The organism is Yersinia similis (genome assembly GCF_001053095.1).
Taxonomy (GTDB): Bacteria; Pseudomonadota; Gammaproteobacteria; order Enterobacterales; family Enterobacteriaceae; genus Yersinia; species Yersinia similis.
This window is the reverse complement of the sequence record NZ_CGBP01000037.1, coordinates 1-42,465: the sequence shown is the minus strand read 5'-3', so window position 1 is coordinate 42,465 and position 42,465 is coordinate 1. Positions and strand designations below refer to the sequence as shown.

The window sequence follows — 42,465 nt, the reverse complement described above, 5'->3', positions numbered from 1 at the left end:
GGATAGACAGTGCCATAAGTTCGATTCTCTTAAATTCCGGGGCTACCTGTTAGCGCCCGTGGTAGCAGAATAAAGCGGCACGGTTGTGTGAGTAATTAAACCTGGTATGCAAATTATATGGTGATGACGATTAGTGACACCACTAAAACGAGTTTAGTGCTTTAATAACACAGGTTATTAATCTGATTTGAATTTTAAGAAAAACAAAGACGACACAATGCCATAAAAAATTAAATTATTTTTTAATAAAAATAATTATTTATTCACTTTTTAGGAATGAAACATCATTAAGAACAGAGGTTTTGTCAAAAGACCCCATGAAATATGTAAATTCAGACGTGCATAGGAAAAACACTTAACTATCAGAAAATAAATAAATTTATTAAAACATTGATTATTTAATATCATTTGGTTAATAATACGAGGCATCTGGGGGAAGTAGCGAAATATCCTTTCCAGCGGTCAATAACTAGGAAATTTTCTTATAAAAAAGAATATTAAACTAAAAGCGGACAACATAACGCGGGTTTGCCTGATTTTTAAACTAACCAATAATAACACTATCTCCTGATAATCAAGCAGTATTTACCCTTGAGATAAGTAATTGATTAAAGTATTTAATCATAGCAAACATTCCAATGCCACTATGCATGCAACTATCGAAAAAATATGAATAAACAATCCTATATCGTGAATGGTTGGTTAATCGATCTGACATCTGGTTTTATTACCCATCAGAATACCAAGGAAAAGAAACGCCTTGGTGAATATCAGCTCAAATTGATCAACGTATTATTGGAGCATGCTGGCGAAATATTATCCCGTGATGAGTTAACCAATTTAGTCTGGAAGCGCCGAGTTATTGGCAATAACAGCTTGCCCAATGCTATTCACACGCTACGTGTCGCTTTGGGTGATGAAAATAAACAACAGCGCATCATCCAGACGATTCCCAAGATAGGTTATCTGCTAGACACCAGCTATTGTGAAATTATTAACATCACAAAGAAAGAAGAGGCGGGTGAACAGGCAGCATTGAACTCAATCAACGATCAGGAGATAGCCGTACAACAGAGTGCAACCACTCTCAACGAGGGTGTTAGCACGGGTTCAGCTGATATAGCCAACATCGCAATAGCGAATACTGGCGATAAGCCGGAATATACAGCGATCACAGAATCCGTAACCCCAACGCAGACCGGGCAGGTTGCTGTTGACCATCAGCAAGTCTTGGCCACTAAACGCCCATCGTGGAATATTTTCAGTTACTGGGGGCTGACGATTATTGCGCTATTGATTTTTATCACTGCGGTCGCTATTTATCGTTTATTTCCGCAGAACAAAGGGGTTAATTACACCGCTATTGAGCAGGATCAAGAAGCGTACAGCAATATCCGCCTGTTCCAGTTGGTGGACAGTGCGCTGTCGCTGCAACAGGAAGAGAAGCTTAATCAACGCCTAAAAGACACGCTTTATACAATAAATAAACAGAGTAAAGCGAAAAATATGAATATTAATATTTATTATTATGTGTCACTAAGGCGTTTAGAGTTTACCTTCTCAGTAGAAAGTCAATGTGAAAATAAACAGTTAGGGATGACCATCTATCATTGGCGTCAGAATTCTCAGCTATTGAATAATTTGATTTACCGTGAGATGGAGAGAAAAATCAATGAAATGGTTAACTGCTAGTAATGGGGGGCTTCTGTCAATTGTGGGGTTATTCCTTTCACTGGCAGCACTGGCCTCTTCTGAAGTAAAGAAAAAACCCACACTTGCTGAGGCTCAATTACAAATGGGTTTTTATGATTTACTATCACAACAGAAAGAGATCTATGACACCCGTGTTACCGCGACCCAAGGTGGTGTTATTAGCACCATTACCAGCCCTAATGATAATCGTTTTATTTTTAAGGGTAAGTTTACTGAACAAACCACCCAAAATGGTCAGTTGAGTTTCAGCTACAGCCCCATATTCTTCAATAACCCCACGTCTGGCCGCATGATTGAGGGGTTTCTGGATTATTTAATGCACAATACCGTATTTATGACGCCAATGGTGGTTGAAGGGCAACCTTTATTGGTGGGGCAAAGCGGTATTGTCTTGGGCGAGAAATAACTGGGCGTGAGAAATAACTGAGAGTGAGAAATAGCTGAGGCTGAAAAAACGGCTGATATGTGCGATCAACGCACATGCAGCTTGAAGAATGACGGGTATATTTACCTTGCTGCAACACCAAGTACGTTGGGTACTTGCAGTTGCAGCCGTATTCCCCCTCCTTAACCGCCCAATAAGTTTCTGACCATAGCGCTGCGCGCATTACCTTGCGCGGCTAGCATGTTGGCCCACATCGCATACTGGGAACGCCCTTGCAGTAACTTTTCTGCTAAAACTTCGGCGGCCATCAGCGCAGAATTGGGCGCAGAGAAACTGGACATGCTATTGATTTGCACCCCGGTATTTCTCTTATGCTCGCTCAATTTACTCATCTGCCCGGTAATATGCCCCATCGCTTGCTGAATACCCGCCAGGTGTTTTTTGGCTTCCTGCGGCTTCGCAGCAATATCACGTACCCGATCTTCCAGCACCACTTCTGGTTGTAATTTCAACGGTTGAAAGCTCTCTTTGGCAAAACGTAACCCGCCACCACGGACCTGAAGATGCGCCTCTATCTCTGCCCAGCGCTTTTCATCCACATGAAATTGCGCATTCCCCTGCGGATCTAGCCGCCCGTGGACCCCTAAACGCCCTAATCCATTATTTAAACGTAAGAGATTTTGGGCCGGCGAGGCATAAGCCGGTAATTTGACCGCCACGACGTGATAGCTAACCCCCGTCAGAGAAAACAGCAGCGTTTCACTTTCTGCCGGTTGCAAAAGCTGCTCGGCTCCGTGCAAAGCGAAATTAACCTCGGTACGCTGTTCTGGCACAAAATTAAGTTGCCGATCAACGGTATTACCTGACATCACGGTACGTTGTTGCAACCAATGTAAGGTTCTTAATGCCAGTGGTTTGATTTCGGTATCCGCTCTTTCTTGTTGCAGCGCACGTTGCAATTGTGCAACCTGCCGCTCAGTCGTATGTAAATACCCTTCAGCCCGTTGTAATGCAGTCAACTGCCGATTAAGTTGTACGTTATAACGCAGTGGCTGGCTGGAAATAAAAGGTGACTCAGGGAAATCGGCTTCTTTTTTTATCAAAGAAAGCGGATTAACGCCCTGAAGCTTATCAAAACTAGGGAGACTGGTTTTATTCGCCACCTCCCATTGCGTTCTATTGAGTCCTACCTGCATAACATCCCAGCTTAAATTAAGTTAAAAAGAGACAAGCTATTAATCTGTTTAAACGTCGTATAGTTGGCATTGGTCACCGCCATGAGGTTCATTAATTCCATATAAGACTCAGCTAAATCCAGGCCAACCAAATTTTCTTTGATAGTAATATTAGACAGTTCCATTTCCTCATGATTTTTTTGCAGCAATTTACTATGCGTCTGTCTAATGCCTAACTCGGTTAATGTTACCCCCATATGATCAGAGGCACTGTCAATTAACCCCATCATTTCATTAATTTCGGTGGTATGACTAGTCGATGGCAAGGTATTCTGTTTAATATCATCACATAATTTTTTTAACTTATTTAGTGTCGCTAAATCCCCATTGGCATCAGCGAAACCAGACTGTAAATGCACATTTTCAGTGATTTTTACGCCCTCACCAACGCCAGTTTGGCGGTTCTTACCATTCCCAACATACGTATATTTATTCGTCATACTGTCGAAGGTAATTGGCTTGGTATTACTTGCTGTCCCTGCAAACAAATAACGCCCTTCACTATTCTTGGCATTTAACTCTGCCACCACAGCTTCCAGCATATAGTTCATTTCATCAGCAACACCAGAGATATCTTTATTGCTTTTAACATCGTTACTGATGGATAACAGCCTGTCTTTAATCGCAACCAACTGTGTATTGATAGCAGAGACATGCCCTACCTGATGAGTCAAACTGTTAGATAATCCATTAATATTATTGGTGTATTGTTTGATATTCGACTGTTCACGGTTTATCTGTAATAGCCGTGTGCTGGCTATAGGATCTTCCGATGGTAAAGTAATACGCTGTTGCGTCATCATTTGCTTGTTTATTTTCTCAAGCTTCTCATTGTGTTGAGTAATAAACCTATTCATCGCAGAGGACATGGTTGGCGTGCTGATTCTCATCAGAATTCCTTTGTTATTTAGGGTGTGATAATTAGATTAAAGCTAAAAGATCAGAGAATAATTTATCTCCGGTCGCGATGACTTTCATATTAGATTGATAAGCCCGCTGATACTCCATTAAATTTATTGCTTCTTCATCATTATTTACACCACTAATACTTTCACGATACCGGGTAGCTTGATTTAAGGTGTTTTCGGCGTTTTCCAATTCGCTGTGATTTCTATTACTGGTGATGGCGATATAGCCCACTAACGTGGTCGCTGCATCATCTAATCGTACACTATTCATGCCAACAACATTTTTTTGTTTAATATCAATCATTTTAAATAGATTACTGCTATCGCCAGAAGGCTCACCGCGACCAGCCAAGGCTAATTGTTCCGCCGTAATAGCTGACAGTTGTAACATTCCATTTGGATCACCCGGATTAAAGACAAATAAGTCTCGCCCATTAGCGCCAGTAAAATCACTACCAAGTTTGAGCTGAGTGTTGAACTCATCGGCTACCGTTTTCGCCATCCCTTGAGTAGAGGCCTGTAATTTTTTCAGGGTGGTAAATTCATAATCATTTATTCCCCCCAATTGACCTCCACATGACATATTCATACCCTGTGTGGTCCCCGAAAAATGGATATTGATCTTAGTATCAGCAGAGCGAGTATCAACCGCCAGTTCAGCCGCCACAGCACCATTCACTAAAGGCTGCCCTTGTTTCACGCTAACACGGTAAGTGCCATCCTCAGCTTGATTAACTTGTGTCTCTATTAAGCCACTGAGTTTTTTTATCTGGAGTTCCTGCTTATCCAATAAGTCGTTAATATTATTGCCGTCAGAACGATTCTTTAAGATCTGTTGATTATAATCAGCAATACTGCGAGTCAAGCTATTGATCTCTTTAATACTGATATCACGTTGCTGCCCAATAGAATTTTTTTGCTGAGCAATAAAGTTATTCACATTATTAAAACGTAGCGCCATGGCATTAGCCGATTCGATGATCTGCTGACGCATGGGTGTTGAGTCAGGCATTTGTGTCGCCGCACTGAGAGAGGAAAAGAAATTATTTAACCCCGTTGCCAGACTGGTGCTCTCATTGGAGACCATCAATTCTACCGCTTTAAGATATTGTTCACCTGCCTCGTAATACTGTTGCTGGCTATTTGCCTGCCACTCCTGCATAACCACATATTGTTTGGAAAGGCGTCTGATTGCATCAACATTGACCCCATTCCCTGCGTTAATTCCACCCTGCCCGTCCGCGCCAATCGCACTTTGTTCAGCCCGCTGACGTGAGTAGCCGGGAGTATGAATATTGGCAATATTCATTGATGTCGCATTTAAATGCGCTTGTGTTGCCTGCATTCCGCTAAATGCGGTTTTAATAAAATTCATGGTTATCCCGGCATTTGTTGAATAAGTAACAGATGTTGAATAAATAACAGATACGCTTTACTCCCTATAAGCGAACAATTGTTCGCCAAACTTAAATAGGCTTTATTTACCGCCCAATTGCTGGATCAACAGATTAGCAATGCCGCTGCTACGCTGTGATGCCAGTGTGGAGGCCAGTTTGTCATCGTAAAAATCGCGCATCATGCGCTGTTGCTTACTGTTAAACGGGTCATCATCGGCAGCCAGCACTTCGGCGGCTTTACGCATCTGTTGTAATAGCGTGCGCATAAATACCGCTTCAAACTGTACCGCCGCTTGTTCCAAATCTTGCGGTTGGAGGTCACCGACAAAACTCCCCGGCATCACCGGGGATGATTTATTAATGGCTTCAATCATATATTGTCCTTAAATAACCACTAATTCTGCATCCAAGGCACCTGCTTCATGCAGCGCTTGTAATATCGCCATGATGTCATCAGGAGAAGCACCCAGGCTGTTGATGGTATTGACAATGCTGCGCAGGCGAGTCCCCGCAGGCACCATCACCATTTGGTTTTTCCCTTTGGTCACTTCAATATCGCTTTCAGGTGTTGTTACCGTTTTACCGCCGCCTAGCGTGTTGGGTTGGCTGACATTTTTTCTCTCACGGATACTGACCGTCAGATTGCCATGGGATACCGCTGCCGCACGAACTATCACCCCCTCTCCAATCACCACCGTCCCGGTCCGGGCATTGAACACCACCCGTGGTGACTGCTGGCCAGCATTAATTTGCACATCTTCCAGTAATGACATAAACGCCACGCGCGCACCGGCGTCTTGCGGCGCATTGACCATGACGTTGGTGGCACTTTGCGCGGTGGCCGTATTGGCACCGAAAGCCCGGTTCAACGCCAGTGCCACGTTATTGGCTGATTTAAAACTGGGCCGTTTAAGATTCAGCACCACTTGGTTGTTAGTTTGAAAATCACTGGGTACCTGACGCTCAATGCTCGCACCATTGGGAATACGGCCGACGGTTGGGGTGTTCACCGTAACACTGCTGCCACTGTCGCCTTCAGCTTTGATGCCGCCGACCACCACATTCCCCTGTGCCAGGGCATAAACCTCACCATCCGCCCCACGTAATTGGGTCAATAATAGCGTACCGCCACGTAAGCTTTTCGCATCACCGATGGATGAAACGGTGATATCGATCGATTGCCCACGGCCATAACCCGGCGGTAACGTGGCGCTGATCGCCACAGCGGCAACGTTTTTCACCTTGGGATCCATTTTCTCCGGCAGTTGTACGCCAAACTGACGCAACATATTAGCCATTGACTGGCCGGTAAATTTCACCTGATTTTTATCACCACTACCATCCAAGCCCACCACCAGGCTGTAACCCACCAATTGGTTACCGCGCACCCCCTGAATATCCACCAGCGATCCCAACGGTTGCGCGGTTGCCGTGGGTAAAGCAAGCGCCATTGGTAAAACGAACGCTGCCGACAAAACCAACCCGCCCCCCAGTTGCTTCAAGTCGTGTCGTAACCGAGAATACCGTGATCTGATTTGATCCGAAAAATCTATCCTGCTTAAATCTATCCTGCTTAAAAACATATTGGCTCCTGCCTAGATCGGGAATAGCGGATGGTTAAAGAAGCGCGTCAACCAACCTGCTGAGTTAGCATCACTGAGCGCACCACGACCGGCATAGGAGATGCGGGCGTTGGCAATGCGCTGAGAAGATACTGAGTTATCCCGCGCCACATCATCAGCCCGGACTAAGCCGGTGACCCGCATATATTCATCTCCCTGATTGAGGGTCAGCCATTTTTCGCCACGGATCACCAAGACGCCGTTAGGCAATACCTGATGGACTGCAACGGTTATCGAGCCACGTAGCATATTTTGCTGTGCTGAGGTGGCACTGCCGTCAAAATCACGCTTACCGGAAATTGAGCCGCCGAATTTATTCAGTTTTTTGCCCAAGACTTCTGGAACCCCCAAGCTCATGTCATTCTTTTTGCCAAAGTTGGTTTTGGCCTGCTTGCTGGATTGGGTGGATTCATCCAGTATGACGGTCAAAATATCGCCGATCCGGTATGCACGCCGATCCTGCAACAATGACCAGTTGTAAGCGGGCTGAAACAGCCCACCTCCTTCTGTCACCGTAGCGGGTTGCACCAGATTGGCCGGTGGTGCAAATTCGGCATCATCTTTTTGCACCAACAGCGCAGGGCTTTCACAGCCACACAACGCCAGCACCATTGGCGTCAGTATTAAAAACCTTTTCATTCGTCATTCACTTTTCAAAAGAGGATGCTGGCGATCACAGCTTCTGGCTAACAAACTTCAGCATGTCATCGGCGGCAGAGACCATTTTGGCATTCATCTCATAGGCCCGCTGGACGGTGATCATATCGACCATCTCCTCAACCACTTGCACATTCGAACCTTCTAATGCGCCTTGTTCCAATTGACCAAACGCCTCTTCACCCGGAACCCCCTCTACCGCTTCACCACTGGCGGCGGTCTCTTTATAGAGGTTGCCACCAATCGCTTCCAAGCCGGCTGGGTTCACAAAATTCACCAGTGTAATTTGCCCAATTTCAACGGGTTCAGTCTCACCGCCGACCGTGGCGCTGACAGTGCCGTCTTTACCGATATGCAGTTGTTTACTGCCCGCAGGCAGCTCAATTTGTGGGATCAGCGGCATGCCCTGTGCGTTAACCAGTACACCGTCTGCGTTAGTGGTTAAATTACCGGCACGGGTATAGGCCATGCCCCCGTCAAGTGTTTCAATCTGGAAGAACCCCTGACCGCTGATGGCCACATCCATGTCACCTTTGGTCACCTTGATGCTGCCGACAGTAAACTGTTTTTGTGTCCCCACAATTTGTACACCGCTACCAAACTGGATACCGCTCGGCGTGGTGTTATTTTGATCCAACGGCGCTCCCGGCGTGCGCTGGTTCTGATAAAACAGATCGGCAAACACCACGCGATCGCGTTTGAAACCATCGGTATTGACGTTAGCCAGATTATTAGAAATGGCGCCCATTTTGGCATCTTGTGCCGCCAGACCGGTTTTACTGACCCATAAAGCAGAGTTCATAACTGTTATTCCTTAATTTCCATATTGAGCAAGTGGTGTTGATTTATAAATCCACGAGCCATCGCCATTAACTGCCCCGGATCATCCTGTTGCCCGCTTGTGCCAGATCCTCTGCAACCTTCATCATTTTGATTTGCGCTTCAAATTGGCGGCTGAGGGAGATACTGGCGATCATTTCGCTAATGGCCGAAATGTTGCTGCTTTCCAAGTGCTTATTCACCACTTGTACCGTTTCATCACGGGCGGCAGGGCCACGGTTACTGACCAGTAAACCGCGGTTATTTTTTCTGAGTTGATTGGCAGGAATATCCACCAGTTTGATGCGTTCAATCTCCTCTGGGGTTTTAATGCCCCCCGCCTGCGGGATGATCGCTATCGTGCCATCATCGGCTATCGATAATGCCGAGTAAGGAGGGAGCACGATCGGGCCGCCATCTCCCAATACCGGTAAACCATTGATGGTTAAATCACCGTCGGCGCTAACCTCCATCTGACCATTGCGGGTATAGACTTCACGACCACCACTGAGTACTGCGATCAGCCCCTGATTTTTAACGGCAATATCCAGATCACGGCCGGTCTCTTGCAAACTCGCAGGGGTCATATCCACCCCAGCATTTTGGCTCAGTACCGCGACACGGCTGTTATAGCCACTGCCCATTACCTGAGTCGCGGTGGCCTTTTCCAGATCTGCCCGGAACCCCTGCGTATTGGTGTTCGCCAGATTATTGGCATGGATCTGTTGTTGTGACAGGCTGCGATTAGCCCCGCTAACCGCGGTATACAGAAGCTTATCCATTACAGCACCTGGAACAGCGCATTCATCATGCTGTCATTGGTGCTGATGATTTTGGTGCTGGCCTGATAATTGCGCTGGGCGGTCATCAGCCCTACCAGTTCTGCGGTGATATCCACATTGGAATTTTCTAACGCACCTGATTCAAGGCTACCCAATAATCCCGTGCCAGGTGTACCTAACAATGCCGCACCAGATTTATTGCTCTCACTCCAGCTCGTGCCAGTTTGCGTAACCAAACCGTTTGGATTGGCAAAGTTCGCCATCACCACCTTGCCTTGCAACATTCTTTCGCCATTACTGAAAGTGGCATACACCGAGCCGTCGCTTTCAATCCGTTCACCATTTTTAACACCCGAGGTATAACCATCACTTTTGTTGGCGGTAGTGGTAAACCCTTGGCTAAACTGCGTGGTGCCGGTGTAATCAATATCGATATCATAATTAGCGGCCCCCGGTAGATTGAAAGAACCAGAAAGATTGGACTGGCTACTGCCCGCGATCAGTTCACCCGTATTGGTGAATTGCAATGTATGGGGATTACTACCAAGTACGCCATCAACGGTATGGCGAACCGTCCATTGATTTGGTGCAATAGTAGAAGTCGCCGCTGATTTAATAAAATAGTGAGCGACCGAGTGTTCCCGCCCTAGAGAGTCATAAACCGTCGAGGTGGCAGTGAAGTTGTAACTGTTTTTATCACCAGCACTGAAAGTGCCTTGTGATGGTACCGTTGCCGCGGCATTCAGATTGGCCATAAAATCAAGATTTGTTGAGGCCTTAGCCGGCACCCCCGCGTTGTTGATCTTCAAATCACTGATAATACCCGCCTGTACATTACCTGCGGCATCCGCCGGGTAGCCCTGTAATTTCATCCCCTGTCCGTTAACCAGATAACCATCGACATCGGTATGAAACATGCCCGCACGGGTATAGGCCTTATCACCCGAGTTTTCCCGTACCACAAAGAAGCCGCCGCCGCTGATCGCCAAATCTAGCCCCATGCCGGTTTTTTCTTTTTGGCCGTCTTTACCGATATTTTGTGAAACGCCGCTGACCGCGACCCCTAACGGCTGTGACTGGGCATACATAGAAGCAAACTCAGTTCGGCTGGCTTTAAAGCCTTTGGTTGCCGAGTTGGCAATATTGTTACTGATGGTGTTCAGTTGTTCGGTATGTGCATTCAAGGCCGTATTGGCAATACTAAAGCTCATAAAATATTTCCTTATAAATAAATTGGTTATCAGATTTGGCCGTGTTAATTAGGCCCCAAACTGCGTAATTTGGCGGTATGAGACTTCGCCAAGACCGGCAATATTCAATTGCGGTGCACCACCTTGTGGTGAAATACGCACGTTGTTCACTTTGCCTGCCACTTCTAGCGGAATCAGTTCTTCCCCACTGCCACTGACGGCACTGATTTGGTATTGGCCCGGTTGGAGCTTGGCCGCCACAGGGTCAAGGGTGAAATTCACTGGCCCCGCCGGTTGTTTACCCAAATCGATAACCTGCTTGTGGCCCAACATGTCAGTGACGTGCAGTAACAGCGTCGGGGCGGGCTGTTTCAGCGTTAAACGCCCAGCCACACTGGCCTTATCCAAGGTAATTTCATTGCTCTCAACCATCACCTGCTGCCCGACCAGATTGGCCGCCGCCATGGTCTGCATTTTCGCCATCTGAACGGTATTGCTCTTGAGCAGTTTTGCCATATTTTCCGTGGCTTGCACCTGCGAGAGTTGCGCCATTTGGCTAACAAACTCGGTGCCATCCGCTGGGTTCAGTGGATCTTGATTCTTAATCTGCGCTACCAACAAGGTCATAAATTGGTTATTTAACTGCTCCCCTCCCGGCAGGCCGCCTTCAAGTGCTGGGGATTGATTGCCAATATTGGCTAAATTTCTGCTTTCATTAATCTGCACGGTTAGCGCTCTCCAAGCTTTAACACACTCTGCTGCATGCTTTTCACACTGTTTAATACTTCAACATTGGTCTCAAAGCTGCGCGATGCTGACATCATGTCAGCCATTTCTGACACCACATTCACCGCAGGGTAAAAAACATAACCTTGCGGGTTGGCCATTGGGTGATTGGGCTCATAACGCTGTACCGAGCCGCCAACCTCCACCACATCCAATACCTGCACTTGCGCACTCTGGATCCCTCGGGGCTCAGCCGCAGCGCGGGGTGAATAAACCGCCGAAAACACCGGGCTGCGAGCTTTATAAACTGTCGCGGCGGAGGCTGCTGGTGACTCCGCATTCGCCAAATTACTGGCAATGGTATTTAGCCGGATGGTCTGGGCGGTCATTGCCGAGCCAGCCACCCGATAGATTTGGTTAAAAGACATCCTTATTTCCCTTCAATTGCCTGCTTTAGCCCGGTCAATTTCATATTGAGAAATGACAGACTGCTTTGATAATCAAGGGAATTTCTCGAGAACTCCGCTTGCTCTACGTTTAATGCCACGGTGTTGCCATCCAGTGAGGGCTGATAGGGCCGCCGGTACTTTATTTTTGGTGATGTCAGGTCAGAAGACGCCATCACCCCATTCCCTCTTTTTGCTCGTTGCATTTCAGCGGCAAAGTCAATATCTTTAGCCTGGAAATTTGGGGTATTCACATTGGCTAAGTTGGCTGATAGCAGTTCTGCTCTGGTAAGTCGAAGCTGCATCGCCATAGGGTGAACCCCTAATGCTTTCTGAAAATGGATGCCCACAAAATACGTCCTGTTTTGATGTTAAAACACAGTTGTTGCACGAAATCACACCAATCAATGCAACTAACGTGCCAGGTTTATAACATCATGATTAATAGTGTTTTTTATTTTTATTGCCCGCAAAAATGGAAGGTAAACTTCCTTCTGCCAATGACGCTAATTATCCGCACCCGTCACTGCGTACACAGCCTATTGATCTGTGGTGCGTTGCTGTATGCCAACGCGGCCTCAGGGGCTGAAAACAACACCCGAAAACAGGTTTATACTCAGGCTCTGCACGCCGCGACGGCCGATATCGCCCAAACCGCCAAAAATAAAAATTGGCAGGGCTATAGCGTCAAAATGAATATTTTTATTCCGGCAGAAATAAGCCGTTATAAGCCATGCCCAACAGCACTTCAGGTAGCATTGCCAACCGCAGAAACACAAAATTTATCGCGTTTGCGTTATGAGATAAGTTGCCCCGATGGTCAGGGCTGGGAAGTGGTCGCCACGGTAAAGCCGGATATCTATCTGCCTATATGGGTGGCGAAACAGACTCTTGAACGCGGGAAAAAAGTGCAAGCGGATGACATCGAACTGAAGAAGAAGAATATTACCGGTGTTCAGGGCGGCTATATTACCGATCCGGACGAGATCCTCGGCTTAACCATCAAGCGCCGTATTCGCCAGTTGCAACCCGTTATCCCCTCACAATTAGAGCAGCCCGTTTTAGTGACCCGTAATCAACACGTTCTGATGCTGGCCGAGCAAGACGGCATCGAGGCCCAGACGTTGGGGGTAGCACAAAAAAATGGCCGCAAAGGGGAGCTTATCAAGGTGAAAAACCTCAGCAGTGGCCGGGTGGTGACCGCCACAGTTGATGGCAGCGGTAGAGTCAGGATGTTAGGGCTGTCCACGCCTTAGAGGTTATTGCACCACCCGCTTAAGTTTCAGGCGGCAAGTTAAGTTCCAGGCAGATTGTACCGTTTTAGTCATAGTGTGGGTGTTATTCGCTGCAATTTATACCCGTCATACTTCAAGTTGACTGTGCGTTGGCTGTCTTCCTGCAACTCAAGTTATTTAGGGTATACGCATTTAGCGATTTAATAAGTTCACAGTAATTTAACTGACAAAAGGTGATTTTAGATGGAAATTAACACGCATCGGCGGCGACCGTTTATCGTCCAACCGGTTAGCACAGATACGCAATCTGCGGTCCAAGCGATAGCCCCCATTAAGGCGGTGGTTAACGATAATAACTATGCAACATCTGACTTGCATGCCAAGCTGGACGCCATGCAAGAAGTAGACAGTGAGACGGTCGATGCCGCCAAGGCGGCAATACAAGCAGGAAAAATCACACTCGATAGCGCGGCTGTCGCCAGGGCTATACTCAACTTCCACAGAAGGTAATCAGTTATGGGGTCGGCACAACGGGTTAAACAGTTATTGATAGACATTCAGGAAGACCGGAAGCGTTACATCACGCTGGAAAAATTGTTGATAAAGCAACGTGAATTGATGGTTGGGCATCAAACGGAAGCACTGGAGGCACTTAATCCACAACTGACTGAATTGTATAACATGATTGATAAAACAGCGACGGAACGCCGGCTCCTGATGCAGCAATTGCAATTACCTGCCAATAAAGAAGGTATCCACCAGTTGCTGTCGCGTTTACCGCCAAACTACCGCGAACATGCCGGCGCGTTATGGGCTGACCTGCGGTTACGGGCCAATGCCTGCCACCAGCAAAATCATCACAACGGCATGTTGCTTACCCAGCAGATAACATTGTTATCTTCATTAGTCGAGCAACCCACTGAGTTTCTTTATGCGGGCTAGCTGGTTTTTATGTCTGTGAACTTATGTCTGTGAGTTTATTTCCGTTAACCTCTATACCCGTCATACTTCAAGCTGCATATGCGTTGGCCGCTTTCCTGCAACTCGACTTATTTAGGGTATATATGCAGTAATCACTTTATGGATTGTTACCACCAAATAAAAAAATCCGCCATAGGCAATATTCCCCATGGCGGATTTTTTATGGCAGATTGAGAGGTTCGGTATTACATGTTGCCCGTATGCTGGCGTTGCCAGCACTGTGTTGCCAGAGCATCAGTATTTTTTTGCGCCTGCCGCCCCTGTTCTCGTTGATATTCTTCTTGTTGTTGCTCCAATACTACCGCCACGATTTTTTCACGGCGAGCCTGCTGCTGCATCTGTATCTGTAGATTGCCAGCTTCGATATCAGCCAGTGCCTGCTCCTGCTTTTGCCAGCTAATCAGCCGCTGAATATGGCGCTGATAGTCAGCGTGATTCGCCATCTGCAACGCAGAAACACCGGGGAATGCCTCCCCAGAGAGGGTTAAGGCATTTAGTGCATTGATATTGCGTTGATAGCGCTGACACAACTGTTTTTGCTGCGTTAACTGGCTGGTGACCTGGTTGAGCGAGCGCTGGCGCAATTGCTGAAGCTGCCGGAGTGTGTCGATCATATCGCTCATGAATTACGCCTCGTCAGTGGGGGCAAAGGAGGGAAACATGCCAGTCAGTTGTTCAACGCTGGCAGAAAATAATGCCGGGTGGCCCACCTCCTGGCGCAGAAATTGGGTAATCGCCGGGTAGTAATGCACCGCCTGATCAGCCATCGGATCTGCCCCTGCCACATAACCGCCCAATGGGATCAGGGGTTTGATCGCCATATAATCGGCATAACACTGTTTCAGTAGACTGGCGGCCTTTGCCTGCTTGCTGGCAATCACCTGATTCATACAACGGCTGATCGACTGGCTGATATCAATCGCTGGATAATGCCCCGCCTCCGCCAGTTTACGAGATAAGACAATGTGGCCGTCCAATACTGCTCTGGCGCAATCGACAATGGGATCTTGCTGATCGTCACCTTCGGCCAATACGGTATAAATCGCGGTCATGGTGCCGTTGCCACTGCTATTACCGGCGCTTTCAGCCAGTCTGGGGATAATGCTAAAGGCGGACGGCGGGTAGCCTTTGGTGGCGGGCGGCTCCCCTAGTGAAAGGGCAATTTCCCGCTGGGCCATGGCATAACGGGTCAGCGAATCCACTAACAGCAGCACATCGTGGCCTTTGTCACGGTAATAGGTCGCGATAGAATGGCAGAGTTCGGTGGCCTTGATGCGCATCAGCGGTGATTCATCGGCGGGCGCGGCCACCACCACGGATTTCGCCATACCGGCGGCCTGTAGCGAATGTTCGATAAACTCTTTCACTTCGCGGCCACGCTCACCAATCAGCCCCACTACCACCACATCTGCCTGGGTATAGCGGGTTATCATGCCGAGCAACACACTTTTACCGACCCCACTACCCGCCATCAGCCCCACCCGCTGGCCTTTGCCGATGGTCAGTAGGCCGTTAATGGCGTTGACGCCGACATCCAACGGGGTATCTACTGCCCGCCGTTGTAATGGATGGATCTGCGGTAGCTGCTGTTGCAGTGGCGTACTCCCACCCAATTGACCTTTGCCATCAATGGGTTCTCCTAGCCCATTAATGACTCGCCCGAGCCAGCTATCGCCGATCAGCAACTCACCGTCCTGCTCGCTCGGGAACACCCGCGCCCCCCCCAGCACCCCACCGGGATGCTTAAAGGGCATCAGATAGGTGATGTCCCGATCAAACCCAACCACCTGCGCCTCAATAAAGCGCTCATCGACACTCTCAATGCGACAGCGCTGGCCAATAGCCAAACGGCAGCCGACACTTTCCAGCAACAGCCCCGTCACTCGTACTAGCCGGCCTGCCACTCGGGTCAGATGAATGTTATCGATAGATTTCAAAGCATGATCGAGCACCGGTGATTCACTCATGGTGAGTGTCCGTCAGAAAACTGCTGTGCAATGCACCAATGCATTGATCCAAACGGTGCTGACAACCTACATCAATTTCTGTGGTTTCTGTGACGATACGGCACTCACCGCCTACCATTTCTGGATCCGCTACCAGCCCCCACGCCTGCACTTTTTCCGGCGCAACATCATTAATGCGACCCAGTTCTGCCGGATTCAGATAAACCTTGAGTTGCTGTGGTACCTTGGGCAGTGCTGCCAGCGCCTCTTCCACTAACGCCAAAAGCTGCGCCGGTTGCAACGCCAGCTCACAGCGGATCACCTGCCGAGTCACTTTCTCCACCAGTTGTAATAACTCATCCCGGCGGCGCTGCTCATAAGCATCCAAATAGGCATGTAGTTGGGTGACATAGCCGCTGAAAGGTTTAATCGCATCATTAAAACTGGCGTACTCAGATTGCCGCCCCTCAATGCGCCCCTTTTTTAGCCCATCATCGTGCCCAAGACGTACCCCTTCCTGATAGCCTTCTTCTTTCCCTTCGGCCAGCCCTTTATCAAATCCTTGGCTGATCCCCTCCTGAAAACCCGCCATCAGTTGCTTTTGGTATTCCGCCGGATCCAGTGTCTGGTCTACCGCTGACAGGGCCATTTGACGCATTTTACGCAGCGGTGGGAACTGATGAACCCGCAGTTTCACCGCCCCCGCCCGTGGGGTGTTTTTTATCGACATCGCCTTACTCCATGGTCTGTTCGGCAAACAACTGCACCTGAATCTCTCCAGCTTCCGCCAGTGCCCGCACCTGCGCCATAATTTCTTTGCGAATGTGTTCGACACGGCTAACAGGAACCGCCCCCGTCCGCTGTGTCGCATTTTGCAACTGCTGAATCTGGCGTTTAGGCAGCACGTCATAGATGGCCTGGCGCAAAGCTGGCTCGGTTCCTTTCAGGGCAATAGCCCAATCACTCATCGGGATAAGGTCCATTAGGCGCTGCAAGGTGGCTTCACTCTGGCGGCTGAGGATGAAGAATTCATACATTTCATCCTTCAGTTCATTCAGCACCTCTTCATCACGCTCACCCAACTGATCCAGCAATTGCTGTTGATTGCCGGGAATACGGTTAACAATATTAGCGGCCTGTTTGATACCGATCACTTTGGAACCATGTTCAGAAAGCACAGCCACCCCACGTTCAATCAACCGGTCCAGTTCATCCACCACATCACGGTTCACATCATCAAGCTTGGCAATGCGGTACAAGATATCGTCCTGGCGATCTTTATCCAGATACGCCAGTACCGTTGCTGCCACATCTGGGGGTAAAAAGGCCAAGAACACCGCCTGTAACTGTAAATGTTCTTGGTCAATCAGCGCCACCAACTGCGGCGTATCCACCCACTGCAACCGCGTCATACGATGGCGAATTTCATCACCATAAATGCCGTTAATCACACTTTTAGCGATATCACTGCCTAACGCTTTATTCAGGATCGCTTGCAGGTAACTGCGTGAAGCACCATTGATGCCACTCTGCTCACGATAATCCCGAAAGAAATCATCCAACGCCTGCCGTGCTTGATCCAGTTTGATGTTATGGAGCCGTGACATCATCTGGCTCACACACACCACCTCCTCACGGCTCAATTGTTGCATCACCATGGCGGCCGCTTCTTCACCAATACTCAGTAATAAAATACTGGCCTGTTCCAATCGGCTACGTCCCTTGGTATCACTTTTGACGCTTGGGTCATCACTCAGGTTGAGATTTGGTTCGTTCATTACTGTTAATCCATTGTTTAATGACTTCGGCGGTACGTTCAGTTTCTGATTGCGCCAGTTGTTGCAGGTGGGCAATTTTGGTTTCCAAACCGGAACCTTGTTCTGGCAGATCGTCGCCTTCCCAGAGAGAAGACGTGGAGAAGGAGCTTTCTGCACGCGGGCTACTTTCTACACCGTCTACACCGGTATCCACATGATCAAGCGCCTCATCTGCACCCGCCGAGGAAATGGCTAACGGCAGGTTCTCCGGCCCCTTACGCGAATAGCGTTTCATCAATGGGCGAACACCAAACCACAGCACCAGCAATGACAGCAGCCCTATCCCCAACAACTCTGCCCAACGGAAAGTACTTGGCTCTTGCCACCACGGCATCACTGGCTCGTCAATCAACGTAGGCACCGTGAAGGCCATCATGTTAATGGTCAGAGAATCCCCACGCTTAACATCAATACCGGCGGCATCTTCAATTAAACGTTTAAGTTCTTCCTGCTGTTCCGGCGTCCACTGTGCTAGCAGAGGGAGCGATTTATTCAGCACCACCGCAACGGTCATTTTCTCCAACTTGTAACCGGGATAACGCACATGGCGGATATTGCGATCGTAAATATACTTACGCTGCGCCTGACTGCGGCTAACGGCTGCGGGCGCTTGAGCGGCTTGAGATTGAGGGATTGGCTGATTGCTTAGCGACCCAGGGATCCCCATCGCCATATCGTCATTACTGTTCTCTTGCTGAATATTTTCATCATTGATTCGAGGGTCTGGGCCATAGTGCTCCGCAGTCTCTTCAATACGGCTCAGATCCAATTGGGTGGCAACACTGATGCGGTAGTTATTCGCGCCGATCACCGAATTCAACAGGTTCGCAATATTCTTCTCGGCAGTGCTTTGCAGATAGTGGGCCAGTTCGGTCCCACTTTTCATACTGGGTAGCCCTTCACTGTTCGCCTGGTAAGCTTGTGACAGTAATTCACCGTGTTGATCAACCACCCGAACATTCGTGGGTTTCATTCCGGGAATACTGCCCGCCACCAGTTGGACAATGGCACCAACCTGCTCAGTGCTCAATGTTTGGCCGTATCTCAGGCGTAACACCACCGAAGCACTGCTCTCCGAGCGATTACTGATGGCGAATGAACTGGCTTCACTCATGCCCAGATGAACTCTGGCATATTCCACCGCGCTCAATGCCATCATGCTCTGTGCCAACTCCCCTTCCAGGCTGCGTTTATAACGAACATTTTGGATAAATTGGCTGCTGCCAAGCATGCTTTCTTGATCCATCAACTCATAGCCAAGAGGGAGTGTGGCAGTAATTCCTTTTGCTGCCAGCAAGATACGTGCTTTACCCAACTGATTTTCAGCCACTAACACCTGACCGTTATCTGGGTTAATACGATAGGCGATGGCCTCTCCTTCCAGCACTTCCACCACTTGGGTGACCGGGATATTCTCCTGCGAACCAAATAACGCCGTGTAGCCCTGTGAGCTACGCCAGAGACTGAAAATAATCGCGCCTGTCACCAAAAGGGCTACCGCGCTCATAAGAATCGTTTTTGTATTTTCACCTAATTGACCTGGTGACAATTTCTGCTTAATTTTATCTAACACCTATTTACCCTACAGCGCAGTATTCATAACATCGTCTAATGCAGAAGTGAGCTTATTGCGCACCTGCACCATGGCGGAGAAAGCCACACTGGCTTTCTGACTCGCTAACATCGTGCCGGTTAAGTCATCACTGATGCCCATATCCATCGCGGCCTGCTTCTCACTGGCGACGTGTTGTAACTGGTCCACACTCTTAATCGCGCCGTTGAGTACCTGAGAAAAAGAGAGATTATCCGCCCCCTTTTCCACAGGGTAGACATGGCTATTGGCGGCGGCTGGCTGTATTGTGCCAAACTCAAGACCACTGCCTGCCATGGCCGCTATTTGCCGCATTTCCAGCATCACTGGCGATTGCAAACGAGACATATTGATAGAATCAATGTTATCCATCCTGCTTCCTTATTTTTATGAGTGACACTCAATGTCGATGCCATCTTCACGCATATTGGCGAGCCGATATCGCAAAGCGCGTGGCGTAATACCTAAAAATGCGGCCGTTTTAGATTTATTGCCCTGATGCCGTTGCAGTAAATCCACAATGTATTGGTATTGCGCCAAGCGCCCACGTAACTTAATATTATTTTCCCCATCAGGGGGCTGATTCGCAGAAAACGATAATGATGGCTCCCCTACTGACGAGGATATTTCCTGTGCCATAGGTAAACCAAGACCGGGTAGTTCAATCACGCCGTTGTTGCTCATGATGATGCCGCGTTGAATCACATTTTCTAATTCACGAACATTGCCAGGCCAAGTGTATTTATACAGTTCACACTGTGCCTCTGCAGTGATATCTATTTTTACATTCAGAAAACCTTGGTACTTATTAATAAATGCCTTCACCAAAGGTAGAATGTCTTCTGGTCTCTCACGCAAAGGTAATATATGGATAGGCACCACGGATAAGCGATAGTAGAGATCCTGACGGAAACGTCCTTCCGCAATTTCAACGCTTAGATCCTTATTTGTTGAGGCAATAATTCGAATATCCAAAGGAATAGCCTTATGGCTACCTAAGCGCTCGACTTCTTGCTCTTGTAATACACGCAATAACTTTACTTGCAGTGCCAACGGCATATCACCGATTTCATCCAGTAATAATGTTCCTCCATTCGCTTGCTCGAATTTACCCGCAACACTGGCGATAGCACCAGTAAAGGCACCTTTCTCATAACCAAATAATATGGCTTCTAACATGCTCTCAGGTATCGCGGCACAATTCACCGCTATATAGGGAGATGAATCCCCCATGGCTTTCTGATGGATATATTTAGCCACACACTCTTTACCTGTCCCGGTTTCACCTGTGACCAATACCGGAACATTAAATTCAGCCACCCTCCGCGCAAGGGAAAATACACTTACACTGGAGGGCGCATTAGCAACAAATCCATGATCATTTTTTGGGAAAACATCAACATTGATATTCATCATAATTTATCCACACGTAAAATCACAACAAATCACGCTCGACACTCAATAGATCGACAAAATAAATTGAGACTTAAATATTATTGAAAAAATAAATCGAAACGTGTTACATAGTGTTTTTTGTGAGTTATAGAAATTGTCGATAACTCATTATACTTCCCCCATGAAAAACAAATAAATTAAATAAAAATTAAAAACATTAACCACCTAAAATCAATGAGTTACACAAACAGTTAAAATATCAAAATAAAAAAGAAATAAATTAATAAAGAAATACCTATTGTGTATTTTTACCATAAAGGTTTACGCTAAAACCCATGAAAAACTGAATAAAACATTCCGTAACCAGACATTCTTTCAGCAGCTACTTTTCATAAAAGCCCGCAAAGAAAGAAAGAGAGAAGATGTTTAGCTTCTATGTTTTCAATTTATCAAGATAGAAATAAACAGACACTAGCCAAAAATATTTTGGATGAAACAATGCAATCAAATAAAGTCAAAGCAAAGGTTTATAATCATGACCCGCGACCAGACATCGTATCGCTTGAAATTAACAAGCTTGGCCGCCCTCATCACAAAATACCTAAAATAGTCAATAGCTATTTTTCTATTATTGAGAGCGAAATCAGCCTCTATTTTTTAAAAAAATACAGAATAAATATTACGCTTGATGATATTACGTTCCAAACAAATTGCCGTCATAAGAACGCAAAGATGCTAACCAGTCAGATGGGTAATATTGCATTCGATATCGATCGTCTTTTGTTACTTAACATTCTTAATGATTACTATGGATTAAGCCAGGCAAAAAAAACCACGACTACTGAGAATTTATCACCACTGACCAAAACAGAAGAAAGACTAAAAAATAAACTCGGGCTTGAAATAACCGATCTCTTTCTTAATCAGCCATTTTTTGGTGAACACCTGATCATTAACAACAGCACCTCGGCGCTAATCGCGTGCTGGTCATATCGCATTGATTTTTTTCTAAAAGATTATAACAAAAGTGGATTCAGCATTTTTATTGATGCACCGCACGTAGATAGGTTTATCAATACCATAAAGACCAAGAGTGAAAAAACAGTAGAAAAAAACGTTTCACTGTCAGAGAAGCAACTTGAACACTTAGTAAAAAAATTACCCATTACGCTCACCAGCCAATTGAGCAATATTAACCTGACACTGGCTGAGTTAATGGCCTTAAAAGAGGGCGATATTATTTCAGCTTCATTGCCCGAATATTTCCCCGTATTTATTGGCAAAGAGGCGCTATTCAGCGCCGCCATTACCGAAAATCGCGGCAAATTATTTTTTTCTGAATTTAATGACCAACCCAATGAGATAAACCATGACTGAGCAGCAAATTGAACTCAACGATGACCTCGACTTTAGCCTTGCATTGGATGAGAGCGCCATTAGCCCAACTGAGCATTTCGATAAGGTGATTAACGCGCCAGAAAAAACAGCAACAAAGACCGATGAGCAAAAGCGCAAAATGTCACTGTTCAGCCGGATCCCTGTCACCTTAACGCTGGAAGTAGCCTCTGTTGAGATCCCGCTTTCAGAGTTGCTGACGGTGAATAATGACTCGGTGATTGAGTTAGACAAGTTGGCTGGCGAGCCATTAGATATCCGGGTAAATGGCATCATGTTCGGCCAAGCCGAAGTGGTGGTGATTAATGAAAAATATGGCCTGCGCATTATTAACATTAATAGCCAAAATTTAGGTGAACTCGCGTTATGAGCCACAGCCTTCGAGCGATAACACCGGTAACCATCATCAGTCGAGGCTTACTGGTTGGCGGGCTGCTGTATTCCCCTCTTCTGCTGGCGCAGGAGGGGGGAATTACCCTGTTCAATACCGTACAAACCGCCGCGGGGCAAAATTACAACGTTAAGATTGAAATCCTGATCCTGATGACCCTGCTCGGTTTGTTGCCGATCATGATGTTGATGATGACCTGCTTTACCCGCTTCATTATTGTTCTGGCGATATTGCGTCAGGCACTGGGATTGCAGCAAAGCCCACCGAATAAAGTCCTGACCGGTATCGCCCTCGCCCTGACCCTGCTGGTTATGCGCCCAGTGTGGACCAAAATCCATCAGGATGCGGTTATTCCTTTCCAACAGGATGAAATTACGCTTTCACAAGCACTGGGCCGGGCAGAAGTCCCACTGAAGAACTATATGCTCGCGCAGACCAGTACTAAATCACTGGATCAAATGATGGCTATCGCCCAAGTCAGTGGCGAGCCACAACAGCAGGATTTAAGCGTGGTCACCCCCGCTTATGTGCTCAGTGAGCTGAAAACCGCCTTCCAAATAGGCTTTATGATTTATATCCCTTTTCTGGTGATTGACCTGATTGTAGCCAGTATTTTGATGGCGATGGGGATGATGATGCTATCGCCCTTAATTGTCTCATTGCCGTTTAAATTAATGCTGTTTGTCTTGTGTGATGGCTGGACATTAACGGTTGGCACACTCACTGCCAGCATTCAGGGGCTATAGCATGATGACCACTGATATTGCCGGGGACATTATCGCCATGGGATTACATTTGGTACTGATGATTTCTATCGTTGCCATCGTCCCAAGCCTGTTAATCGGCCTATTGGTCAGCATTTTTCAGGCCACCACACAGATTAATGAACAAACGCTGAGCTTTTTACCGCGCCTGGTCATGACGATGTTGGTTCTCATCTTTGCAGGCAAATGGATGATGACCAAACTGAGTGATTTTACCGTCAATATTTTCCAGCAAGCCGCACAGTTGGTTGGGTAAATGCCGATGGGAATCGATATTCATGCCATGACGGCTCCGCTATTCGCACTCTGGCTGCCTTTTGTCAGGATTTTATCGTTTTTGCATTTTTGTCCGGTTATTCGGCATAAAGCCTTTACCCGTAAAGCCAAGATTGGCACAGCCCTGTTACTGGCGATCCTGCTCACCCCGATGATCAGCCAACCCGCTATATCCGATGAATTGCTCTCGATAGAAAACCTATTATTGGCAGGTGAACAAATCCTGTGGGGCTGGTTATTTGGTTCCATGTTGCATTTGGTGTTGGCCGCATTAGAGGCCGCCGGTCAGATTCTATCGATGAATATGGGCCTGGGTATGGCAATGATGAATGATCCCACCAGCGGAGCATCAACGGCGGTGATATCACAAATAATATTTACTTTCAGTGTGTTGATTTTTTTTACCCTTGATGGCCACTTGCTGTTTGTCACTATTGTGTTGAAAAGTTTCAGTAGCTGGCCCATCGGCGAAGCTATTAATGATTTTTCGCTACGCTCATTGGCATTAAGTCTTGGCTGGATTATCTCATCGGCTACCCTGCTGGCACTGCCTACCACCTTTATCATGCTGATAGTGCAAGGATCTTTTGGTTTACTGAACCGTATTTCCCCAACGTTAAACCTATTTTCACTGGGTTTCCCTATCGGCATGTTGTTTGGCCTGCTGTGCCTTCTGCTATTAGCTATCAATATCCCTGATCATTATCTTCATTTAACCAATGAGATCCTGACACAGTTTGAACGGATGAAGGTGCACTGATGTCGAGCAGCAGTGGTGAGAAGAGCGAAAAACCCACAGCGGGAAAGCTATCGAAAGCCAGAAAAAAAGGCGATATCCCCCGTTCTAAAGATGTCACCATGGCCGCAGGGCTAGTTATCTCTTTTATTCTGCTGTCGCTATTTCTACCTTATTATAAGAATTTGATTTCTCAATCGTTTGCTTCTGTTGCCCAATTGGCTAGCCAGCTTGATGATCAAGGTGCTCTTGAGCAATTTCTGCAGGCCAATCTGTTTATTTTCGCCAAGTTCTTAGCCACGCTGATCCCGATCCCGTTACTCAGTATGCTGGCAACGTTAATACCCGGCGGGTGGAATTTCACCCCGGTAAAACTGATACCCGATCTGAAAAAACTTAGCCCGTTAGCGGGGATTAAGAGAATATTCTCTGCCAGCAATGGTACAGAGGTTCTTAAGATGTTGGCAAAATGCAGTATCGTGCTGTACACCCTCTATCTGGTCGTGAATAGCTCACTTGATGATTTGTTGCACTTGCAGACACTGCCGCTAGAAGAAGCGATTACTCAGGGGTTTGACCATTACCACCATATTTTGCTGTATTTCATCGCTATTGTTGTCGTCTTTGCCATCATTGATATTCCTCTCAGTCATCATCTGTTTACCAAAAAAATGAAAATGACCAAACAGGAGGTCAAACAAGAGCATAAAAATAATGATGGTAATCCAGAAGTTAAATCTCGGGTCCGTCAACTGCAACGCCAATATGCTATTGGCCAAATTAATAAAACGGTTCCCAGCGCCGACGTTATTATTACTAACCCAACCCATTTCTCGGTTGCATTAAAGTATGCACCAGAAAAAGCCAGCGCTCCCTATATCGTCGCCAAAGGGAAAGATGATATTGCCTTGTATATTCGGAGCATTGCTCAAAAACACAAAATAGAAATTGTCGAGTTCCCACCATTAGCTCGAGCTATTTACCATACCACCAAGGTTAACCAACAGATACCTGCCCAGCTTTATCGTGCTATCGCTCAGGTGCTGACCTATGTCATGCAGATCAAGTCATGGCGTTCCGGGCAAGCAAGCAAGCCGGTATTAAATACTCACCTTGGGCTTCCCAAAGAGATGCAACGATTCCATGATGAAACATAAATTACATGATATTTCTCGTCTGTTAAAAGAGACGCATATTGCAGTCCCCGTATTATTACTGTGCGTGTTAGCAATGGTAATATTGCCATTATCACCACTGGTTCTGGATATTTTATTCACCTTTAATATTGTGATGGCTGTATTGGTCTTATTGGTCAGTGTGAACAGTAAACGGCCACTGGACTTTTCAATTTTACCGACGATATTACTGATCGCCACGCTGATGCGTTTAACCTTAAACGTCGCTTCCACGCGCGTGGTATTACTCAATGGTCATGAAGGTGCTGATGCGGCAGGTAAAGTGATCGAAGCCTTTGGCCAAGTGGTTATTGGCGGTAACTTTGTTGTTGGCTTTGTCGTCTTTATCATCTTGATGATCATCAATTTCGTGGTAGTGACCAAAGGGGCCGAGCGAGTTTCTGAAGTCTCTGCTCGCTTTACGTTGGATGCGCTACCGGGCAAACAGATGGCCATTGATGCGGATCTTAACGCCGGATTAATTAATCAGGAGCAGGCCAGTACTCGCCGTAAAGAAGTGGCCAGTGAGGCCGATTTCTACGGCGCAATGGATGGCGCATCAAAGTTTGTTCGCGGGGATGCGGTCGCCGGGATGATGATCCTGGTGATTAACGTGATTGGCGGTATCTGTATCGGTATTTTTAAATACGATTTGAGCGCCAGTCAGTCATTCCAGCAATATGTTTTACTGACCATTGGTGATGGTTTGGTGGCACAAATTCCGTCACTGTTATTAGCAACGGCGGCGGCTATTATTGTCACCCGCGTGAGTGATGGCAGCGATATGACTGATGAAGTTAAAGATCAGTTATTGGCTAAACCTACTATTTTATATGCCGCTGCTTTCGTGATGTTTATTCTCGCCATCGTGCCGGGGATGCCCCATCTCGCCTTTCTCAGTTTTACCGGATTACTGCTGTTCACAGCTTGGCAACAAAGTAAAAAAATTCAGCAAGCAGATCTTAATCCCGATTTTACGGCCTTAAACCCAGTTATTTCTGACGAAAATGCACTGAGTATCAGTTGGGACAGTATTCCTGCGGTGGAGCCTATCGGTTTAAATTTAGGCTATAAACTGGTCACATTGGTGGATGAATCAAAGGGTAAGCCTTTGAATCAACGGCTACGCGGAGTGCGGCAGATTATCTCCGAAAGCAGTGGTGTTTTATTGCCGGAAGTCCGGGTGCGGGAAAACTTCCGTTTAAAACCGTCCCAATACACCATCAATATTAATGGCGTCAGGATTGCCGGGGGGGAAGTCCATGTAGATAAGCTCATGGCGATCCCAACGGCACAGCAATATGGTGAAGTTGATGGGATTTTAGCCACTGACCCGACTTATGGTTTGGCTATCGTATGGATAGATCCACAAGATAAACCACAGGCATTAAATTTGGGTTATCAGGTGGTGGATTGCGCCAGCGTAGTAGCAACACATGTGAATAAGGTGGTTCGAGAGCATTTATCTGAACTGTTTAACTATGACGATATCACCCTATTACACCAACGGCTTGCTGCACTTTCCCCACGTTTGGCCGAGGATTTAGTCACGACACTGAATTTTAGTCAGTTATTGAAAGTGTATCGCCAACTCTTAACTGAAAATGTGTCATTAAAAGATATTGTCACCATTTCCACCACCCTACTGGATAGCGTTACGGTGACCAAAGACGCATTATTACTGACCTCAGATGTTCGCTATGCATTACGTAATGGGATAGTTAATAGCATCAATGGTGATGATAAAAACCTGGCGGTTTATACCATCAATAATGAATTAGAGAATATGTTGTTAGGTTCTCTGAATCAGGCCCAACAGGCGGGGAAAGTGGTATTAGATAATTTCCCCGTCGATCCGAATATTCTGACACAATTACAACAGAATATGCCGATCATTAAAGAACAAATGAAGGCAGAGAATCACCAGCCTATTTTGTTGGTTACGCCACAATTGCGGCCACTGATATCCCGCTATGCACGTCTGTTCTGTTCTGGGCTTAATGTATTGTCGTATAACGAGATCCCGGATGATATGAATTTGAATGTGATTGGGGTGCTGGAGTAGTACTCATTTGGAGAGAGGGTGAGGGTAGTTTAGTGATCGGATCAGGTTTCAATTGATGTTTAGGCTAATCATCAGGAGACTTGTTCGGTTGTTAGCACCTCACCACTCGTTTTACCTCCGTTCCAACCGCCAAAGGGGGCGAGGCAGATATGCATCCTTGTGGCAGCCCACACGGCCCTCGTAATGTGCTTTTAACGTCAAAAGCCAATTCAAAATCTGACATCGGGTATAAATATCAAAAACTCCCCTCACTATTCCGCTCACCAGAACGCTATAGTAGTAAGCAACAGTAATGATAATGAACAGTAACAACGACAACATGGATGAATAAAATGAAAATAAAACGTGCTGCTGGACTGACCCTGATTCTAATACTAACCGCGTGCCAAAATCCTCCCTCAACGCAGTCAGCGGAAATAAACAACAGCAGAGCCACTCAGGGAAAATGGAATTTCACTTTTGTTACCCCAGAATCACAGCCTGCACAGGTTACCTACGCCCGTATAGTAGACACCGCCGGTAACCTGCATCCGTTTAATACACGGGACATGACACAAAATAGTCCATCTCAAATCGGAGAGTCGGGTGAATTAATACACCAGACATCGGTCCATTTTAATCAGACTGACTCCCCGCCTCAGTCCATGGTGTTCTGCTGGAATTCAATTGCCGATAAAAAAGTGTACGAGACCCATCTGGTTCTCCCGCAGTCCGTCAGACAAAGCATGATCGCACCCGCCAGAACAGGGAATACAGCCCAATATAAAACGATGTTATTTGGCCTTGCTCCTGGCGGTAAAGTCCTCGTCTGGTTACAGGACGAGGGAGGCTTGCAAAATAAGCGTGTGCCAATCGTGAACATAAATACCCTCTCCGGCGATAAACTGGCGATTTGCAGGAGCTGACCCCGCAAGTACGGAAGAAGAGGGATCGCCACAGTAAGCGAGTATGAGATTACTGTGGCGATTTTATGGCCCTGTATCAGATTATGGCTAATCAGTTATCTATAAAACTTTGTTGCCATTCAACAATGGTTTTTGGTCTTTTATTTTTGTCTGCAGCAACATTGGTAAAATAGTGAATTTGTAACTGACCATTCTTATCCGGTGCAACGTAAGCCGCCCAATGCTGCCCAGTGTGGGTATACATAATGATAGACGCACGCCTATTCGCCGCCCCCCGCACCCAGGTAGATAACACTTTGGCTCCCCGGTTATCTAAATCATTAGTGTAAATATACACATTGGCAGATTGAACAAACTGAGCATAATGCTCACCGACTAAATTACGGAAAGCGTCATCGACTGAAGCCTCAGAAAAAACACCAATAGATAATAACGTTGGGACCTTACGGGGATCTTTTTCAGCACGCACATATTGCCCATCGATGAAAACATCTTTCGGCATGGAGATACGACACCCCCAACTGCCATTACTGTGTACCTGTAGAGAGCCATCTTTTCCAGGGATCAGTAATAACCGACAATTAGCCGTGTTCTCAATCACATCAACAACGGCTACTCCTTCTATTTTTCGGGCTTCTGCACGAAAATTACCCATATTCTCACCAGACCATGCGCGGCTGTCCAGACTAAACCCCCACTCGGTCACGCGATGGATTTCGATAACCCCACCACGATCATTACCTTTAGTGATATTCCACCATTGCCCATCCCAGTTAAAGTTCTTATCAACATCAGACATTAAGGCAATACCTTGCAGATATGCCCCCTGGATACAACGATCATTGGTACAACTGTTCAGCGATTTTTCCCATGTTTGACGCTGTTGATAAACCGTTTCAGTATTGTATTTCACTAATAAGGCTTGATAAATACCGTTAAATGTTTGATCCAGCCAGTGTAAATCCTCATTGCTGCATACCGTATACTCGACGGGGGTTGAGGCTCTTTGACAATTAATAGCCAAAGAAGATGTTGAGATAAGCATCATCCACAGAAAAAAACCACCGCGTAGGGAAAGAATATTCATTTATTAGCCCATAAAAAATAAAGTTATTTATTATTATTAAGGAATAATAACAATTAGTAGCAGTATATTAAAAGATTACTATTTAGACAAAGCATTGTTAATCCACATAAAACAGATGGTTATGAATTTAAGTGCTCACGGGATGGCGACACCATCCCTATAGCGGCACTCATCATTTAATGTTATAACGTTGTTAACACTAATCTTTAACTCGTCTCACTGCACCAGCACAAACAGAAATTTAGATTTATAAAAAATAACTTTCTCCCTATTTTTTATAAAATAGACATTTTCTCATTAACCATATAGTTATTGTTGAATTATTGAAGAGTTACTGACATATTAATAAATTAATTTATTTACAGAAAATCCATTGCTAACACAAGATGAAAAAATTAACTCCATTATTAAATGGAATTAATTTAAATAAAAAATATACTAACTTAAGTTAATGTCAAATAATACAATATACTTTAATCTATTTTATGTACCCCATTTAGGGTAAATTAACATTCGTAACTTAGCCGCCAAGTTACATAACATACGCCTTTAATTAGGATGAAATCGAGAGCCTGATATGAACAGGGGCAGCAAATAAAATCGAGTTTATTATCATAAACTTATTATTATTGACAGATTATCTCTTCTTCGTCAGCACCATAATATTTTTATCATTATCACAATATTTATCAACGTGATATATAACATACACTCCCATGCCCCCATTAACGATGAGTAATGAACAATGAAAAATTATCATTGTCAATGATGATGAATGTCACTATTATTATATTACCCCCGCCATACATTACGGTCATGACTTAAAATTGTCATATCTTCACTCAGTATAAATATAGCCATTGGTAAATTTAATTTATATACCTGCTGACTTACCCTCATCAGATAGAAGGAGAAAACACCGCTATGTTCCTTTATATGATCTATATTGAACGTAAAATACGCCATTATCTGCTTATTAGCCTTGGCTTTTTGGGGTTTATTTTATCTCTTTCCGGCTGCAAACCTGCAGAGGAAATTAGCGTCCATCCGTTCCCAGTAGCTGATAATCACAATACATCACCGTGGTCCCGTACCGTGGACACAGTGAAAGGCCCGATGACACTCACGCATAAACCCGCTCGTATCGTCTCCACCAGCATCACCATCACAGGTACCTTGCTGGCAATAAATGCACCGATCATTGCCAGTAGTGCTACCGAACCCAATACTACGCTAGCCGATAATAAAGGATTCTTTACCCAATGGTCGGATATTGCACGGGCACGTCACTTAATCCCGATGTACCAGACCAAACCCAATATTCAAGCTGTCGCGGAGATGCGGCCAGACTTAATTATTATTTCCGCCACTGGTGACGATTCCGCATTGGAATTGTACGATCAACTTTCGGCTATCGCCCCGACATTAGTGATTAATTACGATGATAAAAGTTGGCAAGAGCTAACATTGCAGTTGGGTCGGGTTACGGGCCATGAAGGGGATGCCGAGCAGGTGATTGATAAATTTACCCGACGACTCAATGAGGTAAAACAGAGAATAACCCTGCCACCGCAGCCCGTTTCAGCGTTTATCTATCAGGAGGTGAGTGGTAGCGCCAACCTATGGACGGAAAATTCCGCACAGGGAAGAATGTTATTGGAGCTGGGTTTCACGCTGGCCAATGTGCCAGATGCACTGAAGGACACCGCCCATATAGAGCACCGTAAAGATATTATTCAGTTAGGTGGAGATGAGCTAGCACAGGGCCTGAACGGTAAGACAATTTTACTCTTTTCTGGCGTTCATTCTGCAATTGATGCATTGAAAAGTAATAAGTTTTTAACCAATCTTCCGGCGATTCAGTACGATAACGTTTATGCGGCGGGTTATGATACTTTCCGGTTAGATTACTACAGTGCGAATAATTTGTTGACGCGAATTGAGTCAATGTTTAAGGGAAAAAAGGACGGCGAATCCGCCAATCATGAGAGCAGAACCTAAAAGCATAAAAGCGACACTTATTGGTCGCTTTTTACTGATCGCTAACGTGGTATGCCACTTAAGGGTAGGCGACGGTAAAGATTGCATCCGCTTTCACATTACCGCTTTTTAACACCCCTTCAGCGCGAATATAGCGAGCGGTTAGATTTAAAGGCATGCTCCCTCCTGCGGCAGTTGAGCTGCCAATCAAAAATTGCCCCACATTACTGGCGCTGACACTGGCGTTTTCTGCGCCAAATGTCACCAGATTGCCGTCACTTTTTTCAAGCACCAGGCCCACACCGGTCGCCGTGCTGCTCGGTGATAAACTCAGTATATTGGTACGGTTAGCCTTGTTACTACTGTCGGTAAACGTGATATAGGGTTTAGCGTCTTTAGCGCAACTGCCCAGTGGGATCGAAAAAGCTTGTCCGCCCACCCGGTCACCTTGCGTTTGTAGGGAAGAGGTATCAACCGGATCCAGTGCAACCACAATATCGGTCGCCCCTAGATCACACGTCGCCACCGTGGGAGGTGGCAATACGATATCTGTTGCCCCGATATTAAACGCCAACAGATCACCACAACGTGAGCCACCAGTAGCAACACTTTTAGTCGACCAGACCTGAGCATTACCTGAAACTAACGCAAAACCTCTCGCCACACTCAACCAATGAATCACTCCCCCTTGATAAATACTGGCATCAGTCACAATGAGTTGGACCGTGACTCGATTAGCAATCGTTATTTTTGTCCCTGGTACAAACAAGGGCTGAGTTGCCTTCTCTGTATTCCCCCACTCATATCCCCCGAATAAAGCGTCACTGACACTCACCGACATCCTCACCCCAGGAACACCGGTAGAAACGGGCATAACCGTCCCCGCAGCAAGCATCGACCAACCACCGAGGTATAAATAATCTACTGTCGTCCCTGTTTTTGTGAATGTCGTGACGACACTGAAGTTCATGCTCCCTAAGACAAAACCATTCGTCAACGTGACTGGCAGTGCTTTTATGACAAACGGTGTTTCCCCTCCGGCCCCCGATGCAGCAAGAGAACAAGAGTTAACTTGCAGTGCGGCAAAACTCGGTCTACTGGTGGTACATAACAGGAGTAGCAACAGCAGCAGTCCCGCCTTATACCTCTCACGGCGTGACGTGAGGAATATATTTTTTTTCATTGAGGTTCTCTCTTTCAACCGGTTTAAATCGCTTTAGCTGCCCGGCAAGTGCTGCCGCTGCAACTGAAACTCAATTCTGGTCGGCCACCATAATCGTTAATGTAGGTCAGGACGGGGGCGGTGAAACTGGCAGATTTCAGCTCGGCACTGGATTTGGGTGCAACCATCAGAGGTTGAAAATTGCTGTCAGCCGATGACTTACCTTTTTCCGCCAGCCCAACGACCGTAATGTAATAAGGAGTGGGGTTCTCTAGCCGAAAACCTTGCGCCGTTTTATGCAGAACCAGTTGTTCCTGCCAGATTTGGCCCGTAGCAGGGGTAATCCCTTCTGGCCGGTAGAACAGTTTGATTTTGGTTTGTAAGGCAATCTGCATGACATTGGATTTTTCACTGCGAGGCGGAATTTCACGCAGATTGAAGTAGAACAGTGACTCGCGATCTTGTGGCAATTTCAGCGCCTCAGGGGTGGCAGAGATACGCACCGCGCTCTTCTTACCCGCTTCTACCCGTTGAACCGGCGGCGTTGCCACTAACGGGGTGGTGACTTTTTGCTGTTGTTCATTCTCAATCCATGCCTGTGCTAAATAAGGCAGTGTCTTATTTTCATTGCTGATATTCAGGCTGATGGACTTATCCTGCCCGTTATAAATAATTCGCGTCCGATCTAATGCAATCGCGGCATTGGCGGCATAACTGGTGAATACCAATATGCTGGTCAACGCAATTAATGAGAGCTTCTTCATGGTATATCACCTCAATCTTAGTTAACGGATATGCAGGGTAATAATATTTGCGCCTGCGGCTGTAATGCTGCTGGGATCGCCACCTGGCACTGCTTAGCGCCACTCCAAAGTACATTCAGTGTTTCTCCCGGCTCCACTCCACTCAGGTAAGTAAAACCGTCATCGCTAACAATCCCCAGTTCCTGCCCTTTGGCACTCATGACCAAACTACCAAAAGGCGGATGGCTACTGTCAGTCAGGCTGATAGTTGCCAGTACCTTCTCCCCTTTCATCATGGCGAAACGGCGATAACCAATGGCCCCTTCGGTCAGGGCAAACTCCACCGCAGATTGCTTAACTTCAACATCATCAGCCAACTGATTAATATCGATACGCGTATCTGTACGATAGTAGCTGTTAATATTATTCAGCACAGCAATACCAAAACGGTTTGAACGAATATTCCGCTCTTCCAGCGGGACGCCTGCAATATCATCGGTATTGACCATCAGGCGGGTACTACCACTCATACCGGGGCCGTGTAATGCCGCACCTTTCGCGGTAACCGTCGCGCCCCCGCGCATAGAAACCCCGGTCGAGGTAAAATCATCCTGCGCATAAGCGATATTAAGGCTGGTTTCAGCAACGCTGCTGCGATGAATATAAAAACCGCTGAACTGGCTGCGCGCCCCATTATCATTGCTGTTGTTAACCCCTGCGGATAACCGATAGCTGCTGTCGATAGCCGAGCTGTTAGAATAATTCACGGTCTGGTTATTACCGTTACCATTATGTTGCCCGCTGTAGCTGAGGGTTTGTTGATTGCCTAATGGAACCGAAAAACTCAGATACAGCACATCATCATTCACGCCGTTATTTTTGCTACGGCTGGCAGAAAGGTTGACTGTCATATCTTTGAGAGAAAAAGCATCAAAAGCGTGGCTGACCGTCGCGCTGTAGCTGTTGGACGTGGGCTGATCCCAATAATTCTGGTAACTGTATGAAAAATTGATATTGGTCTGGATATCAGGAAAATTTTTACTCGCTGTCACCGTATACATTTCCTTGTTACGCCCAAGGTCATTATCGAAATAACGGGTGTTGAGATACTGATTCATCGACATGAATTCACGTTCAAAAAAGCGGTACCCCGCAAACGAGATGTCGCTGTTCAGCTCATCAAAACGCTTGGCATACCTGACGCGCAACGATTTTCCGCTCTGCGTATCTTGATTGGGAAGACCCGACGCACGGGTTTGGGTGATATCCGTTGAAATTGCGCCAAATGCATATAAATCACGGCCAACCCCAACCGACACGGCATTGTAATCACCCGAGCCAATGGCCCCGCCAAACAGTGACCAGCTATTACTGACCCCCCAAGAGAATTCGCCACTGGCAAATACCGGGCCTTCAGTCCCATGATTCAGAGTCGAGGGCTGGCCCACCGACGTTTTATAGCGGATTGCACCAGGGCGGGTCAGATAAGGAACTGCGGCAGTATCCACCTGAAAAGTTTGTACCGTACCATCCTGCTCCTCCACGCTGACATCCAGCCGCCCGGAAACCGAATCACTCAGCTCCTGAATACGAAAAGGGCCGGAGGCCACAGTGGTTTGATACAGTATGCGCCCCTGCTGGGAGACCGTCACTTTGGCGTTGGTCCTGGCTATCCCGCTAACTTCAGGGGCATAACCGCGTAGATTAGGTGGCAACATACGTTCATCGCTGGACAAACTCGCACCGGCATAACGGAACGTATCGAAAAGGCTGGAGGCGAAATAGTTTTCACCAACACTCAAGGTGGCTGCCAGTGATTTGATCGCCCGGTACATATAGATCCGGCTCCAGTCAAATGTACTGGTAGACGAGTTCTGCTCGCCACTGCTATGGCTGTAGTTCCCTTGATAATCGCCCCGTAACCGCCAGGGGCCCGCATTCAGACCCGACGTACCGTTGAGACTGATATTCCGGGTGGAACCACTCTCTTTCGGTTTACTAAACAGCGAGTTCAAGTTGTAATCCAACAGAAATCCGGGGATCCCCTCATCCCAGTGGGAAGACGGCACCCAATTGCTGTCACTGTATTCCATCCAGGCTTGCGGGACATTGATAGCTAACGTGCTGGTCGCTAAATCAACCTCCGTGGTTAATCCCGCCAGCTCACGTAAATCTGCGCATTGCCCCTCATGCCAGAATGTGATCTTTTGCAGCACATCAGGCTTCAGACCAAACTGTTCCATCACTGCTTTCGGTAGGCACACCTCACTGCTATCCGGTTCATCGTCACGGGTATAAAAAGCGATCACTTGCTCAGGAATACGGTGATTATTGACATTGATCTCCAACCGATACTCACCCGGCATGATATAGCCAACGTTCGTAAAATGAGAAAGATCAATATTCTGTTTGTCGTTGGCATCCATTGCATCAGTATTAAAATCAATAGCACTGGCTGTTCCACTGAGCATTATCAATGATGTAGTCATTGCTATAGGAATTTTTTTAATTATTCTCATTCAGTTACTCACCAGAAAAATATGCCCGTAATAACAGCAAATGGATATGTTGTAAGAATAGCTAAAAATCATCATGTTATGTGTGATGATTTCCCCTGCTTCAAAAAATAAAAATTACGACATAGTGACGTTACCGTGATTTTAGATATGACTATATCCATTCATAAAAATTGAATCAGATTAACTTCATGAAAAATATAAGATTAATAAACCTTAAGATTATTTGTTATAGCATAAAAAAAGCATGTGGCATTTCTCCACATGCTTTTTTAAAATTTGAGGTTTTAAAGCCTATGATTAATTATAGGCGAGAGTAAAGTTAGCTACGCTGCTGAATTCGCCGGGGACCACACTACCTTCCTCTGCACTGGTGCCTTTCAGGTAAGCAGAGAATTTCAGGCTGTTACTGCCCTGATCCAGGGTCTTGCTCACCGAAGCCGTACCACGTTTAATTGTCGCACCCGCTTCATCGGTGATCACAATGCCTGCACCATCAGCCAAACCAATCAGTTTCAACATCTCAGCATCCACACCATCTGGTGTACCATCAAAGGTGATGGACACACTCTTCATGGTAGCAACATCACATTTCTCCAGACCAATGCTGAAGCTACGTGGTTCAGAAGAGCCCATGTTAGCCAGTGATGCAGTAGAAATCTGACCCAGTTCAACAACCTGATCAGCTGCTTCGGAAGTAATTGAACAAGGTGCTTCAATGATAGACCCGGTAAAAGTCACTTTACCCTTACCTTGGTCAGCAGCATTAGCAGCGAAGGCAGAAAGAGACAATACAGCAGCAACTAATACACTTTTCTTGAAGTTAGACATTATATAACCTTAATTTAATTTGGATTTTTTCATTAATACAGAAGACGTCATTAGCGCTGAATATTTCATCTGCGGGATCGTCTTGCTGCTTATTATAATGAAATTAAAAGATGAAATTATCATTACAGCCATTTCAACCGATAATAAGGACATCCATTCCTTATGGGAAAATCAAATCGATAAAACAGGCTGCCATATTCGGTTAATAAGTGATGAGTTAACACCGCTCATTATTAAAGGAGAGATTTCGGGATATTAATGACTCCCTACTTAGCGACTTATTAATTCAGCCCCTCTCGACCATGTGAAGAAGTATACGCGATTCTTTCCGCTGGTAAAGCATGATTAAGTGGGCATTTAGAGCGTAAAGAGACTTTACATATGCGCATTAATTCTGATAAAACACAAAAAACCAGACCATATGACCATTAGGAATTATCTTGGCAACAGAAACACCCAGAATATTAACCATAAGTGCTACACTGAGGTTACAAATATAATAGTGTTAAAGTCATAATATCAGAAATAACATTTACGCCCTCTGATTTGACCTACATATTAAATATGAATAGTGCTAATTATTTGTGGGAATTTTCTTACTTTGTCACGATAACATCTAATAATACCGTTTATACGCCCTAAATAATTCGAGTGCAGGAAGGCGGTAAGCGAGAGACAAATTGGTCGAAAACCGATTTAAACAATATTTATGCTGCCCGCAAAGTGAATCTAAGAGGGGACTTGTGCTGCACCTCTATCCCCTTACATCCTCTTACATCTCTACATCTCTACATCTCCACACTTTCGTTGTTATCTGGCCTGGTCCGCAAAACATGGAACAAGGAAGTCACTTATCACCTTCTCTATTCATTCAACAGAACCATATGAAATCAGGCCTTGTCAGTATGGATGTTGTTTATTGACATCCAGCACCCCCAAAAATGAAATTGCACTTTATCCCGTTAAGGACAAATATCATTCTTGTCGATTAATCATATTTATTACTGTGTCACATCAGTTATGAAAATATTTATTTCACCTAAATATATTTTATGAAAATAGTATTTTCATGCTCTGAGGTTTACGTTAAAAAACTGGCGAGGGCCATCATGGTAAGGATTAAACGACATACACTCAACGCATTACTGATGATAATGAGGAAATAATTATGTCCAAAAAAAATTCAAAAAAATCACCGGTTCAAAGAGTCGATATTAAAGATAAAAAAATATTCATGGGGTTCTGGCATAATTGGACATCCTATCCGGCAAATGGCTATAAATATGGGCAGTCTACCAATATACCGTTGGCCGATATTCCTAAAGAGTTCAATGTTATTGCCGTCGCCTTTATGAAGGGAAGCGGTATCCCAACATTTAGACCATACATCGGATCGGATGAGCAGTTTCGCACACAAGTGGATAAACTGCATAGTGAGGGCCGCTCAGTACTGATTTCCTTAGGGGGCGCTGATGCAGAGATCTCATTAACATCCCAAGACGAGGCGGCCTTTGTCGCAGAGATTAAACGATTAGTTGATGTCTATGGTTTTGATGGTTTAGATATCGATTTAGAACAGACTGCAATTAGTAGTAAAGAAAACTCGACGGTGATCCCTCGGGCATTAAAAACAGTAAAAGACTATTACGCTAATTTAGGTCAACACTTTATTATTAGTATGGCACCTGAATTCCCTCATTTAAATATAGGGGGAGAATTCGTTCCTTATATTGAAGCATTAGAGGGATATTATGACTTTATTGCACCACAATATTATAATCAGAATGGTGCTGGTGTTTGGGTTGACGAAATTACCCCACCAATGACCCTACGTCAAAACGATGATACCCGAAAAGAAGACTTTCTTTACTTTCTGACTGAAAGTCTGGTGTTAGGAACCCGTACTTATATAAAGATCCCAGCAAATAAACTTGTTATGGGGTTACCGGCAAATAATGACGCCGCAGATAATGGCTATGTCATTGATAAAAAAGATGTGCATAACGCCTTCGCCAGACTGGATGCCGCAGGTTTATCCATTCGGGGCCTGATGACTTGGTCAATCGACTGGGACAACGGTAAAGATGTCCAAGGGAAAAGTTATAATTGGGAGTTTAAAACACGCTACGCCTCTCTGGCTAATAATGATGATGGCAGCAGTAATAATAATCTCCCATTGGCCCCCTACAACCTTATTCAAACCTCAAAGGCGGCGAACAGCCTTGAATTATCTTGGCAGCATACGCTTAATGTCAATTCTATCAGCTATTACTCCATTTTCCGTGATGGCAATAAAGTAGGGACCTCGGCGAATACCACCTTTACCGATACCGGGCTAGAACCCAATAAACAATATATCTATAAAGTGAGCGCTACCGACTCAAAAGGGCAAATTTCTGATTTCAGTACGGTGGTAACGGCAACGACGTTAACGACCAGTCTTTCAGTCTGGGAGAAAGACCAATGGTACAACGATAATGATTCGGTACGGCATAACGCAGAAAACTATATTTGCGTCATGCAACACACCTCAAACCCATTCTGGTCACCGGATCAAGCCACCACATTATGGCAGCTCGCCGTACAGCGCTAAATTTAGCGGGTTCGGTACCCTAAAGAATTCCACTGAAATAATTAATATTATTAAGGAATATATGATGAAATACAGAACGCCCAATATTATCAGCCGCAACAAAAGTAATGGTATCTCTTCATTTCATGGCCACGTGTTTTCTCCCGCTTCACGTGCCTATTTTGCCTGGCTAGCACATGAAATTGATGAAGGTGCCCTTAACCAACGCGAGTCCGGTAAATTTTTCCCTGAAACAGCCGAGGGCCTTTCGGACCCCTTTGCACCTGATGATCAGCCTAATAATTTACCTCCATTAGATGGCAAAATCGCCAGTGCTGGCGAAGAAACTGGGCAATTTTTGGATGAACCCGGTACCCACTGGCAAAAACATGATGTGCTAGCCGGGGATGTATTAGAAATATCATGGGGTTATGGAAAGGAACATAAAACCCGTCGCTGGAGCTATTTTATGACACGGTCTGATTGGAATCCTAATCTTCCTCTTAGCCGAGCTCAGTTTGAAAAAGAGCCGTTTTATATGGTTCAACTGAATGAAAAACCTCACTGGTCGGTAAATGCAGGGTTTGCATTAATGCCCATAGACCCAACAATACATGAGCTAATACTGCCGCAGCGCAGTGGTTATCATGTCTTGCTGGCGGTCTGGGACGTCGCTGATACCGGCAATGCTTTTTATCATGTGATTGATCTGGACTTCGTGGGGGAAGGTGGTAGTGATCAACCTCTGCCACCTGCAAACCTACGTGCGACTAGCATCACCAAAAATTCAGTATCACTTGCCTGGAATGCCTCCGTTTCTGATGTCGCTCATTACCAGATTTATCGCGATGGCGTCTTCCTGGCGCAAACAACTACATTGAACTGGATTGATTCAAACCTGAAAGCCGGTACCAAATATATCTATACGGTAAGCACGATCGATACAACGGGCATCGCCTCCTCTCTCAGCACGCCTCTGTTGGTAGAAACACTGGCTGAGAACAGTGACAACGCACCGCCTTCTGCCCCTAAAAGCTTACATAGCATGAACGTAACCGAGAACAGTCTGGAGTTGATGTGGGGAACCTCGACGAGTTCGACTGGGCTGAAAAGCTATCTGGTCTATCGGGAAGGGGAAAAAATTGCGGAAGTTCTGGTACCACAATACACGTTCCAAGAGACCGGATTGTCACCTGATACCACCTACCGTTATTTTGTCGCAGCACAGGATACTCAAGGCCGTTTATCCGTACCGAGTAATGTCCATTCTGTTACAACCCATGCCAAATCTGATGGTGGTGGTGATGGTGGTGGTAATGGCAGTATTCACCCTGCCTGGGAACTTGGCGCAACCTATAACGTTGGCGATAAAGTCAGTAATTTTAGTAAAGATTGGGTATGCATATCTTCCCATACAGCCTATGACCCGGACTGGGCACCGGGGAGTAAAGACTACCACACGCTTTGGACGCTCATTCCGTAATCGCTGTTTTTGATAAACATAGCTAATGAGTTTGGCAATAAGGTTAATAAAAGGGTCAGCCTTGCTGGCCCTCTTACTCTTACTGACTCACCCGGCAGCGCCGATTAATCCGGTGAACCGTCCCAAAAAAATGCGCATGTGCGGCCTGCTATTGATGGCACTGTTGCAAATAGGCAGTGGTGATAAACTGAGCTCTCTTTTTGCAGAAGGAGCAGCATATGAACCCTTTCCATGGCCGACATTTTCAAAGCGAGATAATCCTTTGGGCTGTTCGCTGATCCTGTAAATATGGTAGAGCACTGGCGCTGCTGAAGCGTGAGGGCAAGTGTCCACTTGGTGTTGAGCATCATCTTAGCAACGTGATTGAATGCGACCACGGTAAGCTGAAGCGGATAATTAATCCGATGTTAGGCTTCAAATCCATAAAGACCGCTTATGCCACAATCAAGGGTATAGAGGTGATGCGCGCGTTGCGTAAAGGTCAGGCTAAACCTGGATATAGGTCTCGTCCATCTTCCAACTGCGCCCCACTGGCTTCTTTCTTTTTCTGAAAGATTGCTCTAGTTACGGCGCATAATAGACGACCCATTTTTATCATTATAGAGAACAGCTTACATTGTAGTTTCCATCCACATCTCCATTACCGATAGAGTTATAAGCATAGTTCCCTGTATTCATATATACATAGAAATGCTGCCCTATTACTGCTGAAGTTGATGAACGGTAAACTTGCATAGTTGGCCATCCTGCAACAGTCTGTATCTGATTCAAAGGATAAAGATTATACAGACTTACCAGTTGAGAACTACTCGGCACGGTACACATGGCTACAGCTTGACTTTGGTTAAACATGGCCCAAGTCTCATTGTTTTCAACATTGGTGCCTATTGTGCCTGGTTTCTCTGCTGCCAAGTATGGGCGTTTGAACGTAACGCCTGAAGCAGTCAACGTTTCTGCCATATTACCCCACATACTTGCCTGAGCACTATCTGGGCTGGTTATGACATTGAAGGTGACATTAGTATTTTCCATATCACCGCTTTCCGCTTTAGCCCTAAGGGTTGTTTGCACACCAATACCATTAGGATCCGTTACTGATACTGTTAATTGGCCATTGGCATCTGTCATTCCTGTAAAGGCGTCATAATTAGCATCGGCGATCTGTACTACACCACTACTGCTGACAGGACTATTTTGACGATTGACGACTGCAACTTGCTCAAAAGTCATTTTTACATTTGGTGCTACAACATCAGTACTTTTGTATTTAGCGATCACCGTTAAGCTAATAGCCTGACCAATGTTTTTCCTTGCGTTATCAGTTAATACCGTTAGATCAACAGGAGCAGGAATGACATTAATCGTTGCTGGTGTGGTGCCCAGATTATTACCGTCTACATTGACGCTCAGAGAAGCCGTTCCAGTTAGGGTCCCGGCCGTCAGGATCGCGGTATAGAGGCCACTGGCCTGCTCAGTCACATTGTCCAGCGTTCCGAGGGTGCTGGTAAAGGCGACCGTTTGACCGGTGACCGGGTTGTT

At 46.0% G+C, this 42,465-nt stretch carries 41 protein-coding genes and 2 pseudogenes; 17 read left to right on the top strand and 26 right to left on the bottom strand.

The genetic code is table 11. From position 1 onward, the window contains the following. Positions 1-669 precede the first annotated feature (669 nt). Both AC971_RS19275 and AC971_RS19270 read left to right on the top strand, forming a co-directional pair. The gene (locus AC971_RS19275; protein ID WP_025381365.1) at positions 670-1,692 is read left to right on the top strand and encodes a transcriptional regulator; all 1,023 of its coding nucleotides are present in this window, start codon (positions 670-672) and stop codon (positions 1,690-1,692) included. Then, positions 1,673-2,119 (top strand): hypothetical protein, encoded by a 447-nt coding sequence (locus AC971_RS19270; protein ID WP_025381366.1) that lies wholly within the window; start codon positions 1,673-1,675, stop codon positions 2,117-2,119. The genes AC971_RS19275 and AC971_RS19270 overlap by 20 nt, the downstream gene beginning before the upstream one ends. Positions 2,120-2,280: 161 nt before the next feature. Here the strand turns inward: AC971_RS19270 and AC971_RS19265 are convergent, their stop codons facing one another. From AC971_RS19265 to flgB, 12 genes are all read right to left on the bottom strand, one after another. Continuing rightward, entirely contained in the window at positions 2,281-3,294 is a 1,014-nt protein-coding gene (locus AC971_RS19265; protein WP_025381367.1) for a hypothetical protein, read from the bottom strand. Between the two features lie 11 nt (positions 3,295-3,305). Next, entirely contained in the window at positions 3,306-4,223 is a 918-nt protein-coding gene (gene flgL / locus AC971_RS19260; RefSeq protein WP_025381368.1) for a flagellar hook-associated protein FlgL, read from the bottom strand. Between the two features lie 31 nt (positions 4,224-4,254). After that, complete coding sequence (gene flgK, locus AC971_RS19255) at positions 4,255-5,616, bottom strand: flagellar hook-associated protein FlgK (RefSeq protein WP_025381369.1); 1,362 nt, start codon at positions 5,614-5,616, stop codon at positions 4,255-4,257. Between the two features lie 102 nt (positions 5,617-5,718). Then, on the bottom strand, positions 5,719-6,012 hold the full coding sequence (locus AC971_RS19250; protein WP_012104519.1) for a rod-binding protein: 294 nt from the start codon (positions 6,010-6,012) through the stop codon (positions 5,719-5,721). Between the two features lie 9 nt (positions 6,013-6,021). After that, positions 6,022-7,089, bottom strand: a complete 1,068-nt coding sequence (locus AC971_RS19245; RefSeq protein WP_048677807.1) for a flagellar basal body P-ring protein FlgI — start codon at positions 7,087-7,089, stop codon at positions 6,022-6,024. Between the two features lie 144 nt (positions 7,090-7,233). Further along, complete coding sequence (flgH, locus tag AC971_RS19240) at positions 7,234-7,899, bottom strand: flagellar basal body L-ring protein FlgH (RefSeq protein WP_011193059.1); 666 nt, start codon at positions 7,897-7,899, stop codon at positions 7,234-7,236. Between the two features lie 34 nt (positions 7,900-7,933). After that, positions 7,934-8,719: a flagellar basal-body rod protein FlgG gene (gene flgG, locus AC971_RS19235; RefSeq protein WP_025381371.1), complete on the bottom strand. Its 786-nt coding sequence runs from the start codon at positions 8,717-8,719 to the stop codon at positions 7,934-7,936. Positions 8,720-8,786: 67 nt separating this feature from the next. Continuing rightward, entirely contained in the window at positions 8,787-9,518 is a 732-nt protein-coding gene (gene flgF, locus AC971_RS19230; RefSeq protein ID WP_025381372.1) for a flagellar basal-body rod protein FlgF, read from the bottom strand. Further along, the gene (gene flgE / locus AC971_RS19225) at positions 9,518-10,729 is read right to left on the bottom strand and encodes a flagellar hook protein FlgE (protein WP_025381373.1); all 1,212 of its coding nucleotides are present in this window, start codon (positions 10,727-10,729) and stop codon (positions 9,518-9,520) included. The genes flgF and flgE overlap by 1 nt, the downstream gene beginning before the upstream one ends. Before the next feature lie 48 nt (positions 10,730-10,777). After that, positions 10,778-11,434 carry a flagellar hook assembly protein FlgD gene (flgD, locus tag AC971_RS19220; protein ID WP_025381374.1) on the bottom strand — a complete coding sequence of 219 codons (657 nt, stop codon included), beginning with the start codon at positions 11,432-11,434 and terminating at the stop codon, positions 10,778-10,780. Positions 11,435-11,436: 2 nt separating this feature from the next. Beyond that, positions 11,437-11,862, bottom strand: coding sequence for a flagellar basal body rod protein FlgC (gene flgC, locus AC971_RS19215; RefSeq protein WP_025381375.1), 426 nt, complete (start codon positions 11,860-11,862; stop codon positions 11,437-11,439). A gap of 2 nt (positions 11,863-11,864) precedes the next feature. Continuing rightward, positions 11,865-12,230: a flagellar basal body rod protein FlgB gene (gene flgB, locus AC971_RS19210; RefSeq protein WP_025381376.1), complete on the bottom strand. Its 366-nt coding sequence runs from the start codon at positions 12,228-12,230 to the stop codon at positions 11,865-11,867. Positions 12,231-12,287: 57 nt separating this feature from the next. On the opposite strand from flgB, the gene flgA reads away from it, so the two are divergent. From flgA to flgN, 3 genes are all read left to right on the top strand, one after another. Then, positions 12,288-13,136, top strand: coding sequence for a flagellar basal body P-ring formation chaperone FlgA (gene flgA, locus AC971_RS19205; protein WP_025381377.1), 849 nt, complete (start codon positions 12,288-12,290; stop codon positions 13,134-13,136). A gap of 222 nt (positions 13,137-13,358) precedes the next feature. Continuing rightward, positions 13,359-13,625 (top strand): flagellar biosynthesis anti-sigma factor FlgM, encoded by a 267-nt coding sequence (gene flgM, locus AC971_RS19200; RefSeq protein ID WP_025381378.1) that lies wholly within the window; start codon positions 13,359-13,361, stop codon positions 13,623-13,625. Positions 13,626-13,631: 6 nt separating this feature from the next. Then, a complete protein-coding gene (flgN, locus tag AC971_RS19195) occupies positions 13,632-14,057 on the top strand; it encodes a flagellar export chaperone FlgN (protein WP_025381379.1) in 426 nt (141 codons plus the stop codon). A 224-nt stretch (positions 14,058-14,281) separates the two neighbouring features. Here the strand turns inward: flgN and fliJ are convergent, their stop codons facing one another. From fliJ to AC971_RS19160, 7 genes are read right to left on the bottom strand one after another with little or no spacing between them, the layout of a single operon-like run. After that, positions 14,282-14,719: a flagellar export protein FliJ gene (fliJ, locus tag AC971_RS19190; RefSeq protein WP_025381380.1), complete on the bottom strand. Its 438-nt coding sequence runs from the start codon at positions 14,717-14,719 to the stop codon at positions 14,282-14,284. Between the two features lie 3 nt (positions 14,720-14,722). Beyond that, the gene (gene fliI / locus AC971_RS19185) at positions 14,723-16,063 is read right to left on the bottom strand and encodes a flagellar protein export ATPase FliI (RefSeq protein ID WP_025381381.1); all 1,341 of its coding nucleotides are present in this window, start codon (positions 16,061-16,063) and stop codon (positions 14,723-14,725) included. Continuing rightward, entirely contained in the window at positions 16,056-16,772 is a 717-nt protein-coding gene (fliH, locus tag AC971_RS19180) for a flagellar assembly protein FliH (RefSeq protein WP_025381382.1), read from the bottom strand. Before fliH ends, fliI begins: the two co-directional genes overlap by 8 nt. Positions 16,773-16,776: 4 nt before the next feature. Further along, complete coding sequence (locus AC971_RS19175) at positions 16,777-17,820, bottom strand: flagellar motor switch protein FliG (RefSeq protein WP_025381383.1); 1,044 nt, start codon at positions 17,818-17,820, stop codon at positions 16,777-16,779. After that, on the bottom strand, positions 17,792-19,432 hold the full coding sequence (gene fliF / locus AC971_RS19170) for a flagellar basal-body MS-ring/collar protein FliF (protein WP_025381384.1): 1,641 nt from the start codon (positions 19,430-19,432) through the stop codon (positions 17,792-17,794). The genes AC971_RS19175 and fliF overlap by 29 nt, the downstream gene beginning before the upstream one ends. A 9-nt stretch (positions 19,433-19,441) precedes the next feature. Continuing rightward, positions 19,442-19,822: a flagellar hook-basal body complex protein FliE gene (fliE, locus tag AC971_RS19165; RefSeq protein ID WP_025381385.1), complete on the bottom strand. Its 381-nt coding sequence runs from the start codon at positions 19,820-19,822 to the stop codon at positions 19,442-19,444. Between the two features lie 15 nt (positions 19,823-19,837). Beyond that, positions 19,838-20,866, bottom strand: a complete 1,029-nt coding sequence (locus AC971_RS19160) for a sigma-54 interaction domain-containing protein (RefSeq protein WP_025381386.1) — start codon at positions 20,864-20,866, stop codon at positions 19,838-19,840. A gap of 477 nt (positions 20,867-21,343) precedes the next feature. Here AC971_RS19160 and AC971_RS19155 point away from each other — a divergent pair, with 477 nt between their 5' ends. From AC971_RS19155 to AC971_RS19120, 8 genes are all read left to right on the top strand, one after another. After that, positions 21,344-22,222, top strand: a complete 879-nt coding sequence (locus tag AC971_RS19155) for a FliM/FliN family flagellar motor switch protein (RefSeq protein WP_025381387.1) — start codon at positions 21,344-21,346, stop codon at positions 22,220-22,222. After that, a complete protein-coding gene (gene fliN / locus AC971_RS19150) occupies positions 22,215-22,610 on the top strand; it encodes a flagellar motor switch protein FliN (RefSeq protein WP_025381388.1) in 396 nt (131 codons plus the stop codon). The genes AC971_RS19155 and fliN overlap by 8 nt, the downstream gene beginning before the upstream one ends. Next, positions 22,607-23,377 (top strand): flagellar type III secretion system pore protein FliP, encoded by a 771-nt coding sequence (gene fliP, locus AC971_RS19145; protein ID WP_025381389.1) that lies wholly within the window; start codon positions 22,607-22,609, stop codon positions 23,375-23,377. The genes fliN and fliP overlap by 4 nt, the downstream gene beginning before the upstream one ends. 1 nt (position 23,378) lies before the next feature. Continuing rightward, positions 23,379-23,651, top strand: coding sequence for a flagellar biosynthesis protein FliQ (gene fliQ / locus AC971_RS19140; protein ID WP_025381390.1), 273 nt, complete (start codon positions 23,379-23,381; stop codon positions 23,649-23,651). A 6-nt stretch (positions 23,652-23,657) separates the two neighbouring features. Then, positions 23,658-24,431 (top strand): flagellar biosynthetic protein FliR, encoded by a 774-nt coding sequence (gene fliR, locus AC971_RS19135; RefSeq protein WP_038402401.1) that lies wholly within the window; start codon positions 23,658-23,660, stop codon positions 24,429-24,431. After that, positions 24,431-25,564, top strand: coding sequence for a flagellar biosynthesis protein FlhB (gene flhB / locus AC971_RS19130; RefSeq protein WP_025381392.1), 1,134 nt, complete (start codon positions 24,431-24,433; stop codon positions 25,562-25,564). The genes fliR and flhB overlap by 1 nt, the downstream gene beginning before the upstream one ends. Next, a complete protein-coding gene (locus AC971_RS19125; RefSeq protein WP_025381393.1) occupies positions 25,551-27,647 on the top strand; it encodes a flagellar biosynthesis protein FlhA in 2,097 nt (698 codons plus the stop codon). Before flhB ends, AC971_RS19125 begins: the two co-directional genes overlap by 14 nt. A 332-nt stretch (positions 27,648-27,979) precedes the next feature. Further along, the gene (locus AC971_RS19120; RefSeq protein WP_025381394.1) at positions 27,980-28,552 is read left to right on the top strand and encodes a DUF2931 family protein; all 573 of its coding nucleotides are present in this window, start codon (positions 27,980-27,982) and stop codon (positions 28,550-28,552) included. Between the two features lie 91 nt (positions 28,553-28,643). Here the strand turns inward: AC971_RS19120 and AC971_RS19115 are convergent, their stop codons facing one another. Continuing rightward, on the bottom strand, positions 28,644-29,639 hold the full coding sequence (locus AC971_RS19115) for a lysozyme inhibitor LprI family protein (RefSeq protein ID WP_025381395.1): 996 nt from the start codon (positions 29,637-29,639) through the stop codon (positions 28,644-28,646). A gap of 924 nt (positions 29,640-30,563) precedes the next feature. Between AC971_RS19115 and fepB the strand changes: the two genes are divergently transcribed. Continuing rightward, complete coding sequence (fepB, locus tag AC971_RS19110; protein ID WP_025381396.1) at positions 30,564-31,640, top strand: Fe2+-enterobactin ABC transporter substrate-binding protein; 1,077 nt, start codon at positions 30,564-30,566, stop codon at positions 31,638-31,640. Between the two features lie 58 nt (positions 31,641-31,698). On the opposite strand, the gene AC971_RS19105 is transcribed toward fepB, so the two are convergent. From AC971_RS19105 to AC971_RS19090, 4 genes are all read right to left on the bottom strand, one after another. Next, the gene (locus AC971_RS19105) at positions 31,699-32,802 is read right to left on the bottom strand and encodes a fimbrial protein (protein WP_025381397.1); all 1,104 of its coding nucleotides are present in this window, start codon (positions 32,800-32,802) and stop codon (positions 31,699-31,701) included. A 23-nt stretch (positions 32,803-32,825) separates the two neighbouring features. Then, a complete protein-coding gene (locus tag AC971_RS19100) occupies positions 32,826-33,545 on the bottom strand; it encodes a fimbrial biogenesis chaperone (protein ID WP_025381398.1) in 720 nt (239 codons plus the stop codon). Positions 33,546-33,562: 17 nt separating this feature from the next. Continuing rightward, positions 33,563-36,043: a fimbria/pilus outer membrane usher protein gene (locus AC971_RS19095; protein ID WP_025381399.1), complete on the bottom strand. Its 2,481-nt coding sequence runs from the start codon at positions 36,041-36,043 to the stop codon at positions 33,563-33,565. Positions 36,044-36,340: 297 nt separating this feature from the next. Further along, positions 36,341-36,871, bottom strand: coding sequence for a fimbrial protein (locus AC971_RS19090; protein WP_025381400.1), 531 nt, complete (start codon positions 36,869-36,871; stop codon positions 36,341-36,343). A gap of 1,168 nt (positions 36,872-38,039) precedes the next feature. On the opposite strand from AC971_RS19090, the gene AC971_RS19085 reads away from it, so the two are divergent. The 3 genes and pseudogenes from AC971_RS19085 to AC971_RS23525 form a co-directional block, all read left to right on the top strand. After that, positions 38,040-39,464, top strand: a complete 1,425-nt coding sequence (locus AC971_RS19085; protein WP_025381401.1) for a glycosyl hydrolase family 18 protein — start codon at positions 38,040-38,042, stop codon at positions 39,462-39,464. 64 nt (positions 39,465-39,528) lie between these two features. Beyond that, positions 39,529-40,926 carry a lytic polysaccharide monooxygenase gene (locus tag AC971_RS19080; protein ID WP_025381402.1) on the top strand — a complete coding sequence of 466 codons (1,398 nt, stop codon included), beginning with the start codon at positions 39,529-39,531 and terminating at the stop codon, positions 40,924-40,926. Between the two features lie 287 nt (positions 40,927-41,213). Next, positions 41,214-41,438, top strand: a pseudogene (locus tag AC971_RS23525) (DDE-type integrase/transposase/recombinase); the annotation flags it as partial. Here the strand turns inward: AC971_RS23525 and AC971_RS25335 are convergent. Both AC971_RS25335 and AC971_RS19070 read right to left on the bottom strand, forming a co-directional pair. Then, a pseudogene (locus tag AC971_RS25335) lies at positions 41,416-41,517 on the bottom strand (IS6 family transposase); the annotation flags it as partial. The pseudogenes AC971_RS23525 and AC971_RS25335 overlap by 23 nt on opposite strands. 6 nt (positions 41,518-41,523) lie before the next feature. Continuing rightward, on the bottom strand, positions 41,524-42,465 hold a 942-nt coding region (locus AC971_RS19070), incomplete at its 5' end, for an adhesion domain-containing protein (protein ID WP_231573034.1).

Coding starts and splice junctions, on each gene's coding strand:
- AC971_RS19270 (WP_025381366.1), top strand. CDS start 1,673: ATGAAATGGTTAACTGCTAGTAATGGGGGGCTTCTGTCAATTGTGGGG.
- AC971_RS19120 (WP_025381394.1), top strand. CDS start 27,980: ATGAAAATAAAACGTGCTGCTGGACTGACCCTGATTCTAATACTAACC.
- AC971_RS19125 (WP_025381393.1), top strand. CDS start 25,551: ATGATGAAACATAAATTACATGATATTTCTCGTCTGTTAAAAGAGACG.
- AC971_RS19080 (WP_025381402.1), top strand. CDS start 39,529: ATGAAATACAGAACGCCCAATATTATCAGCCGCAACAAAAGTAATGGT.
- AC971_RS19115 (WP_025381395.1), bottom strand. CDS start 29,639: ATGAATATTCTTTCCCTACGCGGTGGTTTTTTTCTGTGGATGATGCTT.
- AC971_RS19250 (WP_012104519.1), bottom strand. CDS start 6,012: ATGATTGAAGCCATTAATAAATCATCCCCGGTGATGCCGGGGAGTTTT.
- AC971_RS19105 (WP_025381397.1), bottom strand. CDS start 32,802: ATGAAAAAAAATATATTCCTCACGTCACGCCGTGAGAGGTATAAGGCG.
- fliE (WP_025381385.1), bottom strand. CDS start 19,822: ATGGATAACATTGATTCTATCAATATGTCTCGTTTGCAATCGCCAGTG.
- fliN (WP_025381388.1), top strand. CDS start 22,215: ATGACTGAGCAGCAAATTGAACTCAACGATGACCTCGACTTTAGCCTT.
- flgM (WP_025381378.1), top strand. CDS start 13,359: ATGGAAATTAACACGCATCGGCGGCGACCGTTTATCGTCCAACCGGTT.
- AC971_RS19265 (WP_025381367.1), bottom strand. CDS start 3,294: ATGCAGGTAGGACTCAATAGAACGCAATGGGAGGTGGCGAATAAAACC.
- flgN (WP_025381379.1), top strand. CDS start 13,632: ATGGGGTCGGCACAACGGGTTAAACAGTTATTGATAGACATTCAGGAA.
- AC971_RS19085 (WP_025381401.1), top strand. CDS start 38,040: ATGTCCAAAAAAAATTCAAAAAAATCACCGGTTCAAAGAGTCGATATT.
- flgF (WP_025381372.1), bottom strand. CDS start 9,518: ATGGATAAGCTTCTGTATACCGCGGTTAGCGGGGCTAATCGCAGCCTG.
- fliQ (WP_025381390.1), top strand. CDS start 23,379: ATGATGACCACTGATATTGCCGGGGACATTATCGCCATGGGATTACAT.
- flgL (WP_025381368.1), bottom strand. CDS start 4,223: ATGAGAATCAGCACGCCAACCATGTCCTCTGCGATGAATAGGTTTATT.
- AC971_RS19100 (WP_025381398.1), bottom strand. CDS start 33,545: ATGAAGAAGCTCTCATTAATTGCGTTGACCAGCATATTGGTATTCACC.
- flgG (WP_025381371.1), bottom strand. CDS start 8,719: ATGAACTCTGCTTTATGGGTCAGTAAAACCGGTCTGGCGGCACAAGAT.
- fliI (WP_025381381.1), bottom strand. CDS start 16,063: ATGAGTGAATCACCGGTGCTCGATCATGCTTTGAAATCTATCGATAAC.
- AC971_RS19160 (WP_025381386.1), bottom strand. CDS start 20,866: ATGATGAATATCAATGTTGATGTTTTCCCAAAAAATGATCATGGATTT.
- flgK (WP_025381369.1), bottom strand. CDS start 5,616: ATGAATTTTATTAAAACCGCATTTAGCGGAATGCAGGCAACACAAGCG.
- flgA (WP_025381377.1), top strand. CDS start 12,288: ATGCAACTAACGTGCCAGGTTTATAACATCATGATTAATAGTGTTTTT.
- fepB (WP_025381396.1), top strand. CDS start 30,564: ATGTTCCTTTATATGATCTATATTGAACGTAAAATACGCCATTATCTG.
- AC971_RS19155 (WP_025381387.1), top strand. CDS start 21,344: ATGCAATCAAATAAAGTCAAAGCAAAGGTTTATAATCATGACCCGCGA.
- AC971_RS19090 (WP_025381400.1), bottom strand. CDS start 36,871: ATGTCTAACTTCAAGAAAAGTGTATTAGTTGCTGCTGTATTGTCTCTT.
- fliP (WP_025381389.1), top strand. CDS start 22,607: ATGAGCCACAGCCTTCGAGCGATAACACCGGTAACCATCATCAGTCGA.
- fliR (WP_038402401.1), top strand. CDS start 23,658: ATGGGAATCGATATTCATGCCATGACGGCTCCGCTATTCGCACTCTGG.
- fliH (WP_025381382.1), bottom strand. CDS start 16,772: ATGTCGATAAAAAACACCCCACGGGCGGGGGCGGTGAAACTGCGGGTT.
- flhB (WP_025381392.1), top strand. CDS start 24,431: ATGTCGAGCAGCAGTGGTGAGAAGAGCGAAAAACCCACAGCGGGAAAG.
- AC971_RS19275 (WP_025381365.1), top strand. CDS start 670: ATGAATAAACAATCCTATATCGTGAATGGTTGGTTAATCGATCTGACA.
- flgE (WP_025381373.1), bottom strand. CDS start 10,729: ATGAGCTTTAGTATTGCCAATACGGCCTTGAATGCACATACCGAACAA.
- AC971_RS19095 (WP_025381399.1), bottom strand. CDS start 36,043: ATGAGAATAATTAAAAAAATTCCTATAGCAATGACTACATCATTGATA.
- fliJ (WP_025381380.1), bottom strand. CDS start 14,719: ATGAGCGATATGATCGACACACTCCGGCAGCTTCAGCAATTGCGCCAG.
- flgH (WP_011193059.1), bottom strand. CDS start 7,899: ATGAAAAGGTTTTTAATACTGACGCCAATGGTGCTGGCGTTGTGTGGC.
- flgC (WP_025381375.1), bottom strand. CDS start 11,862: ATGTCTTTTAACCAAATCTATCGGGTGGCTGGCTCGGCAATGACCGCC.
- AC971_RS19175 (WP_025381383.1), bottom strand. CDS start 17,820: ATGAACGAACCAAATCTCAACCTGAGTGATGACCCAAGCGTCAAAAGT.
- AC971_RS19245 (WP_048677807.1), bottom strand. CDS start 7,089: ATGGCGCTTGCTTTACCCACGGCAACCGCGCAACCGTTGGGATCGCTG.